We start from the raw sequence: 43,825 nt of genomic DNA, 5'->3' as shown, positions 1-43,825 counted from the left end.
TCGTCGGCGGGCTGACCCGATTCCTCGGGACCCTTCGCCGGGCTCTCTGTCGCGGCCGCACTGTTCTCCTGAGGGTCAACCCGGACACCGTACTGCGGCCGCCCGTCGGGGAGGTCAGCGAACTGGCCACGCCGGGGACCGGAGGGGCCTGCACCCTGTGACCCATCCGCTGCGGTGTGTGCACCCTGGTCCGGCGCGTTTCCCTGGCTGGCGGTCCCGGACTCGGGGGTGCCGGGCTGCTGTGGATTCTGGATGGGCTGGGCGAGCGGGTCTTTCCAGGCCTGCGGCTGCCCGGGCTGGCCCGGCGCCTGTGGGCCGCTACCGGGAGGCGCTGCCGGTGGTTGCCACCCCTGCGCGGACCCGCCGGGGTGCTGGGCCTGACCGTTCATTGGCAACTGTTGCAGCATCCGTCGGGCTTCACCGGCCGATTCCGGTTCGACGATGACATCGTAGCTGGTGGCGATGACCTGACTCGTGGAGGTGAAGTCCCGCTTGCCACGCTGGAAGGCGTAGGTGATGACGCCAAACAGCATCCAGAACACGGCGCCAAGCGCCATCGCGGTGAAGATCGGCAGGTACGCACCGCCGTCGCCGAACAGCGTCAGGATCAGGCCCACGAAAAATCCGAACCATGCACCCGTTGCAGCGCTGGCCAATGCCACCCGCGGGTAGCTGAGCCGGCCCGTCACTCGTTCAACAGTCTTCAGATCGCTGCCAATGATCGAGACTTTCTGCACGGGGAACTTGCTGTCGGCTAGGTAATCCACTGCCTTCTGCGCGTCCAGGTAGGCACTGTACCGTCCGACCGTTTCGCCTTTGGGCAGGATGCGGCCTTCATCCCGTGACGCCGTTCGACCAAGCACATTTGACATGGTTCCATTCTCACCCAGAACGGCTGACCTGTGGGCCCGTATCGCTCGCAGTGAACTAGCGCTACGTTGCCGCCGATCGAATAGGGCGGAAGCGGCCGTTCCAAAGTAGCCTAGGCAGGTGAGCACTAATCCCACCCGCGTCTTCGTGGCGCGCCTGCTTGGCCTCGACGTGTTTGACCCACTGGGTGACCGTCTGGGCCGACTTCGTGATGCGGTGGTTCTTGACCTCGGCCCGAACACCGCGCCCCAGGCCGTTGGCCTGGTGGTGGAGGTACCCGGCAAACGGCGGGTCTTTGTCCCGATGACCCGGGTCACGTCGATTGATTCGACCCAGATCATCTGCACCGGACTGGTCAACCTCCGCCGCTTCGAACAGCGCGGCGCCGAAATGCTGGTGGTGGGTGAGCTTTTTGACCGCCGGGTGACCCTGCGCGACGGGAGCGGCGAGGCAGTAATCGAGGATATCGCCATCGAGGTGGACCGCGCCGGCGACTGGCACGTATCACAGGTATTCATCAGGCGCGGCTCGTCGTCGTCGGCGCTGCGTGGACTCCGCCGGGGCGAACGCCTCATTGTCGACTGGCTGGACGCCTACCACGGGGACGCTGCCGAACCGCAGGGCGCTTCCCAGTTCGTTGCGCAACACGAGGACCTCAAGCCGGCCGACTTCGCGGACGCGCTGCACGAAATGAGCGACAAACGACGCACCGAGATTGCGGGCGCCCTGCAGGATGACCGGCTCGCTGACATCCTGCAGGAACTCCCGGACGATGACCAGGTGCAGATCATCTCTTCGCTCCACCGTGAACGTGCCGCCGATGTGCTGGAGGAAATGGACCCCGACGACGCCGCGGACCTCCTCAACGAACTGCCCGAAGCGCAGAAGGAGGACCTCCTCGCGTTGATGGAACCCGAAGACGCAGAGGATGTGCGACGCCTGCTCCAATACGAGGAGGACACTGCCGGCTCCATGATGACCACCGTGCCGGTCATCCTCCCACCCGAGGCGACAGTGGCCGAAGCCCTCGCGCACGTCCGGCGTGAGGAACTGACTCCAGCGTTGGCCTCATCGATTTTCGTGTGCCGACCACCGCTTGAGACACCCACCGGACGGTATCTCGGCGTCGTCCACATCCAGCAGCTGCTGCGATTCCCTCCGCCGGAGCAGCTGGGGAACATCGTTGACACCGATCTGGAGCCCGTCGGGGACCAGGCCAACATCAGCGAGGTGGCCCGCATCCTTGCGACCTACAATCTGAACTCCATTCCCGTCGTCAACGCTGAAGGTCGGTTGGTCGGAGCGGTGACAGTCGACGACGTCCTCGACCACCTGCTGCCCGATGATTGGCGCGCTGCCAACGACTACCCGGGATTGACGAAGGGAGCAACCAATGGCTGAGCGGATCAAAACCACTGCGACAGGGCTCGATACCCCGCGCGAGAGCCGTAAACGCTGGCTGCCCCGGCTGCGGCCGAACCCGGACCGGTTCGGCAGCGCCACCGAAAACTTCGCCCGGTTCATGGGGACACCCCAGTTCCTGTTCTACATGACAGTCTTTGTTGCCCTCTGGCTGGCCTGGAACTCCTGGGCCCCAGGCGGACTGCGTTTCGACAGCGCCGCCATCGGTTTCACCCTGCTGACCCTGATGCTCTCCCTCCAAGCATCCTATGCAGCACCCCTGCTGCTTCTGGCACAGAACCGGCAGGACGACCGCGACCGGGTGTCGCTGCGGCAGGATCGGCAGCGTGCTGAACGGAACCTTTCCGACACCGAATATCTGACCCGGGAAATCGCTGAACTGCGGATCGCGATCCGCGAGGTCGCGACGCGCGATTATGTCCGGTCCGAACTGCGCTCAGTCCTTGAGGAAATCCTTGAGACCGCCGAAGACAAAGACACGGCCCTCCATAAAAAGTCGCGCCGGAAGGGCGGCGACCAGACGGCGTCGCTGCCAAAGCTGCAGCCCAACCGGTCTGACCGGTTGTGACATTGCGGGAGCAGGTGGATGCAGCCCTCGCCACCGTGATTGACCCTGAACTTCGCAAACCAATCACCGAGCTGGGTATGGTTGCGGGCACCGATATCGTCGACGGCGCCGTCACCGTTGAGGTGCTGCTCACCATTGCTGGCTGCCCGCTGCGCGGGACCATCACCCGCGACGTCGAAACCGCGGTAGGGGGCCTCCACGGAGTCACCTCGGTGGACGTGCGGCTCTCAGTGATGACCCAACAGCAACGCGACCGGCTCAAGGAACAGCTCAGGGGCCCCGGTGGCCGGAAGGGCATCCCGTTCAACGACGAGGGCTCACTGACCCGGGTGTACGCGGTGGCGAGCGGCAAGGGCGGGGTCGGCAAATCGAGCGTCACAGTGAATCTTGCGGTGGCAATGGCCGCCCAGGGCCTGAGAGTGGGGATTGTCGACGCTGACGTCTACGGCTTCTCGGTACCTTCCCTGCTGGGGATCACCCAGCCGCCAACCCGGGTCGATGAGATGATCCTCCCGCCGGTCGCCTACGACGTCAAAGTCATTTCAATTGGCATGTTCATCGCCGGCAATCAGCCGGTCGCCTGGCGCGGGCCCATGCTCCACCGGGCACTTGAGCAGTTTCTCAGCGACGTGCACTTCGGCGATCTGGACGTATTGTTCCTCGATCTTCCTCCTGGCACCGGGGACATCGCCATCTCTGTGGCCCAACTGCTGCCCTCGTCGGAGCTGTTGGTGGTCACCACGCCGCAGACGGCGGCCGCGGACGTTGCTGAACGCGCCGGGACCCTGGCCAACCAGACGGGCCAGAAGGTTTCAGGGGTGATCGAGAACATGTCCTGGCTTGAGCTTCCCGGTGGGGAACGGATGGAACTGTTCGGCAAGGGTGGCGGGCTCGCCCTGACCGGCCGCCTCACTGAGGCCCTGGGCTACCCGGTCCCGCTCCTCGGCAGTGTCCCACTCGAGATTGCCCTTCGCGAGGGTGGGGATAGTGGGGAACCTATCGTCAATGGGACCAGCGAATCCGCCGCAGCGCAGGAACTTCGCCAGATAGCGGACACCCTCGCCCGCCGTCCGCGTGACCTCGGCGGCCGTCGGCTGAAGGTCACTCCCACCTAGCCAGGCAGGCTTCGCCTGACCGGTTCCGTCCGGGCGCAACAGCCTGGTGCTAGGTGGCTTCCACATCGAACGGCGCCAACTGGCCGGCGCTGAGCCGCGGTGACGTCGCGACTGACGGCAGCGGCCGTGACCGGGCTGGCGGCGTGACGGAAGCCGGGGCCGCCGGGTTCGGTGCTCCCCCGCTAACAGGCTTGAAAGCGTCCTGGACGTCGTCGATCAGGGCTTCCTTGATGATCCGACGCGGATCGTACTGGCGGGGGTCGAGCTTGCGCCAGTCGACGTCGTCGAGCTCCGGGCCGACTTCCTCGCGGAGCTGCTCCCGCGCGCCCGATGCCATCCGGCGGAGATCCTTCACCAGCCTGCCCAGCTGGGCGGCATACTCCGGCAGCCGTTCAGGTCCGAGAACCATGACGGCGATGACAGCCAGCAGCAAAAACTCGAGCCCGTTGATTCCAAACACTGAAGAAGACTACCTTTCGGCGGCGGCAGGAGCTATTTGGCTCACTGTCCCGAGGCTGGCTGTGCCAGCTTGTTGAGCCCTCGAAGAATCCTGCTCAGGGGGTCATGCGGAGTCGGCTCGGTTGGCGCCAGCCGGGAGTGCTCGGCCAGTACCAGTTGGCTAACAGCCTGCGGCATTTCTGCTGCGGGAAGACTCGAGACAACGGTGTAGGTCACCGACTGGGAGTCGAGCACCACCTGCCAGGAGTGCCCCGGGTGGACCCAGATTTGGCGTTGCATCCCGCCGATGCGTTCGAAGCCGTCGTCGACGACGGAGTTCCCCGTCAGGGCGTTGATGGGCGGTGACGCGACAGGTGCCCGACCGTCGCCGAGTTTGCGCTGTTCGTAGATAGTGACTGAGTCAGTTCCGTCGTTAAGCACCATCATGAGTGCCGGACGGTTCGCCACAGTGATGGCTTCCGCACCCGCCACGCTGAACCCCATCATTTCGAGGTCGGGGCAGTACCAGCCACCGCCCCTGAGCTCTTCGAGCTGGCTGGCATCCAGCAGGGTTGGGGTATCGGAGGCAACCGACTGCCAGCCAGCCATCAGCGCCCCGCTTCGACCGCTGCCGGCGAGGACCTCATGCTCCGATTCGATGCCAAGGGCATAGGCACCGGTAAGCGTTGCGAGCGCGACGACGGCCAGCCCTCCGCTCACCGCCATCGGTGTGCGGTGGCGTGAGGCAAAGCCTGCCATCCGCCGGCCGGGTCCGTGCCTTTCCTCCCCGACGACGTCGGGCGCCACCCCGGGACGCGTCTCTGGGTGGCGCTGGGCGGTCGCCATGATGCGATCGAACAGATCGGCGTCGGGCCGTGGGATCTCTGAGCTTTGCAGCCGATTTCGGACACCCCGATGCTCCCGCACGGTGTCCCGGCAGGAGGCGCAGCGGGCGAGGTGGCTTTCCACCGCCCTGCGGCGGTCCAAGGGCAACTCCCCGTCTACGAAATCAGCTAGATGCCGCTTCGGATGTCGCATGGCCGCTAATGGGCACCCGCAATCCGGGGCAGCTTCATTCGGGGGCTTTTGGCGGCGGTCAGGGCCGGGTCACGGTGAGCAAGCTTTTCCCGCAGCATGGTGCGCCCCCGGTGGATCCGTGAGCGCACTGTTCCCAGCTTCACCCCGAGGGCTTCAGCCACCTCGTTGTAGGCGAGCCCTTCCAGATCGCACAGGACCACAGCCGCCCGGAAATCGGGTGGGAGTTCTTCGAGGGCAGCCTGCACATCAATGTCGAGGTTGTTGAATTCAAAACTGCGTTCCGGCCCGGGATGGGCGCTGGGCAGGCGGCTTTCGGCCTCCTCCGTCAGGCCATCGAACCTGATCCGGCTTTTCCGGCGAGCCTGATCCAGGAAAAGATTGGTGGTGATTCGGTGCAGCCACCCATCGAGGGTGCCGGGCGTGAAGTTGGCCAGGGACCGGAAGACCCTGACAAACACTTCCTGGGTGAGATCCTCGGCGTCGAACTTGTTGCCGGTCAGGCGGTAGGCCAGCCGGTACACCTTCGGCGAATGGACAACCACCACTTCTTCCCAGGAGGGCGCCACCCAGACGGCGTCCGTGCCTGCTGCTTCATCGGTGACGGTGTCAGCGGCCACCGTTGTTTGCGAAGTGGACATCAACCTCTCCTCCCAGTGTGAAACAGCATTTTGCCGTCTCCCAAGGTATTCGCGGCCAATGGCTCACCGGATGCCTGGAGCTAGAAATATTGCCCTATCAAGCTGGGAGATCGCTGAAAAACTGGTGTGCCCTGGCCTGCGAAAGCCCTGCGACGGCGCTCGGATTCCCTTGATCACCCAAATGGGGCGAGGAGCCCCCCAACCAGTAGGCTGGGTACCAAAGCGAGAACGTCCCCTGAACGAGAAGACTGAACGGTAAATACATGAGCGCGGACAAACAAAGTAGCTGGTCATACGCCGAGGGGCTGCCCGACGAGGATGAAGTCCTGCTGCGTGCCCGGGACCGGTCCTACGAGCTTGGGGTCACGCCGGTCAGCACCGGTGTCGCGGCCGCGTTGACAGTCCTTGCTGCGACGTCAAAGGCACAGACAGTTGTGGAGATCGGTGCCGGGGCCGGTGTGTCCGGGGTATGTATCCTGCGCGGCCTGGGACCGCAGTCGGTCCTGACCACCATCGACTCCGACGTCGACCACCTCCGCGCTGCGAGAGAGGCCTACGCCGAGGCTGGCGTGCCGGGGAACCGGACACGCACCATCTCAGGCCGGGCCGCTGACGTGCTGCCCCGCCTCACTGACGCCGCCTACGATCTGGTCTTTATCGACGCAGACAAGGCCGGTCTGCCGCTCTACGCAAATCAGGCCATCCGCCTGCTGAAGCCGGGCGGCATGTTGATGCTCAACGACGCACTGGATCAGGATCGGGTGGCAGATCCGGCCATCCGAGAGGATTCGACCAACATTCTCCGCCAGGTGGGACGCACTATTCGCGACCACGAGCAACTGGTGTCGGCCATGCTTCCCACCGGCCATGGCCTGCTGCTCGCCGTTAAGATGCCAGCCATCCGTAAGTAGTCACTGCTGGGGTCGGCACCCTTGGGGCCGACCCCAGCAGCGCTGCCACTTTGGGCGACTACTCGGTGACCGTCAAAAGGCAGTCCTTGAGGTTGCCGGCTTCCTCCGCATTGAGTTCGACCACTAGCCGCCCGCCACCATCAATCGGTACCCGCATGATTAGGCTGCGGCCCTCTTTGGTGACTTCCATCGGCCCATCGCCGGTCCGCGGTTTCATGGCAGCCATAAAGGTATCCCTTCAAATGTGCGCGCCCGGGATCCCCGGCCGCCCGTCAACGAAAATTAACGTCAGTGACACGGCGGCATGCTGGCCCCCGCGCATTGATCCTCCACCATTATCCCGCACAGAGCCGGACTCGGCGAATCGCGGTGCGTTGTGGGTCACATCGAGCCCCGCACCCAGCAGTGCAGCAGATGGTCATTGACGTACCCGGTTGCCTGCATCATGGCGTACCCGGTAGTGGGACCAACAAACCTGAATCCGTGCGACCGCAGGGCCTTTGCCAGTGCCACCGATTCAGGGACAACCGCAGGCACGTCGGTCAGTGCAACCGGGGCGGGACGAGGTGCTGGCCGGTGCGCTTCAAGGATATTGGCGAGGCTTTCACCCGGTGGGAGAGCCAGCAGCGCCCGGGCATTCGCAATGGTTGCGAGGATCTTCGCCCGGTTACGGACAATTCCGGCATCCTGAAGCAACCGCTCGACGTCGTCGTCGTCGAATTCTGCCACCACGGCCGGGTCGAACTCCCTGAAGGCCGCCCGGAAGGACTCCCGCTTCCGCAGAATGGTGATCCAGCTTAGACCGGACTGGAAGGCTTCGAGGCTGAGCCGTTCAAACAGGGCTGCCTCCCCGGAGACGGAGCGACCCCATTCCTCGTCGTGGTAGGTCCGGTAATCGGCAGTAGCGTTGGCCCAGTCGCAGCGCACCCGCCCGTCCTCCCCGAGTGCCGCGCCGCTCATCGGCTGTCCTGGCGGGACCGTCGGAGGTCGGCGATGATCTCGTCCCGCTCGGCGAGCGCTGACGCCAGCTTCTCGAGGACCTCGTCGACCTGGTCCATCCGGTACCCACGCAAGGCGGGGGCGAAGCGGATTCTATCGATGTCGGAAGGGTGGGGGTCGTCGGGCAGCAGCACTGCGGGCAGGGACGGGGCGGGTTCGACCAGCCCCGCAGGATGCCCGGGGACCGTCAGATCCCCTCCCGGACGCTGCCGTCCGACGACGGCGAAAGCCACAGCACCCACCACAGCGATAGCAATAAACACCAGGAAAATACTCACCGTGTCAATGCTGCCAGAGTTAACGGTGCCATTGTTATTGGTGCCAGCGAATGGTCACGGTGACTTGTGTGATGCGGTGTCTGCCTGCACCAGCCGGACGGCTTCGGCTGGGTCGTCCACCAGATGCACCAGGTCCAGGTCCCTGGCGGAGATCATCCCGTTCGCCAGCAGGCTGCCCCTCACCCAATCCCAGAGCGGCGCCCAGAACTCAGTGCCCATCAGGACAATGGGGAAGGAGGTGACCTTCCTGGTCTGGACCAGGGTCATGGCTTCGAATAGTTCATCCAGGGTGCCGAATCCGCCCGGCAGGACGATGAACCCTTGCGCATATTTCACGAACATGGTTTTTCGGACGAAGAAGTACCTGAAGTTCACTCCAAGGTCCACCCACTCATTCATCCCATGTTCGAACGGCAGCTCGATGCCGAGACCAACTGAGAGTCCGCCGGCCTCGCAGGCTCCCTTGTTGGCCGCTTCCATGGCTCCCGGACCTCCACCTGTGATGACCGCATAGTTTGCCTCCACCAGGCGCCGGCCCACCTCCTCACCCATCGCGTAGAACGGCGAATCCCGTGGGGTCCGCGCCGAGCCGAACACACTGATAGCCGGCCCAAGCTCGGCGAGTGTCCCGAAACCTTCGACGAACTCGCTCTGGATACGCAACACCCGCCACGGGTCCGTCTTGGTGAAGTGGTTCCCGCCCCCTGAGTCCAGCAGGTAGCTGTCAGATTGAGGCGCCTGGATCTGCCCACGGCGGAGCTCCACCTGGCCTCGCCGGCGTGACGGGGTGGCGCGGGCGGCATTGGATTCTGGACTGGACAAAAACTCGTTGGAAGCCATCTTTTGAGCCTATCCGCCCTCCGCAACCCCTTTGGGTCTTGGTTGCTCTTGAGTCACGATTTACCAAATCGCAACAATCATGTGTTGCCAGCGGGCATTCGTTCGCTACATTCATCTCTATGACCAGTGATTTCGAAGCGAACTCGCCCGCTGCACCATCATCTGAGACGCCGCTCGTGCTGCTGAAGAACGTCAACAAGCACTACGGCGAACTCCATGTGCTGCAGAACATCAACCTCGAGGTGGCCCGCGGTGAGGTGGTGGTGGTGATCGGACCGTCCGGTTCCGGTAAATCAACCCTCTGCCGTGCCATCAACCGGCTGGAAACCATCGACGACGGAGAGATCCGGATCGACGGCGTTAAACTGCCTGCCGAGGGCAAGGCGCTTGCAAAACTCCGCGCCGACGTCGGGATGGTGTTCCAGTCCTTCAACCTGTTTGCCCACAAATCCATCCTCGAAAATGTGACGTTGGGGCCGATCAAGGTCAAAGGCATGAAAAGTGCCGAGGCCAAGGAGCTGGCCATGTCCCTGCTGAAGCGGGTAGGGGTTGATAACCAGGCCCAGAAACTGCCAGCGCAGCTTTCCGGCGGTCAGCAGCAACGTGTGGCGATTGCCCGTGCGCTTGCCATGCAGCCGAAGGTGATGCTGTTTGACGAACCCACCTCCGCGCTTGACCCCGAAATGATCAACGAGGTCCTCGACGCGATGGTCACCCTGGCCAAAGAGGGTATGACCATGATCGTGGTGACCCACGAAATGGGCTTCGCCCGCAAGGCAGCGGACCGGGTGATCTTCATGGACGGCGGCCAGATCGTCGAGGAGGCCACCCCCGAAGAGTTCTTCACCAACCCCCAGAGCACCCGAGCCAAAGACTTCCTCGGCAAGATCCTGGCGCATTAGCCCCACAAATTTTCATCAAGTCAGACGAAACGCAAGGAGAAATCATGCGCAAGACCCGTTACGCAGCAGCCGCCATGGCAGCTGTAGCAGCACTCACCCTTTCCGCCTGTGGCGGCGGGGACGAGGGTGGCGACGACACCGCGACAGATGCAGGCTCCGACAGCATCCGCATCGGCATCAAGTTCGACCAGCCGGGCCTGGGCTTCGATGAGGGCGGCGAGTACTCCGGCTTCGACGTCGACGTTGCCAAATATGTGGCCACCGAGCTCGGTTACTCCGAGGACCAGATCGAATGGGTCGAGGCTCCTTCGGCCAACCGCGAGAATCTGCTCTCCACCGAAGAGGTGGACATGATTTTCGCTACCTATTCCATCACTGACGAGCGCAAGGAAACCGTCGACTTCGCCGGACCGTACTTCGTTGCCGGCCAGGACCTCCTGGTCCGCGCAGACGACGAGGAAATCACCGGGCCAGAGTCGCTGACCGGCAAGAACCTTTGCTCGGTTGCCGGTTCCACCTCGGCTGCTCGTATCAACGAAGAGTTCGGCGCCGATGCCAACCTGGTTGAGCAGCCCGGCTACGCCGAGTGTGTCTCGCTGATGGGCGGCGGCCAGATCGACGCCGTCACCACCGATGACATCATCCTGGCTGGCCTCGCCGCGCAGGAAGCCAATGCCGGCCAGTTCAAGGTGGTGGGCAACCCGTTCTCCGAGGAGAACTATGGAGTTGGCCTCACCAAGGGCAGCGACCTGTGTGAAGATGTCAACGCCGCCATCGTCAAGATGATCGACGAGGGTGCCTGGGAAGAAGCCATCACGAACAACACCGAGGGCGCTGACTACACCTTCAACGACGAGCTGAACCCACCAGAGCCTGACGCCTGCGCCTAAGCTCGAGCCGTTTTTTTGCCTTGGTGGGGTAGCTTCGCGGCTGCCTCACCAAGGCTTTTCAACTTTACGGTTTTCAACACCACGGAAGAGGTGAACCATGGATAACTTCCTATCGCTCTTTGAGACGTACGACGTCGCTGGAGCGTTCTGGGTCAATATCCAGCTGACGTTTTGGGCCGCTATCTGGTCATTTATCCTGGGAACTATCCTTGCGCTCATGCGCATCTCGCCGATCGCCAGCCTGCAGTGGTTCGGCGCGGCGTATGTGAATATCTTCCGGAACACACCGCTCACGGTGATCATTGCCTTCGGTGTCCTCGGGCTGTGGGGACAACTGAATGTGGTCCTGGCCGAGGATTTCCAGGTGAATTTCCTCCGCCTGGCCATCCTGGGCTTGAGCATCTACCACGCGGCCTTCGTTTGTGAAGCGATCCGCAGCGGTGTCAACACCGTTCCCCTCGGCCAGGCAGAGGCCGCCCGCGCTATTGGGTTAAGCTTCCTGCCGGCCGCCCGCCTGATCATTCTGCCGCAGGCGCTCCGCGGTGCAGTTGCACCGCTTGGTAACGTCCTCATTGCCCTGACCAAGAACTCGACTGTCGCGTTCGCTGGATCGGTGATCGAGTCCTCAAACCTGATGAAGGAAATGATCGAGTTCAGGGGTGACCTGGTGATTCCCATCTTCTTTATCTTCGCCATGGGCTTCGTGATCATCGTTGTCCCCATCGGCCTTCTTACTACCTGGTTGTCAAGGAAACTGGCGGTGGCACGATGAGCGCTCAACAGGTTCTATTCGATGCACCGGGCCCGAAGGGCAAGCGCCGCATCCTTCTTGGCAATATCGCTGGCGTGCTGCTGGTGCTGGGCCTCTTAGGCTACGTAGTAGTAGCTCTGGCCGCCCAGGGCCAGTTCGAAGCCGCCAAGTGGACGCCCTTCCTCGAGTGGCGGACCTGGGAGTTCTTCATTCTCCCGGGCCTGCTCAGCACCCTTAAGGCCGCGGCGGTCGCAGTGGTCACCTCGATCGCGTTTGGGCTGCTGTTCGGGATCGGCCGACTATCCCATATCGCACCGGTCCGCTGGGTTGCTGGTCTCGTCGTCGAATTTCTCCGTGCGGTACCCGTCCTGCTGATGATGATCTTCCTGTGGCTTGCCCTGGCTCAGGTTGGTTTCATCGATGATCCGATCTTTGTGGCAGTTGTGACGGCACTGACCCTGTACAACGGGTCGGTGATCGCCGAACTGGTCCGATCCGGAGTACATGGCCTTCCCAAGGGCCAGCGCGAAGCGGCGATGGCCATCGGTATGACCCCGGGCAAGTCCCTGCGGAGCATCGAGATTCCCCAGGCGCTGGTCGCGATGCTGCCAGCCATGGTCAGCCAGTTCGTCGTCATCCTCAAGGACTCCGCACTGGGCTACATCATCGGCTACGCGGAACTCCTCCAGTTCTCCCGCCGCCTCGGCGTCGGTGAAGGCAACCTGCTGCAGTCCCTCCTGATTGCTGCCTTCATCTTCATCCTGATCAACTTCGCCCTCTCCTCGGCAGCCAACAAGCTCTCCACGCTGCTGAGCTTCAGGACAGGTCGCAAGGTCAAGCAGACCGAGGATCCGGAACTGGCTGCAGCGGCCCCCGTGCCCTAGCCAGCCCACCGACTGCAATCAGCGCACGGCAAGAGTGCGGCTACACCTCAAGGTGTAGCCGCACTTTCTTGTCCAATGGCTGCCTGAGCCCGCCGTCTGGGTGGGCTAGCCCAGCCAGGTCTTCAGCGCCCTCAGGCACTCGCGGATCTCGTCGGCGCTGACGTGCTCGTTATCCGAGTGCGCCAGCAGCGGATCACCCGGCCCGAAGTTCACGGCCGGGATGCCCAACTCGCTGAAGCGGGCGACGTCGGTCCAGCCGTACTTCGGTTTGGGCTCGGCACCCACGGCCGCCACGAAGTCTGCTGCCGCAGGATGGTGCAGCCCGGGGCGGGCGCCGGCGGCAGCGTCGGTGCGTTCGACGTCGTAGCCCTCCAGCACCGCCCGGACGTAAGCCTCGGCGTCGTCGGGCGACTTATCCGGCGCAAACCGGTAGTTCACCTCAACCACTGTCCGGTCGGGGATGACGTTCCCAGCCGTGCCGCCCTTGATCATCACCGCGTTAAGGCTCTCCCGGTAGGCGAGACCATCCACGTCAACGGTGAGTGGTTCGTGGTCGCGAAGCCGGGTCAGGATGTCGCCAGCCGCATGGATGGCGTTCTCCCCCATCCAGGCACGTGCCGAGTGCGCTGCCCGGCCGGTGGTGGTGACATTGAAGCGGGCGGTGCCGTTGCAGCCGCCCTCGACGGTACCGTCCGTGGGTTCCAGCAACACTGCGAAATCGGCGGTCAACCAGTCAGGGAACCTGGTCACCAGCCTGCCAAGCCCACTCAACGACGCATCGACTTCCTCGTGGTCGTAAAACACGTAGGTAATGTCGCGGGCGGGATCGGTCAGCGCTGCGGCGAGCGCCAACTGGACCGCCACCCCGCCCTTCATATCGGTGGCACCCCTGCCGTAAAGCACTTCGCCGTCCCAGGTGCTGGGGACGGTTCCCCGGGAGCCGGGAACACCCGGAAGGGGCACGGTGTCCAGATGGCCGGCGAGGATGACCCGTTCGGCACGGCCCAGTGAGGTCCGCGCGATGATTGAGTCGCCGTCGCGCACCAGCTCCAGATGAGGGCAGGCCTGCAAGGCGGTTTCGACGGCGTCGGCGAGGGTCCGCTCATTGCCGGAGACGCTCTCAATGTCGAGGAGAGAGGCGGTCAGAGCTGCAACATCGGCAGAAAGGTCAAGGGCTGCGGGGAGGTTAGCGGTCATTGATCCAGCCTATCGCTCGGTAGACTTGAGGCCATGACTGAACGAGCCACAGCCCCCACGCCAGCAACCGATCCAGGCCCCCGCTCAGCCCACGGACTGGGTCTGGCGACCTTCGCCGCCAACCGCACCGTCCTTGATGTGTGGTTTCCCCGCCCCGAACTCGGCGACACATCGCAGGAGGATCTCAGAAGCTCTCTCGACGCCCTCGCCGGGAACGATGACCTGCGCGGCACCAGCCAGGAAGTCATTGCGGCGCACGCCGACCTGGATTCGGCGCCGACCGACGCGGCGGACGCATATCTTCGCCTGCACCTTCTGTCCCACCGGCTTGCAGCGCCCAACACCGTCAACCTCGACGGCGTGTTTGGGCTGCTGGCCAACGTGGTGTGGACCAACTTCGGGCCCTGCCCCGTCGAAGACTTCGAAAGCACCCGCCTCCGGCTGCGGACCCGCGGCACGGTAGTGGTCTACGGCGTGGACAAGTTCCCCCGCATGGTCGACTACGTACTGCCCGCCGGGGTACGGATTGCCGACGCCGACCGGGTGCGGCTTGGCGCACACCTAGCCGTTGGTACCACCGTCATGCACGAGGGCTTCGTCAACTTCAATGCGGGCACCCTCGGCCAGTCGATGGTCGAAGGCCGCATTTCCGCCGGAGTGGTGGTGGGCAACGGTTCGGACATCGGTGGCGGCGCATCCATCATGGGCACACTCTCCGGGGGCGGCAAGGAACGGGTGGCGATCGGCGAGCGGTGCCTTCTCGGCGCCCAAGCCGGCATCGGGATTTCCCTCGGCGACGACTGCGTCGTCGAAGCCGGCCTGTACATTACTGCTGGCACCAAGGTCACCCTCCCGGACGGGCGAGTGGTCAAGGCCGCCGAGCTCTCCGGTGAGTCCTTCCTGCTGTTCCTCCGCAACTCGGCGACCGGCGTCGTCGAGGCACGTCCGCGCAGCGGCCACGGGATCGCCTTGAACTCAGTGCTGCACGCCAACTAGGGACCCGTGGCTTACACGAAAGCCGAAGCGCGTCGCCGTCGTCGGGTGAAGACGACGCTTGTTCTCGTCGTGCTGCTGGCGGTGCTGTCCGGTGGCATCTATCTGGCCGTCAACCAGGTGAACACGTCGGAAGTCCTGGTGCGGGAGCGCTGCACCGCCGTCGTCGGCGACGATACCTACGAACTTGGCCTCGAACAGGCCGAGAATGCCTCGCTGATCGCCGCTGTCGCCGTCACCCGTGGGCTGCCGGCGCGGGCCGCTTCCATTGCGCTCGCGACGGCGGTCCAGGAGTCGGGGCTCCGCAACCTGGACTACGGTGACCAGGCCGGACCGGATTCGCGCGGGCTCTTCCAGCAGCGGCCATCGCAGGGCTGGGGCACCGACGCCGAGGTACAGGATCCCCTCTACGCGGCCGGGGCGTTCTACGACGCGCTCGTGCTGGTACCCGGCTACGAGGCCCTGCCCATCACCGAGGCGGCGCAGGCCGTGCAACGCAGCGCCCTGCCGGATGCCTACGCCGATCACGAGGCGGAGGGGCGCGCTTTTGCGTCGGCCCTGACCGGCAACTCCCCTGCCTCCCTGAACTGTGTCCTGCGGGGCACCGACCAGGTGGGCGATCCGGCCGCTGTGCAGGCCGCCGCCGAACAGGTTTTCGGCCCCCTCGAAACGTCACTGGACGACGACGGGGCGCTCAGTTTCGCTGCTTCCGGAACCCAGGGCTGGGCAACCGCGCAATGGGCGGTCGCAAACGCCAAGGCGCTGCACATCGAAGCGGTGTCCTATGGTGGTCTGCAATGGACCAGGTCAACTCACGGCTGGGAAGCCGCTGAAACAACGACTGGGCTGATTGTCATCAAGCTGGCCTTGGCGGACGCCTGACCGGGGTCCTAGGCGAGCAGTTCCACGACCGGCCGAACGTAGCTAGTGAAGGCTAGTGCGTCGTCGGAGAGGTCCTGGCTCATGAGAAGCGTGGCTGGCTCAACGAACCAGGCACGCGGTTCGCTGAGCGGAAGCTCGACCACCTGCAAGGTAAACGCCCGGGAGCTCCGGCCCAACTCCAGTTCCCGCTCCTCGACCAGCTGCTCGAACGGGTCTCTCCGCCGAACCTTTCCCCTCCGGTGTTTCAGCGCGGCATACTCTGCCCTCCGCTCGCGTGACCAGTCGATCGCCGCACCATAGTGGGCTTGAGCCAGCAGCTGAAGGGCGGGCAGGGACGCCAGCTCCGGAAAATGCGGTGCCGTCGCCTCGGCGTCGAAACAGTCCGCCACCAGCTGACGCCACCACGTCTCCCATTCAATCCGGAGCACCGTCAGGCCCCCGGCGTCGTGGACCAGTTGGCTGGGGTCTACCCGATGCACCGAGGGGACCAGCTCGGACACCACCGGGACCCCGACAGCGTCCAACCCAGCGCAGTCCCTCAAATACAGGGAGAACAGCATTACCGGCGACGTGTCAACAACAATGTGCCACCCATGACCACCCGCGGTCATCAACCAATCATCCTTTCTGGGGCGAATCCTCCGGCCTCCCCGGCAGAGACTCGACCTATTGAATCCAAGGGTAGACCGAACGCCCGCGACCCTCTACCCGTGAAGACCACCGATATCCCAGTAACAAACTAGGCTGGAAGCATGAAAATTCTTGTTACCGGCGGCAGCGGCTACATCGGCTCGCATACGACGCTCGCCCTCCTTGAAGCTGGCCACCAGGTGGTGGTTGTCGACAATCTCATGAACTCCTCTGAGACCGCCCTTGACCGGGTCAGGGAACTGAGTGCGAAGGCTCTTACCTTCCACAAAGTGGATCTCCTCGACGAGGCAGCACTCACGGCGGTTTTCGACGCAGAAGCTGTTGATGCTGTAATCCACTTCGCTGGTTTGAAGGCGGTGGGCGAGTCAGTGGCCAAGCCGCTGCATTACTATCACAACAACGTCGGCGGAACGCTGAATCTGCTCCGGGTCATGGATGCAGCACAGGTAAGGACACTGGTTTTCAGCTCTTCCGCCACCGTCTACGGCGCTTCGGAAGAGGTTCCGCTGATCGAGAAAATGCCGCTTGACGCGGTCAATCCCTATGGCCGCACCAAGGAACAAATCGAGGACATCCTCTCGGATCTCGGTGCCGCCGATGGCCGCTGGAACATCGCTTTGCTGAGGTATTTCAACCCGGTCGGGGCCCACGAATCCGGGCTGATTGGGGAGGACCCCACTGGCATTCCCAATAACCTGCTGCCCTTCGTGGCCCAGGTGGCAGTGGGGCGCCGGGAGAAAGTGATGGTTTTCGGCAACGATTACCCCACCCCCGATGGCACGGGCATCCGCGACTACATTCATGTGGTGGACCTGGCAGCCGGGCACCTGGCGGCGCTGGATTATCTGACCACCCACGCCGGGGTGCACCGCTGGAACCTGGGCACCGGCAACGGGTCATCGGTGCTTGAGGTACTTGCGGCCTTTTCCGCTGCTGCCGGGCATGAGATCCCCTACGAATTCGCGGCCCGGCGGCCCGGCGACGCGGCGGTCAGCTATGCCGACCCGTCAGCCGCACTGGCGGATTTCGGCTGGTCGGCCCACCGCTCCCTGCAGCAGATGTGCGAGGACCATTGGCGCTGGCAAAAACACAATCCCCAGGGCTACTCGGACTAGTAGTCGCTCGGCGGCTTCCCCGCGTTAACCGCGACGGCCNGAAGGTGACCGGCCGTCGTCGTAAGCGGTAGGTGCGGGCTACCTTGCGGGGTAGTTGCGCGCTGCTTCGCCCGTGTAGAGCTGGCGGGGGCGACCAATCTTGGTTTGCGGGTCCTGCATCATTTCACGCCACTGGGCGATCCACCCCGGCAACCGGCCGATCGCGAACAAGACGGTGAACATCTTTTCCGGGAAGCCCATCGCCTTGTAGATCAGGCCGGTGTAGAAGTCCACGTTCGGGTACAGCTTGCGTTCGATGAAGTAGTCATCGGCCAGGGCCTTCTCTTCGAGGCGCATCGCGATGTCGAGCAGTTCGTCATTGCCGCCAAGCTTGCCGAGGATATCGTGGGCGGTGGCCTTCACAATGGTGGCGCGCGGGTCGTAGTTCTTGTAGACGCGGTGCCCGAAGCCCATTAGCTTCACGCCGTCTTCCTTGTTCTTGACCTTCTCCATGAAGTCTTCGGGCTTCATGCCCTTGCCCTGAATATCGCGGAGCATGTTCAGGACAGCTTCGTTGGCCCCGCCGTGCAGCGGGCCGAAGAGTGCATTGATACCGGCGGAGACCGAAGCGAACATGTTCGCGTGCGAGCTGCCAACCAGACGGACCGTCGAGGTGGAGCAGTTCTGCTCGTGGTCGGCGTGCAGGATCAGCAGCAGGTCGAGAGCCTTGACCATCATCGGGTCCAGGTCATACGGTTCTGCGGGCAGCCCGAAGGAAAGCCTGAGGAAGTTCTCGACCAGGTTCATCGAGTTGTCCGGGTACAGCATCGGCTGGCCGATTGACTTCTTGTGGGCGTAGGCGGCAATGACCGGGAGCTTCGCCATCAGGCGGAAGGTGGACAGCTCCACCTGCTCGTCGTCGAACGGGTCCAGTGAATCCTGATAGAACGTGGACAGCGCCGAAACGGCCGAGGAGAGCACCGGCATGGGGTGCGCATCGCGGGGGAAACCGCCGAAGAAACCCTTGAGCTCCTCATGGAGCAGAGTGTGCCGGCGGATGCGGTCGTCGAAGGCAGCCAGTTCGGTGGGGGTCGGCAGGTTCCCGTAGATCAGCAGGTAGGAAACCTCAAGGAAGCTGGAGTGCTGGGCCAACTGGTCGATCGGGTATCCCCGGTAGCGCAGGATGCCCTGGTCGCCGTCGATGTAGGTGATCGCCGAGGTGGTGGCTGCGGTGTTCATGAAGCCCGGATCGTATGTCACGGCGCCGGTCTGCTTGAGCAGCTTCGACACGTCATAGCCATTGTTGCCTTCAGCGGCATTGACCATCGGGAGGCTGAGTTTGCCTCCGTCATAGTGCAGGGACGCACCGTTTTGCTCGGTCATTGAACTCTCCTCCAGGAGTGGTGGCATGCATTGGCTTGCGACACCTTCGCACATTCAACTAAAACGCTACCGGTAGGACACCCGGAGCGCTAATCGGCATTGACCGGACCCTGGACTTGCGGGCCTACTGAACCTGCCGAGCCGCGGACAGCCGTTGGACTGCCTTATCGATGGCCTGGTCGGTGCCGGTCATCGCGACTCGGATGAATCCCCGGCCAGCATCGCCGTAGAAAGTACCCGGTCCGACGATGATCCCAAGCCGGGCGAAACGTTCCACAGTGGTCCAGGTGTCTTCGCCCGCAGTGGCCCATAGGTATAGTCCCGCCACCGAATCTTCGAGCCGTAGCCCGAAGTTCTCCAGCGCGGGGATCAGCAGGTCGCGGCGTCGCCGGTACAGGTCCTTCTGGGCTTGCACATGCTCGTCGTCGTTGAGCGCGGCGCGCATGGCTTCCTGGACCGGGAACGGCACAATCATTCCGGCGTGTTTGCGGGAGTTCACCATGTTGGCAATCAGGTCAGGATCGCCGGCAGTGAACGCGGCCCGATAGCCGGCCATGTTCGATTGCTTACTCAACGAGTAAACGGCGAGCAGGTTGCTGTGGCTGCCCCCATTGACGCGGGCATCGAGCACACTGGGCACAGATTCGCCGCCCCTGGCGCTGTCCCAGGTACCCCAGCCGAGTTCCGCGTAGCACTCGTCTGAGGCGACGACGGCGCCCAGCGCGCGGGCCTCGGTCACAACCTTCGCGAGGTCGGTGGCCGAAAGGACGCGACCCGTCGGGTTGGCGGGCGAATTGACCCACACCAGCCGGACACGCGCCCTGGTCTCCTCGTCAAGGGTGTACAGGTCATCGGCGGCGACTGCCGTGGCACCCGCAAGTTCCGCGCCGATGTCATAGGTGGGGTACGCGACGGTCGGGCGGACGACGACGTCGCCCTCTCCCAGCCCGAGCAACGTTGGCAGCCAGGCGACGAGTTCCTTGGACCCCACCGTTGGCAGGACGTCCAACGGATCAAGTCCGACAACGCCACGGCGCCGCGCGAACCAGTTGCTGACCGCGGACCTGAGCTCGTCAGTACCGTGCGTGGTGGGGTATCCCGGGGCGTCGGCCGCACCGGTCAATGCCTCCTGAATGACCGCAGGGGTTGGATCGACTGGCGTTCCAATGGACAGGTTCACAGCCCCACCGGGGTGCTGCTTCGCCAAAGTCACGTAGGGGGCCATGGCGTCCCACGGATAGTCCGGGAGGGCGATCCCGAACTGTCGGTTGCCGCCCGGGACGCTCATAGGTCGTGGGTCTGGGGCGGGAGGGCCGCGATGATCGGGTGGTCCTTGCCGATGTTTCCCAGCTTCGCGGCACCGCCCGGCGATCCGATGTCGTCGAAGAACTCGACGTTGGCTTTGTAGTACTCAGCCCACTGGTCGGGGGTGTCATCCTCGTAGTAGATGGCTTCCACCGGGCACACCGGCTCGCAGGCGCCGCAATCGACGCACTCATCCGGATGGATGTAGAGGGACCGTTCGCCTTCGTAGATGCAATCTACTGGGCATTCCTCGATGCAGGCCTTGTCCTTCAAATCCACGCACGGCTGTGCGATTACGTAGGTCACTTCCCACGCCTTTCCAGTTGGGGCTGTCGTTCCGTTTCCAGCTTAACGCAATGGCCCGGTGCAGCCGCATCGTGTCCCGGTTTAACCCTATGAGCCCCACCACTACCAATCCTGACCACTACGCTGAACAGATGGACTCCCCCGCACGCCAATTGCTCACCCTTCCCGTGGGGACCCGCGTTGTGGTCAGGTATCGCATTGACGATGGTCTCACGGATGCGCTGGGGGAGCTCGTCCAGATCGATGAGCGGACCTGCACCGTGCGGACCAGGCGCCAGGGCGACGTCGTCGTCCCCCTTGAGCTGGTGACCGCAGCCAAGCCGGTGCCTCCCCCACCCCCGCGGCGCCCCCGACGGTTCTGACCTGCACACTCGCCCACCCTGGACCCGAACGTCTGGGCCTTTCCCTCTGGAGGAGCCCGGTCAGTGGGATTGTCTAGACCTTCCCACTGACCGAAGTGGTACAACGGGATCGTGCGCGTCAAGCGCTTGCTTCACCATCCTGAGGAACAATTCTGGATGATCGACAAGCAGGGTGTAAGAGGCCCGCAGTACTGGGACCCGCCCAATCATCAGGAGATTTCCGCGCCGTCGATCCTCTTCGAAATCCGATGCGCCGACATGGAATCGGCGTCCGTCAGCCTCCACGCCGAGCACCTTCTCCACCACCAGATCGAGCCGGCCGACCCCTTTGATGTAGACCTGCGACTGGAAGCTGTATCCGGCCCGGCGAAGATGATACTTGGCCACCGTTTCGAGGATTGATTGCGAGAACGGATCGATCTGCGCGACGATCTTCCGAAGAGACCCGTCCCTGCGTCCCGTCGTTCTTCGGCGGAGAGCGAGCATGCTCACCTTGCCCATCACGACTGCCGACTCGACGATGCACAGCGCCTCGAGCTCAGGCAGGCAACGCATACACTGTACACAGATGTCGAGAACAGTCGGCGGTCTAGTTGACCGGTGAACCTTGAACACACCTTCCAGCGCTCGCCCGTGGTCAACGCAGACGTGAATCAGAGTCGGGCGGCGGAGAATCCAGAGTCCGTGGATTCTTGCGGCGCTGATACAGGCAAGATCAGCGCCGACGCTCGCCGCCAGTACGAGTGTCGGATCAGCATCAGGTAGGCAATAGACGCCGCGGATCGGCTTTGAGAGCTGACCCATTGCCACCGCGTTACGGAGTTGGTGCGAACTGACCCCATGGGCCACCAGGTCTTTCCGACGAGCAACCCCGCCCTGGGCAACCAGCAGATGATGAAGATCCATGAGTGAATACTGGCCCCGTTTACCCAGCCGCTGCCTGCTGGTCCGAGACTTTGTGGATAAATCTTCGACGGAGTTGCCACGGATCCCACTCTTCACGCCTGGTCGGTGGGAATGTCTAGACAGTCCCGCCGATCAGGCCCGATCGGTGGGACCAGGGGCCCGCGGAAGCGAACCGGCTACTGAGCAACCGTGTCGGGGAGCTTCTTCATACCCCAGAAGCCCCCGCCCAGCACGGGAATGGCCGCCAGGAAGGTTCCCGCCACCCCAATCCACATTGTCGGGAGGATCCCGAGCTGTTCGCCCAGTACCCCCGCAAGCAGACCAGCGATCGGCATGACCCCCCACACCACAAACCTGATGGACGCGTTCATCCTGCCAAGCAGCCTTGGGGGACAGACCCGCTGGCGCATGCTGACCTGCATTATGTTGTAGGCCAGGACGCAAAAGGTCATCCCCGCCTCCCCCACGATGAGCAGAGCCAACGCGGCAGGCTTCGACGGCGCAAGCGCGGCCAGCGGCACCAGCATCAGGAACGCGCCGCTGGCCAGAGACGCGAGCGGGATCACAGTCCCCTCACCAATCCGTGCGGCAATCCACGGGGTTGCGAGCGCGCCCGCCAAGCCTCCCACCGCGGCGACCGAGAGGATCAGGCCAAGTGCTGCCGCCCCCAGCTCGAGGTCCCGCAGAATCAGCAGTGGCAACAGGGTGAAGAGCAAGGAAGCGAAGAAATTGACGCCGGCAGTACAGGCCGCGACGCGCCGGATCAGCGGATGCCGCCATACGAAAGACAGACCCTCCCTGATTTCGACGGTGAGCGGGCGCCGGTCCGCAACCGGCGAACGCTGCTCCTCATCCCGGGTCCGCACCAAGAACACGGCCGACAGCAGATAGCCCGCTGACTGCCCGAGAACCAGCAGGGGCGCACTGAGGAGCTGCAACAGGCCACCGCCCAACGCGGGCCCACCCAGTCGGGAGATCTGGGCGGTCGACTCAAGCTTCGAGTTGGCGCTGGGCACCTGGTCCCCCGTCACCAGCACGGGAACGTAGCTTTGGTAGGCAACATCAAAGAACACTGTTGCAATGCCAACGACGCCAGCCACGAGGCAGAGGTGCCAGATGGTCAGGGTATCCATCCACCAGAGCAGGGGGATGGCGAGCATCGCGACCATCCGCACCAGATCCGCCCCGATCATTACCCGCCGTTTGAGCCAGCGGTCCACCCATGCTCCTGCGGGTAGCCCGACGAGCAGGAACGCTGCCGTGCCGCTGGCGTTGAGCACACCGACTTCAAGCTCGGAGGCACCCAAAAGCAAAACGGCGATGACGGGGAGGGCAAGATGTCCGAGTTGGGTGCCCAGCTGGCTGATGGCTTGTCCGGCCCAAAAATTGAGAAAGTTTCGATCGCGAAGCAGGGACGGCGGCGGGGATCCGGTCTGGGTGGTCACCGTCACAGTCTGCGTGTAGTGATTGATTACTGTCAATCACTGGGTCGGTCTGACGTATCATTTAGGGATGGATACTGATGAGGATGTGCAGGCACGCGGCCGAGCACTCAGCTCCCCCGTTCGGCTCAGAATCCTCCGGCTTTGCCTGCATAAGGGCAGAACCAACAAGGAAATAGCTGAGCTCCTTGACCTCAACCCGGCGACCGCGCTGCACCACGTGCGGACCCTGCTGTCCACCGGGTTTTTGGTGGCCGAAGAAACCCGCACCGGCAACCGTGGGGCCAAGGAGATTCCCTACCGGGCGACCGGACTGTCATGGCGCAGCAGGATTCCAAATGCTGCGCCAGTGCTGGTGGAAACTTTCCTGCAGGAGATTGACGGGCTGAATCCGTCGGAAATTGATGTCTGGCGGCTCGGTGTTCGCCTGAACGAAACGAACCGCTCCGAGATGATGCGCCGGATCCGCGAAATTCTTGAGGAATACGCGATCCGCGATTCAGACACCGACGGTACCGCCACGTCCATCATGTTGGCCCACCATCTGGACCGCAGCGCCGACTAACCGGCACGGTCTCTGGTCTAGGCCGGACGGTGAGCCCGCCGGGGTCGCAGCACCCACCAGGACACCATCGACGCGACGACCGTGACGACCGCCAGGCCAAATACCCAAATGCTTCCCGCAACCGCAGACGGCAGGAGTGGGTCCATTCCCAAGTCGGTCAGGACCAACGGCTGATTCTCGCTGGCGGCAAACAATCCCACCAAAAGATAAGCGACTCCACCCACCACCGGGGCGACATATACGTTGCGAGCCCACAGTGCCACGAAAACTGCGACGCTCCCTGCCAGCAGCACTGCCGCGGCCGCTCCCACCGGAAGGGTCAGGCCTCCAACATCCCACTGCTGGCTATGGAGGGCGGTTCCCAGGACGGCCACCACGGGCCCCAGAACGGCCGAAACGAGAAACGCCCACCACCGGGGACTTCCCTGGCGGTGGGCGTTTTCTCGGGCAGGGCGATCCCCCACCGCGGTGCCGATCGGCTGGCTGACGACGACGGCTGGGCGCCGGTCGTCGTCGTCAGCCAGTGTCGATGAGCGATCCTGCAAAACGGTCGAAGACTAGACGCGGGCGCGTGAGCGAGCCGCGCGCATCCGTTCGTTGGCATCGAGGATCAGCTTGCGGATCCTGATCGACTCAGGAGTCACTTCAACACACTCGTCTTCGCGGGCAAACTCCAACGACTCTTCGAGGGTCAGCTTGCGGGGAGGGGTGAGGTTCTCGAAGGTGTCCGATGAGGCTGCACGCATGTTGGTGAGCTTCTTTTCCTTGGTGATGTTCACGTCCATGTCATCGGCGCGTGAGTTCTCGCCGACGATCATGCCCTGGTATACCTCGGAGGTGGGCTCCACGAAGAAGGATCCGCGTTCCTGCAGGTTGATCATGGCAAACGGGGTAACGACTCCGGCGCGGTCAGCGATCATCGAGCCGTTGGTGCGGTACTCGATGTCCCCGGCCCAGGGCTCGTAGCCCTCGGAGTAGGAAGCGGCGATACCGGCGCCGCGGGTGTCCGTGAGGAACTTGGTACGGAACCCAATCAGGCCACGGGCGGGGACGATGAATTCCATCCGGACCCAACCGGTGCCGTGGTTGGACATGTTGGTCATCCGGCCCTTGCGGGTGGCGAGGATCTGGGTCACTGCGCCCAGGTACTCCTCGGGTACGTCGATGGTCATGTGCTCCATCGGCTCGTGCACCTTGCCGTCGACCATCCGGGTCACAACCTGAGGCTTGCCAACCGTCAGTTCGAACCCTTCACGACGCATCTGCTCGACGAGGATGGCGAGTGCAAGCTCGCCACGTCCCTGTACTTCCCAGGCGTCGGGACGCTCAGTGGCAAGAACCTTCAGGGAAACGTTACCGATCAGTTCACGGTCCAGGCGATCCTTCACCTGGCGCGCGGTCACCTTGGCGCCCTTGACCCGGCCGGCGAGCGGCGAGGTGTTGATACCGATGGTGACCGAGATGGCCGGGTCATCGACGGTGATCAGCGGCAGTGGCTGGGGGTTGTCAATGTCGGTCAGGGTCTCACCGATGGTGATGTCCTCGATACCGGCGACGGCGACGATCTCGCCCGGTCCGGCGGAGTCGGTAGGCACGCGATCGAGGGCGCGGGTGGCCAGCAATTCGGTGATCTTGACGGACTTCAGCTCACCGTTCTGACGGGCCCAGGCGACGGTCTGGCCCTTACGCAGGGTGCCGTTGAAGATCCGCAGCAGGGCGAGACGGCCCAGGAACGGGGAGGCGTCAAGGTTGGTGACGTGCGCCTGCAGCACACCGTCCGGGTTGTACCGGGGCGCTGGGATGTGATCGATGATGGTCTTGAACAGTGGCTCAAGGTTGTCATTCGACGGAACGGTGCCGTCAGCTGGCTGCTCGAGTGAGGCTGCGCCTTCACGGGCTGCCGCGTAAACGACTGGCACGTTGAGAACCGAGTCAAGGTCCAGGTCCGGAACTTCGTCGGCGAGGTCCGAGGCGAGGCCGAGGAGGAGGTCCATTGATTCGCTGACCACTTCATCGATCCGCGAGTCGGGACGGTCGGTCTTGTTGACCAGCAGCACCACTGGGAGCTTCGCGGCGAGGGCCTTACGCAGCACGAAGCGGGTCTGGGGCAGTGGGCCTTCAGAGGCATCCACCAGCAGGACAACGCCGTCGACCATTGACAGACCGCGTTCCACCTCGCCACCGAAATCGGCGTGGCCCGGGGTGTCGATCACGTTGATAGTGATGGTCTCGCCCTTGGCCGAAGGACCGTCGTAGAACACGGTGGTGTTCTTGGCGAGGATGGTGATGCCCTTTTCGCGCTCGAGGTCACCGGAGTCCATGACCCGGTCTGCCACGTCGCCATGGGCTGCGAAGGAATTGGTCTGCCGGAGCATGGCATCAACCAAGGTGGTCTTTCCGTGGTCAACGTGGGCCACGATGGCAACGTTGCGGAGGTCGCTGCGAACAGCTGTGTTGCCTGTGGTTTCAGACATGCGTAATGACTCAATTCAGTAATCTTGAGGGGAATCTAGCGTTATGAGGACGGCGCCTGCTTGTACCAGTCTAAGCTCTCAGGAAAAAATGCCCTAACGCGGGGAGCAATTCGGGTCAAAATCGCAGGTCCCCGGCGTGTCCGGCACGATCAGATCTGCGCCGAAAGGGGACCCCGGGCAGCGACTGACACAATCCGAGGTGGCCTCTGCACGCAGAAACGGCCCGCCCCTATAGGGCGAGCCGTTTCCGTGTTCTACCCCGGTAAACAAGGGGGCAGCTCTTTCGTTAGAGTGCTAGGACTTTTTGGAGCGGGAAAGCTTCCAGCGCCTGGCGCCCGAACTTCCGGCTGCCCCTCGTGGAGCTTCCTCGATGTGGTAATCCGCCAGCTGATCCTGGATCTGCTGATCCATCCGATCAGACATGTGTTCGCTCACATGGTCGTTGACCTGATCAGCCACAGCTATGCGTGCCTGGCGCCGCTGGGCACGCAGGAACTCCTGATGCTCCTCGTGGAATGCCTTGACCGTGGCAATGCACATGAAGATCATCACCACACTGAACGGCAGCGCAGTCAGGATGGCCGCCGTCTGAATGGAGGCCAGCCCATCATCGCCGACCAGGAGGAGGGAGATTGCTACCGTAGCGGCGGCAACAGCCCAGAACGCCCGGATCCAGTGCTTGGGGTTGGGGTGCCCGCCGGTTGAGATCATGCTCATCACCAGGGCTCCGGAGTCCGCCGAGGTGATGAAGAAGATAGCGATCAGGATGATCGCCCCGATCAACAGGATCGGCCCGCCGGGCAGCTCAGTCAGGAGCCCGAACAGCGCGTTGTTGGTATCCACCGCACCGTCTTCCCCGACCAGACCGCCGTTGCCGAACAGCTCGCGGTAGAGGGCTGATCCGCCGAGTACCGAGAACCAGAGGAAGGTCAGCAACGTCGGAACGAGCAGCACGCCGGCAACGAATTCGCGCACGGTACGGCCCTTGGAAATGCGGGCGATGAAGATGCCTACGAACGGGGCCCAGGAAATCCACCAGCCCCAGTAGAAGGTGGTCCAGGCCGACTGCCAGGCTTCGCCGTCGGCTCCGGCAAAGGCGAGAGTGTCGAAGGTCAGACCCACAACGTTCTGCAGGTAGTTACCGATGGACTGAACGAACTCGCGAAGCAGGAACAGCGTTGGTCCGGTGAAAAGAATGAAGAGTAACAGCATGCCGGCGAGCACCAGGTTGGTGTTGGACAGCCATTTCATGCCCTTGCCTACACCTGAGATCACTGAGACCAGGGTCAAGGCCGTGATGCACAGGATGAGACCAACCTGGGTGAACTTGGTTGCTTCCATGATGTTGGCGGTGTCGAGCCCCGCCGACATCTGGAGAACGCCGAGCCCCAGCGAGGTAGCGACACCGAACAGAGTGCCAACCAGGGCGATGATGTCAACAGCGTCGCCCCATTTGCCCTTTACCTTGTCGCCCAGAAGAGGTTCGAGGGTCCAGCGAATGGAGATCGGGCGACCGCGGCGGTGCACCGCATAGGCAATAGCCAGGCCTACGACTACGTAAATACTCCAGGCGTGGAGACCCCAGTGGAGGAAAGTCTGCGTCAGGGCCTGCTGGGCAAGCTCAATACCGGTGCCTTCGGTCCCGGGCGGTGGAGCGGCGAAGTGGTTCAGCGGCTCCGCGACACCCCAGAAGACCAGGCCAATACCCATGCCAGCGGCAAAGAGCAGCGCGAACCAGGACATCAGCGAGAACTCGGGCCGGTCCTCGTCCTTACCAAGACGGATGTCGCCGAAGCGACTCAGGCCGACCCAGAGCGAAAAGACGACGAACATGGCGACGATGGCCACGTAATACCAGCCGAACCCACGAATGACATTCGTCTGGATGTCACCGATGACTTCGGCGGCTGTGGAGGGGAAGATGAGGGCGAAGCCCACGAACACCACGATCAGTGCAGCGGCCGGAATGAACACCGCTTTGGACAGCCGTGAGGCCGCGATCGGTTTCCCTTCGGTAGGGTGGCCGTCTCGCTCGCCGGGTGGACTATCGGTTGCCGGATTTCCGGACCTGAGGGACATTCGGGTAACTCCTCATGCTTCTTGAAAAAAGTGAGAATGACTATTGACAAGCCTCTGCATAGGCAGTAAGGCCTCACCTAGCCTACAGAAGGACCGGTCCCAATGCACAAGGCCGCCTTAACGCAGGAACGACGGCAACCCATCCGCGGAAGGGATAGGTCGCCGTCGTTCCTGGTCAACGGGGGCCGCTACTCGGCTGACGCGAGGAGCTTCGCCCGTAGCTCGCGGCGTTCGCGCTGCTTCTCCGGATTCGGCAAGGGAACCGCTGCAAGGAGCCGCTGAGTGTAGGGATCCTGGGGCCGCCGAAGGATCTGGTCTCTGGTCCCCTGCTCCACAATCCTCCCGCGTCGCATCACGCAGATCCGGTCGGACATGAGGTCGACGACGGCGAGGTCATGGGTGACGAACAGGCAGGCGAAGCCGAGCTCCTGCTGCAGGTTCTTCAGCAGTTCCAACACGGTGGCCTGCACCGACACATCGAGCGCGGAGGTCGGCTCATCAGCGACGAGGAGTTTCGGTTTCAGGGACAGTGCGCGAGCAATACCGACCCGTTGTTTCTGCCCACCCGACAGCTCGTGTGGGTAACGGTTGCGGTAAGCGCGCGGCAGCTCCACCTGGTCGAGGAGGGTCTCGATCCGCTTCTGCAGATCGGCGCCCTTAGCCACTTTCGCCAGGTACATCGGTTCGCCGATGCTCTCGCCCAACGGCAGGCGGGGGTTCAGGGAGGAGGAAGGATCCTGGAAAACCATCCCCACGTTGCGGCGCAGCTCGAACAGTTCCTTGCGGGTGGCATTCGAGATTTCCTTGCCGGTGACGGTTAGTGACCCCGCGGCGACGGGCAACAAACCAACTGCGGCGCGCCCGATGGTTGTCTTCCCTGACCCTGATTCGCCTACCAGGCCGAGAATTTCTCCCGGGTAAATGGCAAGGTTCGCGCCTTCGACTGCCCTGAAGGCGGGCACTCTGCCCTGTTTGGGGTACTCAATGGCCACATCGGTGAGCTGCAGGACTGCGGCTCCCCGCGATGTGTCAGCGGCACGTTCTGCTTCTTCGAGCCGGGCCTGGTTCTCACGTTCGCGCCGCATCAGCTCGTCCTGGTCGACGTTTCTGAGCTCGGTACCGGTGGCGGCTGCAAGTGCCGCGGTGACATCTACTTCATCGGTCTCGGAACCGCCCTGCCCCAGGTGAGGCACTGCCGCCAGTAGTTTCCTCGTGTACTCGTGCTGCGGGTTATGGAAAATCTGCGCGGAGGTCCCCGCTTCAACGATCCGGCCCTTGCTCATCACCACGATGTGGTCGGCGAGGTCGGCGACCACGCCCATGTCATGGGTGATCAATACGATGGCACTGTTGAGCTTGTTGCGCAGATTTCGCATCAGGTCGAGGATTTCGGCCTGAACCGTCACGTCCAGCGCGGTTGTGGGTTCGTCGGCGATGAGTAGCTTCGGATCGCAGGAGAGCGACTGGGCGATCATTGCCCGTTGGCGCTGCCCTCCAGACAGCTGGTGCGGGTAGGACTTGAACGCCTTCTCAGGGTCGGGAAGTTCCACCATGTCGAGCAGCTTCAACGCCCGCTCTTTAGCTTCGTCGGGGGAGATCTCGTTGTGCAGGCGGATGGTTTCGACGATCTGGAACCCAATGGTGTACACCGGGTTCATCGCCGTCATGGGTTCCTGGAAAATGACCGCTACATCGCGGCCACGGACCTGACGAAGTTTGCTTCCGGTCAGCCCAAGGATTTCCCTGCCGTTGAGCTTGACGCTGCCCGTGGTGCGGCTGTTTTCAGGGAGCAATCCCAAAAGTGACATGGAGCTTGCGCTTTTGCCCGATCCCGACTCGCCCACGATAGCGAGCACCTCGCCGGCCTTGACCTCATAGTTCAGGTCGATGGCTGCAGGAACCCAGACCTTGTCAACGCCATAGTCGACGCTCAAGCCTTTGACCTGGAGTACAGGAACCTCGCCCTCGGGTGTCTGGCCTGTTTCCGAATTTTCGATGACGCCGTCGGTCATGATTCTGCTTTCCTTCCGCCCGTGGCCTGCCACATTCTGGTGATTAGTGGACTGGCCCGGAATCCTGAAACTATATGGGTATGAATAGCCCGAGTGATGTAGCCAGTCCCGTCATCTTCAAGCCAAGATTTGGCAAGTGGTTTGCAGGTCTGACGTGGGTACTGGCCGGGATTGGTATTGCCCTGTCGGTGGCTGGCGACGGCGTTGACGGGTTGATTTCCGCGTGGCCGCTGCTCGCCCTGGCCTACTTTGGCTGGTTGCTGTTCTGGTATCCGTCCGTGGTGATTGCCGACGACGCCGTGACGCTCAACAATCCACTGCGATCCATCTCGGTGCCGTGGGCCGCATTGATCCACGTTGACACGAAGTTTGCCCTCACCCTCGTGACCGTCCGCGGCAGCCACACCGCGTGGGCTGCGCCGGCACCGGGGGTCTGGGGTACGCACCGCGGCAAGCCCGAGCATGTCCAGGGGCTCCCCGAATCCAGCTACGGTCCGGCCCAGTCCATTCGACCGGGAGATCTGAAGAATACCGACTCGGGAGCGGCAGCCTTCCTGGTTCGAACTCATTGGGCAGCTCTGGTCGACGGCGGACTGGTTGACGCCGACGCTACAGAAACCACTGCCGCGGTGACCCGCATCCATTGGGTTCTGATCGGATGCGCAGTCGCCCTGCTCGCCGCCAACCTGATTGCCTTCTCCCTGGTCTAACCGGTGGGCGCGACGCGGCAGTACCGCTGCCCCGCCCACCGGCTCGACCATGTGCTTCGGCACTTTAAGCCTCGGGGCGGTTGGGATCGGAGATATCGCCAGAGTGCACTGCCTTCTTGGCGTTGAACTTCTTCTGACGTGGATCGAAAGCATCCCGCAGCCCATCACCGATGAAGTTGATCGACAGACAGATCATGATGATGAAGAGACCTGGCCACCAGAACAACCACGGCCGGGTGTTGAATGCCTGCTGGTTGTCGCTGATCAGGCTGCCCAGGGAAATATCCGGAGCCCTGACACCCAGGCCAAGGAAGGACAGCGCGGATTCGAGCAGGATCGCTGAGGCCATCACCAGGGTGGTGTTGACGATGATCACTCCCACAGCGTTGGGCAGGATGTGCTTGAAGATGATCCGGGTGTCTGAGGCGCCTGCGATACGTGCCGCGTCGACAAACTCGCGTTCGCGGAGGGAAAGAAATTCACCGCGTACCAGGCGTGCCAGTCCGGTCCAGATGATCAGCCCCACGAAAACGCCAAGCAGAATCACTCCCGCGCTGCCGCCCATGATGGAGCGCAGGAAGGTGCCACTGCCGGTGAGGTTGTTGCCCACGCTACCGAGGACGGCGGCGAGGATGATCAGGGGAATCACAATGATGGTGTCGGTGAATCGCATGAGTACCGCTTCGACCCAGCCACGGAAATATCCTGATACGCCTCCGATGATCACTCCGAGGATGCCGCCCAGGATCCCGATGATGAACATGATGATCAGCGACAGCTGGGTGCCGCGCATGGTCATGGCGAAGAGGTCGCGTCCCACCCGGTCCTGGCCGAAGGGGTGATCGCCGAAATCGAACGGCAGCACCCAGGTCGGTGCGCCGTTGGGTGTGGCGAGGGGCAGTGTCTGTACATAGTTCCACTTCCACCAGCCCGGGATGCCCGCGTAACCGATAGAGGTGAAGGCCATGATCACGACGAAGAAAAATACCACCATGCTGACTACCGCGGCCGTATTACCGAAGAACCGTTTGCGAACGATCTGCCCCTGGCTCAGGCCAAGCGAGTCGTCCTTCTTCGGGGTCGGCTTCTGTTTGTTCTCTGCTCTGGTGCTCATGCTTTTACCCTCACTCGTGGGTCAAGTACCGAGTAGGCCAGGTCTGCAACGAGGTTGAAGACAAGGGCTAGGATGCCGGTAATCAGGAAGACTCCCATGATGGGATTCGGGTCAACGCGGCCCAACGCACCAATGAACAGCTGGCCCATACCGCTAAAGGCAAAGACCTGTTCGGTGATGATCGCCCCACCAATCAGGCCACCGATGTCAAAGGCGACGAGGGTGGCCAGCGGGATCAGTGCGTTCCGGAACGCGTGACGCATCACAACTGTGCGCTCCCCCAGGCCCTTGGCCCGTGCCGTGCGGATGTAGTCCTGGTTCATGATCTCGAGCATCGAGGCCCTTGAATAGCGGCTGTAGCCAGCCAAGGAGATCAGCATCAATGCAATGGTGGGGAGCAGGAGGTGGGTAAAGGTATCGATGCCCATGATCCAGAAGTCACCCTCAAGGTTCGGGGTGGAGGAACCCAGGGTGGCAATTGGCCTGCCCCGGATCCTGCTGTTGTCCGAGTAGAGGGGCCAGGACTGCATGAACCGATCCAGGAGGATGGTGAAACCCATGAGGAAGGCGGTGAGCCCCGCAGCGTTCATGCTCTGCCGGCGGTCGTAGCCACCCATGAAGTACCCGACAGCGACGCCGACCAGCACGGTAGCGATGGCCAGCAGGACGATCATCAGTGGGGTCGCCAGGTCGAGTAGTGGCTGCATAGTGAAGTAGGCAATCATGCCGATGCCCACGGTGATTAGTGCAGAGTAGAGCGCCTTGCGGTTCTTCAGCCCTGCGGTCAGGAGGGTGACTCCGTAGGCAATGCCGACGCCTGCAATGGCAATCACGACGGGGCCGAAGCCTGGTTCGAGGAACCACTGGGTGAGGTCGAGGAAGAAAAGAATGACTGCTGCAAAGGCGAACCCGGCCGCCGCTGCGATGAGACGCTTCTGCAAAGTCCCGCGGGCGACCAGATACCAGATGAAGGCCGAGACCAGGCTGATGATCAGGATCGATGTAAGGGAAATGTTCGGATCGGCAAGGAACGTATTGAAGCCGATCGCTCCATACTCCTTCAGCAGGACCACCACCCAGAAGATCGGGAGGGAGAAGAAGAGGAACGCCATGAAGGTGACACCGTAGTCGAGCCCGCTGTATTGGCGAAGGGCGGTGATGATGCCGAGCGAAATGCCGATCAGGATGGCGAGGACGGTGGCGCCGGTGACGAGGAGGATGGTCTGGCCCATCGCCCTGGCGAGCAGCTGGGTTACTTCAATTCCGGCGATGCTGCTGCCGAGGTCGCAGGTGGCCGCGAAGGGGATCAGGCAGCTGGCTGCCCCACCGAGCCATTCGAAGTACCGGATAGGGGCGGGGACGTCGAGACTCAGCAGGTCTGTCCGAAGCTGGATGAGCGTATCCCGATTGGGGACGTTGCTCTCGCGCAGATCCGCCAGTGGATCGCCTGAGAATGCGGTCAGCATGTAGACGATGAAGGACGCGCCCAACAGGATGAGCACGGCGGCAACTAAGCGCCGGACGATGTAGGTCACCATAGTGTTTAAACCTCAATGTTAAGGTTCCGGGGATCACCCGGCGTTGTGGCAAGAGTGTAATGCACCAAACAGGCAGCCGATATTTGGGAGATCCCAATCGCTTCCCGCGGATGCGCAATTCGAGGGTAGTGCAGGCGCTAGAAAGCGCTGGGGCCAGCAAGGCCGGCCCCAGCGCTTTCGTGTCTAGCGCGCTAGATAATGGGTGTGGCCGAGTTACTCAGCAACTGTCCATTCCCAGAAGTTCCACCAGATACCCTCTTGGGTCGGGCTGAAGCCGACGCCTTCGATGGAATCACTGGCAGCGTTGATACCGATCGACTGGAACAGAGGCAGGCCATAGCCGGTGTCGAACAGGCGAGTATCGACGATGGTCTGCAGCTCCTGCTGCTCGGCTTCATCAGTGGTGACGATCAGCTCGTCCATAGCGGCCTGAGCTTCTTCATCGCAGAATCCGCTGAAGTTGGATGCGGAACCGCAGCCGTACAGCTGTGGAACTCCGGTGACGCCGACGCCGGTGCTGACCCAGCCGAAGATGACTGCGTCGTAGGTGCCGGTACCCAGAGCTGAACCCCACTCGTTGCCGGGGAGTCCGCCGTCAACAACCTGGAAACCAGCCTGCTCAGCGCTTTCGGCGATGAGGGTGTAAGCGTCAACCCGGTTGGGGTTGTCGACGCTGTACATGATGCGGACCTCAGGAGTTGCACCATCAAGGAGCTCGGTGGCACCTTCGATGTCAACTTCGTCATACTCTTCTGAACCGTTGACGGGAGTCGCTGCCTCGTAGCCGGGGGTGCCGACGTCGAAGATGTGCGAGTCGCGGTGGTCAGCTTCTGGATCCAGCTGGGCAATGGTTGACGCAACGATCGCGTCGCGAGGAATCGTCTTCATGAACGCCTTGCGAACGTTCTCGTCTTCGAAGACACCGCTGTAGTTGAGGTCAAGGTGATCGAAGGAGAGCTCGTCACCTTCGAAGATGTTGACGCCGTCAATGGCTTCGAGCGACGCGAGAGTGTCAGCTGATGCCTGTGGCTGGATGACGTCGACGTCGCCGTTCTGCAGGCCCTGGACCTGAGCAGTGGCGTCACCGATGTAGCGGATGGTGATTTCGTCGAGCTGGGTCTCGGGGCCCCAGTTGTAGTCCTCGTTCTTGACCAGGGTCATCGACTGGTCAGGAGTCATCGAGTCAACGATGTACGGTCCGCTGGACAGGTACATGGCTGGATCGTCAGGAAGGGTGGTGGTGTCGAAGGCAGTGTTCCAGATGTCAGCGACTGGCTGAAGGTCGGGACGTTCCTGAGGATTCTCCGGATCACCTTCGGGGGTGTTCTGGATGAGTTCGATCAGGGCAGCTTCGTCTGCAAGTCCGGCCTGGGTTGCGACAACGTGGGCTGGGGTGTCGATCACGCCGTAGGCGATTTCCCAGTCAGCGTAGGGCTCGGTGTACTCGATGGTGATGGAACGGCCATCTTCGCCCAATTCGGGGAGCAGTGACAGGTCCAGGCCAGCGGTGCTGGCTGCTGCGAAGTACGTGGCGCCGGTTTCTGCCTCGGCGTCGGCGTCGTCAAAGTAGCCCGAGCTGACGGCCCAGGAGAACAGGAGATCTCCGCCGTCGATCGGCTCGCCGTCGGACCAGGCGACACCCTCGTTGACGGTGTAGGTGACGGTCAGAGGATCTTCGGAAACTACTTCGTAGGATCCGAACTCTTCCCTCGGAACAACCTCAAGCTGGTCGTTGATGTAGTTGAACCCCGACTTGGTCAGGTAGCTGACCTTGCCGTTGATATCGACGTTGCCTGTGGCGCTGTCTGAGTTGAACGAGGTAAACGGGTTTACCTCGGCAACACTTACTACTCCGCCACTTGAGGCGCCGGTGTCGCCGCTCGCGTCTGGGTCAGAATTGCCGTCGCCACTGTCAGTGCTGGCGCAGGCGCTGAGTGCAAGTGCAGCGATTGCCGCGACTCCCACAGCTTTGGAAGTACGTCCGAAACGCATTCCGCCTCCTATTTCGTGTTCTGGATAGAGCCCCATGTGGTTTTACAAAGAGCTGACACGCCACTCCGGGAGGAGTGGCGTGCCTCACATGAGTAGAAGCCTAAGTGCTAATTGTTGCGGTCAGGTGTCCTAACACTCATCGCAACCGTGTTGTTACCGAGATGCAACCAAATTTGTTTCCCAGCGTTCATTCAGCGATTTCCCAGCAGTCGCCGATCAACATTATTGGCCCAGCTTTTGTGCAGGAAACCCGCTGGACACTCATCGGGCGGCAAACGCGAAGATACGCTACCAACAACATGAGCTTGGTCGGCTACCCGCCGCAGTCCTTCCGGTCGCGGCACGACTTCAGCTCACTCTCGCGAAGCGGATCCTCGTTACGCACCTTCTGCCTTGGAGACCCGCTTGTTGCTGATCAGATCTGCCTTACTCATGGTGTGCGCCCTCGTAGTAGTAGCTGGCACCCTCATCGCTCCCCCGCCAGCTACGTCGGCATCTGCTTTCAGCGACGTTCCACCAGGCACACCGTTTCATTCCGAAATCTCCTGGCTGGCAACCCATAAAATCTCCACTGGCTATGCGGACGGAACGTTCAAGCCGAGACAGCCCGTCAACCGGGATGCGATGGCGGCCTTCCTCTACCGCCTGGCAGGCAACCCTGCGTTCGCCTCGCCCAACCAATCGAGATTCGTCGACGTCCCCCTGGGATCGCAGTTCTTCAAGGAGATTCACTGGCTGGCTTCCTCCGGGATCACAACCGGCTGGTCCGATGGGACATTTAGACCGTTGCAACCAGTCCAGCGGGATGCAATGGCGGCCTTCCTCTACCGATTCGCCGTCAGCCCCCAGTTCACACCCCCACGGGCTGCAGCATTCGGTGATGTTCCGGTCGGCGTCGGGTTTCATAAGGAAATCAGCTGGATGGCTACCACCGGAATCTCTACCGGGTACCCGGGCAACGTCTTCAAGCCGCTGCAAGCCGTCAACCGCGACGCGATGGCGGCCTTTATGTACCGGACCGCCTCCCAACTGCCGCCCGACCACAGCTTGCCCTTGATACCCGTGACAAGGGATTTCAGGCTCTTCCCTTTCAGCACCTCTGCGTTCTCCAATACCCGGGTGGGGCCTGCGATCAGATTCGCCAGCGCTTCGGACCCGCGACACTCAACCTTTCGCGTCGGCGGCACCAACGTCAACAGCGAACGTTGGTCCATCTCGGTTCAACAGGCCTCGCAAAGCGATCCGGTCGCCACTGTGCGTGCCGACGCCGGCGGCACCCACTCCATCAGGATCCCGCTCAACGCAACCACCACGGGTGGGACCGACCAACATATGTCGATCATCCAGCCCGACGCCCGAACCGCCTACGAGGCTTGGGGCATGCAACGGATATCTGCGACTGAGTGGACAGCCCGCTATCTCGTGAAAACCGACATTCGCGGCGAGGGAATGACGGCCGGAGCGCGGGCTTCTGGAATCAGCCATCTCCATGGCCTGATCCGGAAGGACGAACTCAAGAACCTCGACATCAACCACAGCCTCGCGATCGGTATCGACAACGCGCAGCTTAAAAGTGTCAACAACGGCACCGGCGTCTGGCCTGCCCGGCGAGAGGACGGTGATTCAGCGCGCGTTTATACGGGCAATATCCCGATGGGCTCGATGCTTGCCCTGCCTCAAGGCACCAACCTGGGCACGCTTGGACTGTCGCCCGAGGGCTATGCGCTCGCTGAGGCGTTACAGCAATATGGCGGGCATGTCCTAGTCCGCTCCAGCGGGGTCACCCTCTACGCGGAGCCAGCAGCAAACCAGACACAGGTCAGAGCCCTCAAGAATGACTGGGCGAAACTTCGTCCTCTGCTGCGGATAGTCACCAACAACACCAAGGACAACGTTGCCGGCGCCCGCTAGCTGTCCGGGTCATACATGAACTCGCGGAGCTCCTGAGAACAACGGCAGGACACCGCGATCCTCCTCGCCCACTCGACGGCGTCGTCGCGCGTGGGCAACTCGAGCACTGTGAACCCGCCCGTGAGTTCACTGCTCGGGTAGATCGTGCTGCTCGCCGCGCCGTCGGGAGAGATCAGCACTGGATCGATGCTCTCGTTGATCCCACCCCCGAACACATACACGCCGGCGGCCTTGGCGTCCTTGATCACAGCGTGGGAGGCGGCGACGACGGCGGGGAACTCATCCTCCGTGACTACCATCGCTTCGCTCGGGAAAGAGATGAGATATTTGGTCATGACTCGATGATGGCCGTGATTGGGTGCGACGGCAATGGTCTGCGATCTTTCAGAAGCGCTGCCCGGCCGATGGCGGTCAGCCGTCCACCGGCCGCCACGGCCCCCATTGCTCGGTGCCGGGAACATCGCCCCTGGTCCACCACTGCGTCCGGTACACCTTGTCTTCGAAGATCACGCGACGGCCCTCGGTGTACACCGCGCCTTCTTCCCACACCACGGGTTCGGCGTCCGCTGCCTCCTGGGCCGACAAGGAGGGTTCGGCTGCCGGTGGGACATCCGCCGTCGTTGCCCCGGGGGTGGCTGTGCCGGGGGTGAGTGTTGGCGAACTGGGTGGCTGAACCGTGGTTTCGGGTATCACCCTGTCGCGGGCAGGACCCTGGGGAGTCTCGCGCAACTGATCGGACAGCACAGCGAAGAGCGAACCGTCCCGGTTACCTGCCAGGTCCCACCACATGCCACCGCCAAGCCCCTTCTCCAGAATGTAGTCGCTCTTGAGACGCACGGTTTCGGGGTTGTCGTAGCTCCACCACTTGTCGCCGTCGAACCGCCAGGCCGCGCCGAGGGTCGTGTCGGTGAACTCCTCGCCGACCTCGAGCAGCTCATCGTAATCCTCCAGGCCGGGCTCTTCGCCGCCCGGCGCAGGTCCGGTGGCTTCACCCCAAGGCTCCGCCGAGTCAGCACCCATCCAGCCCCTGCCGAACGCTGCGAGCCCGAGGCCGAGTTGGGCCGGGTCGATTCCGGCATCGAGATAGGCGCTGACGGTCCGGTCCACCGAGAAACGCTCGCCGTCTGGGCGTGGATCTTCCGGATCGTCGAAGAGGTTTCCCTGATGGCCGGTCAGGCCCGGTTCCCACGTGCCCCACAGGTCGTAACCCTGAATATTTCCGAAGTCGAGGTAGTCAAAGAGTGCGGGGTCGTTCCAGCCGCCGGCCTCGATCACCTCGGGATTTGCTGGAAGGAAGGCGCTCAGGGAATAGGAGGCACCCGTGCTCGCCCCCTGCGCATCGAGTTGCTCCCGGAATTCCTGCAGCAGCAGCCGGAAGTTCTCGGCGTCGTTTTCGGTGTCCACGCCGTTTCCCTCGAGCCCTTTATCGGTACCCGGCCATTCCCAGTCGATGTCGATGCCGTCGAAGATACCGGCCGCAGCACCGTCCCCTCCCCTGCCCTCGATCATCGGGAGGTTGCCCTTGATGTAGAGGTCGATGCAGGAGGCGACGAGGGCCTTGCGGGATTCATCGGTCGCCGCGGCACGCGAGAAGTTCTTCGACCAGGTCCAGCCACCGAGGGAGATCACCGCACGCAGGCCCGGGTTGGCAGCCTTCAGCTGCCGGAGCTGATTGAAGGATCCGGCCAGCGGTTGCTCTGGTGTGTCCCCGGTTCCGGCAATGGAGGCATCGGCGTCGTAGGCCATGCCGTAGTCCGCCCATGCATCGGAGGCACCGTCGGAACCGTCCGGGCCGCTCCCCTGAGCCTTGTTTGCCTCGAAGCATGTCAGCGTCTCGTGATGGATGTTCCCGAAGGCGTAGTTGATGTGACTCAGATTTCCGGCCGCCCCAGAGTCCTGAAGAGCCTTCATGGGGAATTGTCGCCCATAGACGCCCCACTGGGGGAAATAGCCGACGCTCCGGTAGCCGTTGATGCGGGCCGGAGTGGTAGCGGAGTCATCGGAGCCGCTCCCCTCCGATGACTTCTGGACCGAGCAGGAGACGACGCCGCTAGTGACCAGCAGTGCGACGACCGTCAGAACGCCGATTCGCAGCATAGGACGCGGGCGCACTCTTTTCATTCTTTCCTCCGGCAGATGAGACCAACACCGGCTGACAGCGGCTCTTCTAGGCTACGGTATGAAGCTTGCTGGCTACCGCCCACCGGTCAGTCAGGAAGGCCTGGGATCCTCTCGAACCCACCCCAGGGGGCCAGGTAGTCGTGTCTCAGCTACCACGTCTCGCCCTATTTCAGGCTGAGCACCTCGTCAATCGGGCGGTTGTTGACGAACACGCGGGCACTTGTGGCACCGGCAGCGGTCATGGCGGTGTATTCCAGCTGCGCCTGTGCGCGCGGTATGTCGCAGACACCCCCGAGCATGAACTGCCCGGTGAGCCAGATCGTGATGGTATTGCCGTTCAGCTCGCCGCCGACATAGGTGAGGTCTGACTGGTACAACACATTCACGAGCCCCGACAAGCCAACGTCGCGACTCTTGTTCGCGAGCAGGGCCTCCATGCTGGGACCCACCTGGTCCGTGAATCGGACCGGGCCCGTGGTCGTGGCGATCAGACTGTCACCGCAGCCGATCCTCGGTCCTGAAACGCCGTTATCGTCGACCGCGACATAGTAGATGGTCAGCGGAGCGACTTGCTCCGGAAGTCCCGTCGGCGTTGGTTCCACCGTCTCTGGAGGGCTTGCGGGGGCGGAGGACGGCGGCACAGCAGCTGTGGAAGTAGGGGCGGCCGAAGGTGTGCTCGGCGAGGACGTACCCGGAGCGGGCGTACTCGGAGTGGGCGTACTCGGAGTGGGCGTAACGGACGGGCTTGCTGTCGTCGTTGGCGCCGCGGGGCTGCTCGTCGGGGCGGCGGCCGGTGGACCGAAACAGCCTGTGAGCACGATGAGACTGGAGAGCCCCAATACACTGAATGCCGAAAGCCTGGTCATGATGCCCCCTTGGGTGCGGCCTCGCCCCGTCGCGGGGCCGCACTTTGAAAGCTACTCCCAAGGGTTCGCTAGGAATAGGGACTTTAGTCCGGCGTTGAGGGTTCAATGCTCCCGTGGGCACCGTCAGTAGCTGATGCACCAACGAGAAATTTTCCTTGCTGGCCAGGACGGTTCGCCACCCGGGGCCGATAGGGGGTCGCGTTCTTCCCGTCATTCGGGTGGAATGGCCGGGGATTTTGACAGGCCCTCGACCCGGACAGGCAGCGCCTTATCGCTCCGCAGCAGGGCTCGGAGCAACCGCCGCGCCTCCCACCGGAGCCACAGACGCGCCTGGCCCCGCCGCAGTACCAGGCCTCCGTCCGGGGTCGTGTACCGCTTCTGGAGATCACCCAACTCCTCGGCTTGCAGCAGCGCGACGGTGCTTCCCGCGGCCGAGTCGATAAGCCGTACCAGCGCGGATGGCCCGGTCAGATCGGTGGCCACGATGCGCTGCCCGCTCGCGGCGAGAATTGTCTTCTGCGCTGCGCGGGTGACGATCAGCGGACGTGACGGCCCTTCCAGCAGACCGGTCAGCACGTCCGCGGCGGCGTCAGGGCGGCCGATTCTCCGTGCCGCCGCCTGCATCCGCTGCAGCCGGCCCGGCTCGCGCAGCACCTCGTCGATCTTCCAGCCGATCGTCGCGGCTGTGTTGCAGCGTACGGCTGCCCCCTGCTCCATCAGGTAGTCGCCGTTGCGAACCTCTTGCCCCGGAATGGGGTTCACCAGCACCATGGGCAGCCCTGCAGCCATGCACTCCGACGCCGACAGCCCGCCGGGCTTGCCCACGAACAGGTCGGCACGGCGCAGCAGGTGCGGCATCTCCTCCGTGAAACCGAGCACGCGGTAACGCTCGCCAGCGGGAGCCACCAGCTGCTCGATGCGATGGCGCAGAGCATCGTTGCGTCCGCAGATGATCGTGGCCGTGAACGGCGAGCGCATGTGCATCGTCTGCCGCACTACCGAGACCGCATAGTCGCCGCCGGTGGCGCCCGCCGAGATCAGCAGCATGGGGGGTTCATTGGTATCGGGCGCGGGCTCGGGCACCCCATCGACCTGTTTGGCGATCGGGATGCCCGTGGCTGCCACTCGGTCGGAAGGAAGGCCGAGCGCCATCAACTCGATCCTTGCCTCCTCCCTGGCCACGAACAGCGAGTGGAACGCGCCGGGAAGCCACAGACCCTGGAAGTCGTAGTCCGTGGTCACCACAGCGGTCTTCGCGTCAGTTACACCGCGAAGGAGCACCGACGCCAGGAGCTGGGCTGGCAGGAAATGCGTGCACACGATAGCGGTCGGCCGGAATCGCTTGATCTCACTGATCACCGGAACGGCGTTCGCCCTTGTCCAAGGGTCGATTGGGCCGCGGCGCCGGTATGGCGGATCGCTTAGGTCATAACCCCAATCCACCAGCCATGGCAGGCCCTCGACCAGCACGAAGTAGCCTTTGGCCAGCAGCGCACGGTACAGCACGCTACTGACCTGCAGCACGTCCAAGACCTGAACGTCGGCGATGTCGGACCGTCCTGCGCACTCCTGCTGTAGCGCCGCCGCGGCGCTGTTGTGGCCCGCTCCCACCCCTGCGGACAGGATCAGAATGCGTTCCCCTCCATGGGTGTGAGATCCTCGTGCCGGTGTCTTGCGCATGATGCGAGGCTAGCAGCCCTACCCCTGAGAATTATTAGGTCCACCTGCCTCAGCGATTAGACGCTGAGGCGAAACTCCCTCCCCCGGTCGCCGCGGTTACCCTTTCCTGATCATCTGCGGGATGACATGTCGTTAACGCTCGTACCGGAGGGAGCTGGGGTCCTGGTCCCCTGAGACTTGTTTCCAGCCGTCCCTTGCCAGATCCCGCTTCAGTTCTGCCAATGCTGCGTTCATTCCCGGGGACCAGCTCTCCTCGGGTGACACTGGGGTGACCGACCTTGCTGAAGGGAACGTCGAGCTCTTGTAACGGGTCTTTCCGTCGACTTGCCCCACGAACCGCAGATGAGTGCTTCCGTATTGGGACCCGAGCGTTGTCAGGATGCTCGCCCACCATGACGTGCCCCCGATATCCTCAAGGGCAACGGTGAGCTCCTCCTTCGCCAGCTTCATGGAACTGTTCCTTGAATGACTTTGCGATGCGAGGGTGAACGAAGTGAATGCCACACACTCGTCGGGTACTCCTCTTTCAGCAGCCATGCCAGGCCACCAGTAAGCACAAGCTTGGGCAGCGTCCAGATTCCCAACGGTTTAATCGCATTCAAGAAGACGATGGCACCGGCCAGACCCACTTTGACGGATCGGCCGCGACTGAGAATCAGCTGTCCCATGGCGATTTCGCCCGCATGTTGATTTGCCTCCTCGCTTCCGCGTCGAAGAACGCTTTTTATGGCGTTCGATGATCCGACGCGGTCCGGAGACAACAGGTTCTCTTGCATCCGCTTCGCCGGACAGGGCCAAAAGTCCCCGCCGGCGCCAGAGCTACCAGGCAAGGTGATGGCCCACCCATGCGCCCTCCTGGTCTTGGGCGCAACGGTCATCACAACTCCTTGCTGAGATACGGAGCTTGATGAGTGAGCTGACCGGGCCAGTGATGATCGGTGATCTGGTTTCGGGGTGACGGGAGCGCTTCAACTACAGGAGGGAAGGCGCTTCCCGGTGCTGGTTCGGCCTCTGCTGTGGAAGACTGCAAGCATGGAGGCCCCAGCACGCGACCACGACATCGTCCTCTTCGGTGCGACCGGCTTCGTCGGTGAACTGATCGCAGAATATCTTGCGAACCACGCTCCACCGGACCTGCGTGTGGGACTCGCGGGGAGGTCGAAAGAGAAGCTCGAGGCCGTACGGTCCAGGCTGCCCGTCGCCGCGCAGGACTGGGCCCTTATCGAGGCCGATTCGGGGCGCCCTGACTCCCTCGCGGCGCTGGCCGCGAGTACCAGTGTTCTCTTCACCACGGTGGGTCCCTACGCGAAGTATGGGCTGCCGGTTGTCGAGGCGTGTGCCCGCGCCGGCACCCACTACGGGGACTTGACGGGCGAGGTGTCATTCGTCCGTGAAGCTATCGACCGTTGGGACGCTCTGGCGAGGACTACAGGTGCACGGATTGTCCATGCGTGCGGCTACGATTCCGTCCCGTCGGATCTCGCGGTTCTCCTCCTGCACCAAGCTGCGGAGGCCGATGGTGCGGGTGGCCTGACCGAGGTTCAGCTCGTCGCCAGGGCGAAGGGCGGCTTTAGCGGCGGCACCATCGAGTCGATGCGTGGGCAGTTGGACGGTGTGCGGGCGGACCCTGTGCTGCGATCGCTCGCGGGTGATCCCTACTGCCTCAGTCCGGACCGGACGGCGGAGCCAGCGACCCGG

Annotated in this window: 44 protein-coding genes (1 of these 44 cut by a window edge); 16 read left to right on the top strand and 28 right to left on the bottom strand. The window is 62.9% G+C overall.

Annotation, left to right across the window (positions count from 1 at the left end):
• Window positions 1–872: general stress protein (locus B384_RS0102935; protein WP_019481654.1), on the bottom strand; the 872-nt coding region annotated here is incomplete at its 3' end.
• Between the two features lie 118 nt (window positions 873–990).
• On the opposite strand from B384_RS0102935, the gene B384_RS0102930 reads away from it, so the two are divergent.
• From B384_RS0102930 to B384_RS0102920, 3 genes are read left to right on the top strand one after another with little or no spacing between them, the layout of a single operon-like run.
• Window positions 991–2,271: a magnesium transporter MgtE N-terminal domain-containing protein gene (locus tag B384_RS0102930; RefSeq protein ID WP_019481653.1), complete on the top strand. Its 1,281-nt coding sequence runs from the start codon at window positions 991–993 to the stop codon at window positions 2,269–2,271.
• Window positions 2,264–2,860, top strand: a complete 597-nt coding sequence (locus B384_RS0102925; protein ID WP_019481652.1) for a DUF1003 domain-containing protein — start codon at window positions 2,264–2,266, stop codon at window positions 2,858–2,860. Before B384_RS0102930 ends, B384_RS0102925 begins: the two co-directional genes overlap by 8 nt.
• Before the next feature lie 14 nt (window positions 2,861–2,874).
• Window positions 2,875–3,975 (top strand): Mrp/NBP35 family ATP-binding protein, encoded by a 1,101-nt coding sequence (locus B384_RS0102920; protein ID WP_019481651.1) that lies wholly within the window; start codon window positions 2,875–2,877, stop codon window positions 3,973–3,975.
• Window positions 3,976–4,024: 49 nt separating this feature from the next.
• On the opposite strand, the gene B384_RS0102915 is transcribed toward B384_RS0102920, so the two are convergent.
• From B384_RS0102915 to sigE, 3 genes are read right to left on the bottom strand one after another with little or no spacing between them, the layout of a single operon-like run.
• Window positions 4,025–4,435: a sec-independent translocase gene (locus tag B384_RS0102915; protein WP_019481650.1), complete on the bottom strand. Its 411-nt coding sequence runs from the start codon at window positions 4,433–4,435 to the stop codon at window positions 4,025–4,027.
• Between the two features lie 41 nt (window positions 4,436–4,476).
• On the bottom strand, window positions 4,477–5,451 hold the full coding sequence (locus B384_RS0102910) for an anti-sigma factor family protein (RefSeq protein ID WP_083850812.1): 975 nt from the start codon (window positions 5,449–5,451) through the stop codon (window positions 4,477–4,479).
• A gap of 5 nt (window positions 5,452–5,456) precedes the next feature.
• A complete protein-coding gene (sigE, locus tag B384_RS0102905; protein ID WP_019481648.1) occupies window positions 5,457–6,089 on the bottom strand; it encodes an RNA polymerase sigma factor SigE in 633 nt (210 codons plus the stop codon).
• Window positions 6,090–6,352: 263 nt separating this feature from the next.
• Here sigE and B384_RS0102900 point away from each other — a divergent pair, with 263 nt between their 5' ends.
• Complete coding sequence (locus B384_RS0102900) at window positions 6,353–7,000, top strand: O-methyltransferase (protein WP_019481647.1); 648 nt, start codon at window positions 6,353–6,355, stop codon at window positions 6,998–7,000.
• Between the two features lie 58 nt (window positions 7,001–7,058).
• Here B384_RS0102900 and B384_RS19950 read toward each other — a convergent pair whose 3' ends face one another.
• The 4 genes from B384_RS19950 to B384_RS0102880 all read right to left on the bottom strand — a co-directional run bounded on the left by B384_RS19950 (window position 7,059) and on the right by B384_RS0102880 (window position 9,117).
• A complete protein-coding gene (locus B384_RS19950; protein ID WP_019481646.1) occupies window positions 7,059–7,226 on the bottom strand; it encodes a DUF3117 domain-containing protein in 168 nt (55 codons plus the stop codon).
• Between the two features lie 155 nt (window positions 7,227–7,381).
• Window positions 7,382–7,960 (bottom strand): DNA-3-methyladenine glycosylase I, encoded by a 579-nt coding sequence (locus B384_RS0102890; RefSeq protein ID WP_019481645.1) that lies wholly within the window; start codon window positions 7,958–7,960, stop codon window positions 7,382–7,384.
• Window positions 7,957–8,277, bottom strand: a complete 321-nt coding sequence (locus tag B384_RS0102885) for a DivIVA domain-containing protein (RefSeq protein WP_019481644.1) — start codon at window positions 8,275–8,277, stop codon at window positions 7,957–7,959. Before B384_RS0102885 ends, B384_RS0102890 begins: the two co-directional genes overlap by 4 nt.
• Window positions 8,278–8,331: 54 nt before the next feature.
• Entirely contained in the window at window positions 8,332–9,117 is a 786-nt protein-coding gene (locus B384_RS0102880) for a TIGR00730 family Rossman fold protein (RefSeq protein WP_019481643.1), read from the bottom strand.
• A gap of 119 nt (window positions 9,118–9,236) precedes the next feature.
• On the opposite strand from B384_RS0102880, the gene B384_RS0102875 reads away from it, so the two are divergent.
• The 4 genes from B384_RS0102875 to B384_RS0102860 all read left to right on the top strand — a co-directional run bounded on the left by B384_RS0102875 (window position 9,237) and on the right by B384_RS0102860 (window position 12,544).
• The gene (locus B384_RS0102875) at window positions 9,237–10,019 is read left to right on the top strand and encodes an amino acid ABC transporter ATP-binding protein (RefSeq protein WP_050994829.1); all 783 of its coding nucleotides are present in this window, start codon (window positions 9,237–9,239) and stop codon (window positions 10,017–10,019) included.
• Between the two features lie 44 nt (window positions 10,020–10,063).
• Window positions 10,064–10,909: a glutamate ABC transporter substrate-binding protein gene (locus B384_RS0102870; RefSeq protein WP_019481641.1), complete on the top strand. Its 846-nt coding sequence runs from the start codon at window positions 10,064–10,066 to the stop codon at window positions 10,907–10,909.
• A gap of 97 nt (window positions 10,910–11,006) precedes the next feature.
• Window positions 11,007–11,681 (top strand): amino acid ABC transporter permease, encoded by a 675-nt coding sequence (locus B384_RS0102865; RefSeq protein WP_019481640.1) that lies wholly within the window; start codon window positions 11,007–11,009, stop codon window positions 11,679–11,681.
• Window positions 11,678–12,544 (top strand): amino acid ABC transporter permease, encoded by an 867-nt coding sequence (locus B384_RS0102860; protein ID WP_019481639.1) that lies wholly within the window; start codon window positions 11,678–11,680, stop codon window positions 12,542–12,544. The genes B384_RS0102865 and B384_RS0102860 overlap by 4 nt, the downstream gene beginning before the upstream one ends.
• A 105-nt stretch (window positions 12,545–12,649) precedes the next feature.
• Here the strand turns inward: B384_RS0102860 and dapE are convergent, their stop codons facing one another.
• Window positions 12,650–13,741, bottom strand: a complete 1,092-nt coding sequence (gene dapE / locus B384_RS0102855) for a succinyl-diaminopimelate desuccinylase (RefSeq protein ID WP_019481638.1) — start codon at window positions 13,739–13,741, stop codon at window positions 12,650–12,652.
• 33 nt (window positions 13,742–13,774) lie between these two features.
• Between dapE and dapD the strand changes: the two genes are divergently transcribed.
• Window positions 13,775–14,737 (top strand): 2,3,4,5-tetrahydropyridine-2,6-dicarboxylate N-succinyltransferase, encoded by a 963-nt coding sequence (gene dapD / locus B384_RS0102850; RefSeq protein WP_019481637.1) that lies wholly within the window; start codon window positions 13,775–13,777, stop codon window positions 14,735–14,737.
• 45 nt (window positions 14,738–14,782) lie between these two features.
• Window positions 14,783–15,616: a hypothetical protein gene (locus B384_RS0102845; protein WP_019481636.1), complete on the top strand. Its 834-nt coding sequence runs from the start codon at window positions 14,783–14,785 to the stop codon at window positions 15,614–15,616.
• Window positions 15,617–15,624: 8 nt separating this feature from the next.
• Here B384_RS0102845 and B384_RS0102840 read toward each other — a convergent pair whose 3' ends face one another.
• The gene (locus B384_RS0102840; RefSeq protein ID WP_019481635.1) at window positions 15,625–16,227 is read right to left on the bottom strand and encodes a hypothetical protein; all 603 of its coding nucleotides are present in this window, start codon (window positions 16,225–16,227) and stop codon (window positions 15,625–15,627) included.
• A gap of 141 nt (window positions 16,228–16,368) precedes the next feature.
• Here B384_RS0102840 and galE point away from each other — a divergent pair, with 141 nt between their 5' ends.
• Window positions 16,369–17,382 (top strand): UDP-glucose 4-epimerase GalE, encoded by a 1,014-nt coding sequence (gene galE, locus B384_RS0102835; protein ID WP_019481634.1) that lies wholly within the window; start codon window positions 16,369–16,371, stop codon window positions 17,380–17,382.
• 78 nt (window positions 17,383–17,460) lie between these two features.
• On the opposite strand, the gene B384_RS0102830 is transcribed toward galE, so the two are convergent.
• The 3 genes from B384_RS0102830 to fdxA all read right to left on the bottom strand — a co-directional run bounded on the left by B384_RS0102830 (window position 17,461) and on the right by fdxA (window position 20,355).
• Window positions 17,461–18,744, bottom strand: a complete 1,284-nt coding sequence (locus B384_RS0102830) for a citrate synthase (RefSeq protein WP_019481633.1) — start codon at window positions 18,742–18,744, stop codon at window positions 17,461–17,463.
• Between the two features lie 124 nt (window positions 18,745–18,868).
• Window positions 18,869–20,032 carry a succinyldiaminopimelate transaminase gene (gene dapC, locus B384_RS0102825; RefSeq protein ID WP_019481632.1) on the bottom strand — a complete coding sequence of 388 codons (1,164 nt, stop codon included), beginning with the start codon at window positions 20,030–20,032 and terminating at the stop codon, window positions 18,869–18,871.
• Window positions 20,029–20,355, bottom strand: a complete 327-nt coding sequence (gene fdxA, locus B384_RS0102820; protein ID WP_019481631.1) for a ferredoxin — start codon at window positions 20,353–20,355, stop codon at window positions 20,029–20,031. Before fdxA ends, dapC begins: the two co-directional genes overlap by 4 nt.
• A gap of 131 nt (window positions 20,356–20,486) precedes the next feature.
• Here fdxA and B384_RS0102815 point away from each other — a divergent pair, with 131 nt between their 5' ends.
• Window positions 20,487–20,717 carry a putative acetyltransferase gene (locus B384_RS0102815; RefSeq protein ID WP_035747537.1) on the top strand — a complete coding sequence of 77 codons (231 nt, stop codon included), beginning with the start codon at window positions 20,487–20,489 and terminating at the stop codon, window positions 20,715–20,717.
• Window positions 20,718–20,777: 60 nt separating this feature from the next.
• Here the strand turns inward: B384_RS0102815 and B384_RS0102810 are convergent, their stop codons facing one another.
• Entirely contained in the window at window positions 20,778–21,623 is an 846-nt protein-coding gene (locus B384_RS0102810; protein WP_019481629.1) for a type IV toxin-antitoxin system AbiEi family antitoxin domain-containing protein, read from the bottom strand.
• Window positions 21,624–21,799: 176 nt separating this feature from the next.
• Complete coding sequence (locus B384_RS0102805; RefSeq protein ID WP_035747539.1) at window positions 21,800–23,068, bottom strand: MFS transporter; 1,269 nt, start codon at window positions 23,066–23,068, stop codon at window positions 21,800–21,802.
• 67 nt (window positions 23,069–23,135) lie between these two features.
• Between B384_RS0102805 and B384_RS0102800 the strand changes: the two genes are divergently transcribed.
• The gene (locus tag B384_RS0102800; RefSeq protein ID WP_019481627.1) at window positions 23,136–23,630 is read left to right on the top strand and encodes an ArsR/SmtB family transcription factor; all 495 of its coding nucleotides are present in this window, start codon (window positions 23,136–23,138) and stop codon (window positions 23,628–23,630) included.
• 17 nt (window positions 23,631–23,647) lie between these two features.
• Here B384_RS0102800 and B384_RS19545 read toward each other — a convergent pair whose 3' ends face one another.
• The 4 genes from B384_RS19545 to B384_RS0102780 all read right to left on the bottom strand — a co-directional run bounded on the left by B384_RS19545 (window position 23,648) and on the right by B384_RS0102780 (window position 30,195).
• Window positions 23,648–24,175, bottom strand: a complete 528-nt coding sequence (locus B384_RS19545; protein ID WP_019481626.1) for a hypothetical protein — start codon at window positions 24,173–24,175, stop codon at window positions 23,648–23,650.
• A 12-nt stretch (window positions 24,176–24,187) separates the two neighbouring features.
• The gene (gene typA, locus B384_RS0102790; protein ID WP_019481625.1) at window positions 24,188–26,104 is read right to left on the bottom strand and encodes a translational GTPase TypA; all 1,917 of its coding nucleotides are present in this window, start codon (window positions 26,102–26,104) and stop codon (window positions 24,188–24,190) included.
• 294 nt (window positions 26,105–26,398) lie between these two features.
• The gene (locus B384_RS0102785; RefSeq protein WP_019481624.1) at window positions 26,399–28,183 is read right to left on the bottom strand and encodes a BCCT family transporter; all 1,785 of its coding nucleotides are present in this window, start codon (window positions 28,181–28,183) and stop codon (window positions 26,399–26,401) included.
• A gap of 188 nt (window positions 28,184–28,371) precedes the next feature.
• Window positions 28,372–30,195, bottom strand: a complete 1,824-nt coding sequence (locus tag B384_RS0102780; RefSeq protein ID WP_019481623.1) for an ABC transporter ATP-binding protein — start codon at window positions 30,193–30,195, stop codon at window positions 28,372–28,374.
• Between the two features lie 80 nt (window positions 30,196–30,275).
• On the opposite strand from B384_RS0102780, the gene B384_RS0102775 reads away from it, so the two are divergent.
• Complete coding sequence (locus B384_RS0102775; RefSeq protein WP_019481622.1) at window positions 30,276–30,905, top strand: PH domain-containing protein; 630 nt, start codon at window positions 30,276–30,278, stop codon at window positions 30,903–30,905.
• A 64-nt stretch (window positions 30,906–30,969) separates the two neighbouring features.
• On the opposite strand, the gene B384_RS17515 is transcribed toward B384_RS0102775, so the two are convergent.
• The 3 genes from B384_RS17515 to B384_RS0102760 form a co-directional block, all read right to left on the bottom strand.
• Window positions 30,970–32,019 carry an ABC transporter permease gene (locus B384_RS17515; RefSeq protein ID WP_019481621.1) on the bottom strand — a complete coding sequence of 350 codons (1,050 nt, stop codon included), beginning with the start codon at window positions 32,017–32,019 and terminating at the stop codon, window positions 30,970–30,972.
• Complete coding sequence (locus B384_RS0102765) at window positions 32,016–33,557, bottom strand: ABC transporter permease (protein ID WP_019481620.1); 1,542 nt, start codon at window positions 33,555–33,557, stop codon at window positions 32,016–32,018. Before B384_RS0102765 ends, B384_RS17515 begins: the two co-directional genes overlap by 4 nt.
• A 213-nt stretch (window positions 33,558–33,770) precedes the next feature.
• A complete protein-coding gene (locus tag B384_RS0102760) occupies window positions 33,771–35,549 on the bottom strand; it encodes an ABC transporter family substrate-binding protein (protein WP_019481619.1) in 1,779 nt (592 codons plus the stop codon).
• 432 nt (window positions 35,550–35,981) lie between these two features.
• Here B384_RS0102760 and B384_RS0102755 point away from each other — a divergent pair, with 432 nt between their 5' ends.
• Entirely contained in the window at window positions 35,982–37,460 is a 1,479-nt protein-coding gene (locus B384_RS0102755; RefSeq protein ID WP_019481618.1) for an S-layer homology domain-containing protein, read from the top strand.
• Here B384_RS0102755 and B384_RS0102750 read toward each other — a convergent pair.
• The 6 genes from B384_RS0102750 to B384_RS20445 all read right to left on the bottom strand — a co-directional run bounded on the left by B384_RS0102750 (window position 37,457) and on the right by B384_RS20445 (window position 43,005).
• Complete coding sequence (locus B384_RS0102750; RefSeq protein WP_024476883.1) at window positions 37,457–37,795, bottom strand: YciI family protein; 339 nt, start codon at window positions 37,793–37,795, stop codon at window positions 37,457–37,459. The genes B384_RS0102755 and B384_RS0102750 overlap by 4 nt on opposite strands.
• Window positions 37,796–37,871: 76 nt before the next feature.
• Window positions 37,872–39,572, bottom strand: a complete 1,701-nt coding sequence (locus B384_RS0102745) for a glycosyl hydrolase family 18 protein (RefSeq protein ID WP_202802708.1) — start codon at window positions 39,570–39,572, stop codon at window positions 37,872–37,874.
• Window positions 39,573–39,745: 173 nt separating this feature from the next.
• Window positions 39,746–40,183 carry a hypothetical protein gene (locus B384_RS20975; protein ID WP_019481615.1) on the bottom strand — a complete coding sequence of 146 codons (438 nt, stop codon included), beginning with the start codon at window positions 40,181–40,183 and terminating at the stop codon, window positions 39,746–39,748.
• Between the two features lie 474 nt (window positions 40,184–40,657).
• Entirely contained in the window at window positions 40,658–42,127 is a 1,470-nt protein-coding gene (locus B384_RS0102730) for an MGDG synthase family glycosyltransferase (protein WP_024476881.1), read from the bottom strand.
• 132 nt (window positions 42,128–42,259) lie between these two features.
• Window positions 42,260–42,577 (bottom strand): hypothetical protein, encoded by a 318-nt coding sequence (locus tag B384_RS0102725; RefSeq protein ID WP_019481612.1) that lies wholly within the window; start codon window positions 42,575–42,577, stop codon window positions 42,260–42,262.
• Window positions 42,574–43,005 carry a hypothetical protein gene (locus B384_RS20445; RefSeq protein WP_024476880.1) on the bottom strand — a complete coding sequence of 144 codons (432 nt, stop codon included), beginning with the start codon at window positions 43,003–43,005 and terminating at the stop codon, window positions 42,574–42,576. The genes B384_RS0102725 and B384_RS20445 overlap by 4 nt, the downstream gene beginning before the upstream one ends.
• A gap of 154 nt (window positions 43,006–43,159) precedes the next feature.
• Between B384_RS20445 and B384_RS17505 the strand changes: the two genes are divergently transcribed.
• On the top strand, window positions 43,160–43,825 hold the 5' portion of the coding sequence (locus tag B384_RS17505) for a saccharopine dehydrogenase family protein (protein ID WP_237715213.1). 159 nt of this gene lie beyond the right edge of the window; 666 of the gene's 825 nt are visible here — the first part of the coding sequence; the start codon lies at window positions 43,160–43,162; the stop codon falls past the right edge of the window.

This window comes from Arthrobacter sp. TB 23, from assembly GCF_000294595.1.
Lineage (GTDB): Bacteria > Actinomycetota > Actinomycetes > Actinomycetales > Micrococcaceae > Arthrobacter_D.
Note: the sequence above shows the minus strand (reverse complement) of the source record. Positions and strands in the feature narration are given on the sequence as shown.

What these genes read in the sequence shown, in the direction of transcription:
- B384_RS0102925 (WP_019481652.1), top strand. Translation starts at nt 2,264, where the DNA reads ATGGCTGAGCGGATCAAAACCACTGCGACAGGGCTCGATACCCCGCGC.
- B384_RS0102910 (WP_083850812.1), bottom strand. Translation starts at nt 5,451, where the DNA reads ATGCGACATCCGAAGCGGCATCTAGCTGATTTCGTAGACGGGGAGTTG.
- sigE (WP_019481648.1), bottom strand. Translation starts at nt 6,089, where the DNA reads ATGTCCACTTCGCAAACAACGGTGGCCGCTGACACCGTCACCGATGAA.
- B384_RS0102900 (WP_019481647.1), top strand. Translation starts at nt 6,353, where the DNA reads ATGAGCGCGGACAAACAAAGTAGCTGGTCATACGCCGAGGGGCTGCCC.
- B384_RS19950 (WP_019481646.1), bottom strand. Translation starts at nt 7,226, where the DNA reads ATGGCTGCCATGAAACCGCGGACCGGCGATGGGCCGATGGAAGTCACC.
- B384_RS0102890 (WP_019481645.1), bottom strand. Translation starts at nt 7,960, where the DNA reads ATGAGCGGCGCGGCACTCGGGGAGGACGGGCGGGTGCGCTGCGACTGG.
- B384_RS0102880 (WP_019481643.1), bottom strand. Translation starts at nt 9,117, where the DNA reads ATGGCTTCCAACGAGTTTTTGTCCAGTCCAGAATCCAATGCCGCCCGC.
- B384_RS0102875 (WP_050994829.1), top strand. Translation starts at nt 9,237, where the DNA reads ATGACCAGTGATTTCGAAGCGAACTCGCCCGCTGCACCATCATCTGAG.
- B384_RS0102870 (WP_019481641.1), top strand. Translation starts at nt 10,064, where the DNA reads ATGCGCAAGACCCGTTACGCAGCAGCCGCCATGGCAGCTGTAGCAGCA.
- B384_RS0102865 (WP_019481640.1), top strand. Translation starts at nt 11,007, where the DNA reads ATGGATAACTTCCTATCGCTCTTTGAGACGTACGACGTCGCTGGAGCG.
- B384_RS0102860 (WP_019481639.1), top strand. Translation starts at nt 11,678, where the DNA reads ATGAGCGCTCAACAGGTTCTATTCGATGCACCGGGCCCGAAGGGCAAG.
- dapE (WP_019481638.1), bottom strand. Translation starts at nt 13,741, where the DNA reads ATGACCGCTAACCTCCCCGCAGCCCTTGACCTTTCTGCCGATGTTGCA.
- dapD (WP_019481637.1), top strand. Translation starts at nt 13,775, where the DNA reads ATGACTGAACGAGCCACAGCCCCCACGCCAGCAACCGATCCAGGCCCC.
- B384_RS0102840 (WP_019481635.1), bottom strand. Translation starts at nt 16,227, where the DNA reads ATGACCGCGGGTGGTCATGGGTGGCACATTGTTGTTGACACGTCGCCG.
- galE (WP_019481634.1), top strand. Translation starts at nt 16,369, where the DNA reads ATGAAAATTCTTGTTACCGGCGGCAGCGGCTACATCGGCTCGCATACG.
- B384_RS0102830 (WP_019481633.1), bottom strand. Translation starts at nt 18,744, where the DNA reads ATGACCGAGCAAAACGGTGCGTCCCTGCACTATGACGGAGGCAAACTC.
- dapC (WP_019481632.1), bottom strand. Translation starts at nt 20,032, where the DNA reads ATGAGCGTCCCGGGCGGCAACCGACAGTTCGGGATCGCCCTCCCGGAC.
- B384_RS0102815 (WP_035747537.1), top strand. Translation starts at nt 20,487, where the DNA reads ATGGACTCCCCCGCACGCCAATTGCTCACCCTTCCCGTGGGGACCCGC.
- B384_RS0102810 (WP_019481629.1), bottom strand. Translation starts at nt 21,623, where the DNA reads ATGGATCTTCATCATCTGCTGGTTGCCCAGGGCGGGGTTGCTCGTCGG.
- B384_RS0102800 (WP_019481627.1), top strand. Translation starts at nt 23,136, where the DNA reads ATGGATACTGATGAGGATGTGCAGGCACGCGGCCGAGCACTCAGCTCC.
- typA (WP_019481625.1), bottom strand. Translation starts at nt 26,104, where the DNA reads ATGTCTGAAACCACAGGCAACACAGCTGTTCGCAGCGACCTCCGCAAC.
- B384_RS0102785 (WP_019481624.1), bottom strand. Translation starts at nt 28,183, where the DNA reads ATGTCCCTCAGGTCCGGAAATCCGGCAACCGATAGTCCACCCGGCGAG.
- B384_RS0102780 (WP_019481623.1), bottom strand. Translation starts at nt 30,195, where the DNA reads ATGACCGACGGCGTCATCGAAAATTCGGAAACAGGCCAGACACCCGAG.
- B384_RS0102775 (WP_019481622.1), top strand. Translation starts at nt 30,276, where the DNA reads ATGAATAGCCCGAGTGATGTAGCCAGTCCCGTCATCTTCAAGCCAAGA.
- B384_RS17515 (WP_019481621.1), bottom strand. Translation starts at nt 32,019, where the DNA reads ATGAGCACCAGAGCAGAGAACAAACAGAAGCCGACCCCGAAGAAGGAC.
- B384_RS0102765 (WP_019481620.1), bottom strand. Translation starts at nt 33,557, where the DNA reads ATGGTGACCTACATCGTCCGGCGCTTAGTTGCCGCCGTGCTCATCCTG.
- B384_RS0102760 (WP_019481619.1), bottom strand. Translation starts at nt 35,549, where the DNA reads ATGCGTTTCGGACGTACTTCCAAAGCTGTGGGAGTCGCGGCAATCGCT.
- B384_RS0102755 (WP_019481618.1), top strand. Translation starts at nt 35,982, where the DNA reads ATGGTGTGCGCCCTCGTAGTAGTAGCTGGCACCCTCATCGCTCCCCCG.
- B384_RS0102750 (WP_024476883.1), bottom strand. Translation starts at nt 37,795, where the DNA reads ATGACCAAATATCTCATCTCTTTCCCGAGCGAAGCGATGGTAGTCACG.
- B384_RS0102730 (WP_024476881.1), bottom strand. Translation starts at nt 42,127, where the DNA reads ATGCGCAAGACACCGGCACGAGGATCTCACACCCATGGAGGGGAACGC.
- B384_RS0102725 (WP_019481612.1), bottom strand. Translation starts at nt 42,577, where the DNA reads ATGAAGCTGGCGAAGGAGGAGCTCACCGTTGCCCTTGAGGATATCGGG.
- B384_RS20445 (WP_024476880.1), bottom strand. Translation starts at nt 43,005, where the DNA reads ATGACCGTTGCGCCCAAGACCAGGAGGGCGCATGGGTGGGCCATCACC.